At 67.8% G+C, this 56,767-nt stretch carries 51 protein-coding genes and 1 pseudogene (1 of these 52 cut by a window edge); 24 read left to right on the forward strand and 28 right to left on the reverse strand.

Annotation, left to right across the window (positions count from 1 at the left end; all coding sequences use genetic code 11):
• Positions 1-436: 436 nt before the first annotated feature.
• Together ACFFGN_RS13110 and ACFFGN_RS13115 are read right to left on the reverse strand one after the other, a co-directional pair.
• Positions 437-1,066 (reverse strand): winged helix-turn-helix domain-containing protein, encoded by a 630-nt coding sequence (locus tag ACFFGN_RS13110; RefSeq protein WP_380046977.1) that lies wholly within the window; start codon positions 1,064-1,066, stop codon positions 437-439.
• A gap of 299 nt (positions 1,067-1,365) precedes the next feature.
• Entirely contained in the window at positions 1,366-2,643 is a 1,278-nt protein-coding gene (locus ACFFGN_RS13115; protein WP_380046979.1) for a glycoside hydrolase family 18 protein, read from the reverse strand.
• A 286-nt stretch (positions 2,644-2,929) separates the two neighbouring features.
• On the opposite strand from ACFFGN_RS13115, the gene arfA reads away from it, so the two are divergent.
• The 5 genes from arfA to glgB all read left to right on the forward strand — a co-directional run bounded on the left by arfA (position 2,930) and on the right by glgB (position 10,083).
• Positions 2,930-4,069: a channel-forming protein ArfA/OmpATb gene (arfA, locus tag ACFFGN_RS13120; protein ID WP_380046981.1), complete on the forward strand. Its 1,140-nt coding sequence runs from the start codon at positions 2,930-2,932 to the stop codon at positions 4,067-4,069.
• 12 nt (positions 4,070-4,081) lie between these two features.
• Positions 4,082-4,438: a sunset domain-containing protein gene (locus ACFFGN_RS13125; protein ID WP_380046983.1), complete on the forward strand. Its 357-nt coding sequence runs from the start codon at positions 4,082-4,084 to the stop codon at positions 4,436-4,438.
• Positions 4,439-4,641: 203 nt separating this feature from the next.
• Positions 4,642-6,345: a maltose alpha-D-glucosyltransferase gene (treS, locus tag ACFFGN_RS13130; RefSeq protein ID WP_380047100.1), complete on the forward strand. Its 1,704-nt coding sequence runs from the start codon at positions 4,642-4,644 to the stop codon at positions 6,343-6,345.
• Positions 6,342-7,754, forward strand: a complete 1,413-nt coding sequence (locus ACFFGN_RS13135) for a maltokinase N-terminal cap-like domain-containing protein (RefSeq protein WP_380046985.1) — start codon at positions 6,342-6,344, stop codon at positions 7,752-7,754. Before treS ends, ACFFGN_RS13135 begins: the two co-directional genes overlap by 4 nt.
• A 109-nt stretch (positions 7,755-7,863) precedes the next feature.
• A complete protein-coding gene (gene glgB / locus ACFFGN_RS13140; RefSeq protein WP_380046987.1) occupies positions 7,864-10,083 on the forward strand; it encodes a 1,4-alpha-glucan branching protein GlgB in 2,220 nt (739 codons plus the stop codon).
• 15 nt (positions 10,084-10,098) lie between these two features.
• Here the strand turns inward: glgB and ACFFGN_RS13145 are convergent, their stop codons facing one another.
• A complete protein-coding gene (locus tag ACFFGN_RS13145) occupies positions 10,099-11,403 on the reverse strand; it encodes a hypothetical protein (RefSeq protein ID WP_380046989.1) in 1,305 nt (434 codons plus the stop codon).
• A 121-nt stretch (positions 11,404-11,524) separates the two neighbouring features.
• A complete protein-coding gene (locus tag ACFFGN_RS13150; protein ID WP_380046991.1) occupies positions 11,525-12,832 on the reverse strand; it encodes a hypothetical protein in 1,308 nt (435 codons plus the stop codon).
• A gap of 101 nt (positions 12,833-12,933) precedes the next feature.
• On the opposite strand from ACFFGN_RS13150, the gene ACFFGN_RS13155 reads away from it, so the two are divergent.
• Complete coding sequence (locus tag ACFFGN_RS13155; protein WP_380046993.1) at positions 12,934-13,959, forward strand: NUDIX hydrolase; 1,026 nt, start codon at positions 12,934-12,936, stop codon at positions 13,957-13,959.
• Positions 13,960-14,039: 80 nt separating this feature from the next.
• Here the strand turns inward: ACFFGN_RS13155 and ACFFGN_RS13160 are convergent, their stop codons facing one another.
• The 6 genes from ACFFGN_RS13160 to icmA all read right to left on the reverse strand — a co-directional run bounded on the left by ACFFGN_RS13160 (position 14,040) and on the right by icmA (position 21,230).
• Complete coding sequence (locus ACFFGN_RS13160) at positions 14,040-14,426, reverse strand: DUF4870 domain-containing protein (protein WP_380046995.1); 387 nt, start codon at positions 14,424-14,426, stop codon at positions 14,040-14,042.
• A complete protein-coding gene (locus ACFFGN_RS13165) occupies positions 14,423-15,649 on the reverse strand; it encodes an RNA polymerase sigma factor (RefSeq protein WP_380046997.1) in 1,227 nt (408 codons plus the stop codon). The genes ACFFGN_RS13160 and ACFFGN_RS13165 overlap by 4 nt, the downstream gene beginning before the upstream one ends.
• Positions 15,649-16,014, reverse strand: coding sequence for a YciI family protein (locus ACFFGN_RS13170; protein ID WP_380046999.1), 366 nt, complete (start codon positions 16,012-16,014; stop codon positions 15,649-15,651). The genes ACFFGN_RS13165 and ACFFGN_RS13170 overlap by 1 nt, the downstream gene beginning before the upstream one ends.
• 786 nt (positions 16,015-16,800) lie before the next feature.
• Complete coding sequence (locus ACFFGN_RS13175; RefSeq protein ID WP_380047001.1) at positions 16,801-17,775, reverse strand: tetratricopeptide repeat protein; 975 nt, start codon at positions 17,773-17,775, stop codon at positions 16,801-16,803.
• A gap of 34 nt (positions 17,776-17,809) precedes the next feature.
• Positions 17,810-19,549: an NAD-binding protein gene (locus ACFFGN_RS13180; protein WP_380047003.1), complete on the reverse strand. Its 1,740-nt coding sequence runs from the start codon at positions 19,547-19,549 to the stop codon at positions 17,810-17,812.
• 7 nt (positions 19,550-19,556) lie between these two features.
• Entirely contained in the window at positions 19,557-21,230 is a 1,674-nt protein-coding gene (gene icmA, locus ACFFGN_RS13185) for a coenzyme B12-dependent isobutyryl-CoA mutase large subunit (RefSeq protein WP_380047005.1), read from the reverse strand.
• Positions 21,231-21,430: 200 nt separating this feature from the next.
• Between icmA and ACFFGN_RS13190 the strand changes: the two genes are divergently transcribed.
• Positions 21,431-21,943: a hypothetical protein gene (locus ACFFGN_RS13190; protein WP_380047007.1), complete on the forward strand. Its 513-nt coding sequence runs from the start codon at positions 21,431-21,433 to the stop codon at positions 21,941-21,943.
• A 190-nt stretch (positions 21,944-22,133) separates the two neighbouring features.
• On the opposite strand, the gene ACFFGN_RS13195 is transcribed toward ACFFGN_RS13190, so the two are convergent.
• Complete coding sequence (locus ACFFGN_RS13195; RefSeq protein WP_380047009.1) at positions 22,134-22,634, reverse strand: MarR family winged helix-turn-helix transcriptional regulator; 501 nt, start codon at positions 22,632-22,634, stop codon at positions 22,134-22,136.
• Positions 22,635-22,681: 47 nt separating this feature from the next.
• Between ACFFGN_RS13195 and ACFFGN_RS13200 the strand changes: the two genes are divergently transcribed.
• A complete protein-coding gene (locus ACFFGN_RS13200) occupies positions 22,682-23,416 on the forward strand; it encodes a maleylpyruvate isomerase family mycothiol-dependent enzyme (protein ID WP_380047011.1) in 735 nt (244 codons plus the stop codon).
• A gap of 10 nt (positions 23,417-23,426) precedes the next feature.
• On the opposite strand, the gene ACFFGN_RS13205 is transcribed toward ACFFGN_RS13200, so the two are convergent.
• From ACFFGN_RS13205 to ACFFGN_RS13220, 4 genes are all read right to left on the reverse strand, one after another.
• A complete protein-coding gene (locus ACFFGN_RS13205) occupies positions 23,427-24,137 on the reverse strand; it encodes a PH domain-containing protein (RefSeq protein WP_380047013.1) in 711 nt (236 codons plus the stop codon).
• A gap of 69 nt (positions 24,138-24,206) precedes the next feature.
• A complete protein-coding gene (locus ACFFGN_RS13210) occupies positions 24,207-24,365 on the reverse strand; it encodes a hypothetical protein (protein WP_380047015.1) in 159 nt (52 codons plus the stop codon).
• A 228-nt stretch (positions 24,366-24,593) separates the two neighbouring features.
• Complete coding sequence (gene meaB, locus ACFFGN_RS13215; RefSeq protein ID WP_380047018.1) at positions 24,594-25,550, reverse strand: methylmalonyl Co-A mutase-associated GTPase MeaB; 957 nt, start codon at positions 25,548-25,550, stop codon at positions 24,594-24,596.
• Between the two features lie 43 nt (positions 25,551-25,593).
• Positions 25,594-26,796 carry an acetyl-CoA C-acetyltransferase gene (locus ACFFGN_RS13220; protein ID WP_380047020.1) on the reverse strand — a complete coding sequence of 401 codons (1,203 nt, stop codon included), beginning with the start codon at positions 26,794-26,796 and terminating at the stop codon, positions 25,594-25,596.
• A gap of 115 nt (positions 26,797-26,911) precedes the next feature.
• On the opposite strand from ACFFGN_RS13220, the gene mce reads away from it, so the two are divergent.
• From mce to ACFFGN_RS13240, 4 genes are all read left to right on the forward strand, one after another.
• Complete coding sequence (gene mce / locus ACFFGN_RS13225; protein ID WP_380047022.1) at positions 26,912-27,349, forward strand: methylmalonyl-CoA epimerase; 438 nt, start codon at positions 26,912-26,914, stop codon at positions 27,347-27,349.
• Positions 27,350-27,523: 174 nt separating this feature from the next.
• Positions 27,524-28,861: a crotonyl-CoA carboxylase/reductase gene (gene ccrA / locus ACFFGN_RS13230; protein ID WP_380047024.1), complete on the forward strand. Its 1,338-nt coding sequence runs from the start codon at positions 27,524-27,526 to the stop codon at positions 28,859-28,861.
• A gap of 215 nt (positions 28,862-29,076) precedes the next feature.
• The gene (locus ACFFGN_RS13235; RefSeq protein ID WP_380047027.1) at positions 29,077-30,165 is read left to right on the forward strand and encodes a coiled-coil domain-containing protein; all 1,089 of its coding nucleotides are present in this window, start codon (positions 29,077-29,079) and stop codon (positions 30,163-30,165) included.
• 3 nt (positions 30,166-30,168) lie between these two features.
• The gene (locus ACFFGN_RS13240) at positions 30,169-31,428 is read left to right on the forward strand and encodes an AI-2E family transporter (protein WP_380047029.1); all 1,260 of its coding nucleotides are present in this window, start codon (positions 30,169-30,171) and stop codon (positions 31,426-31,428) included.
• A 579-nt stretch (positions 31,429-32,007) separates the two neighbouring features.
• Here the strand turns inward: ACFFGN_RS13240 and ACFFGN_RS13245 are convergent.
• The 4 genes from ACFFGN_RS13245 to ACFFGN_RS13260 all read right to left on the reverse strand — a co-directional run bounded on the left by ACFFGN_RS13245 (position 32,008) and on the right by ACFFGN_RS13260 (position 35,840).
• Positions 32,008-32,778 (reverse strand): alpha/beta fold hydrolase, encoded by a 771-nt coding sequence (locus ACFFGN_RS13245; protein ID WP_380047031.1) that lies wholly within the window; start codon positions 32,776-32,778, stop codon positions 32,008-32,010.
• 10 nt (positions 32,779-32,788) lie between these two features.
• Positions 32,789-33,085 carry an Rv1322 family protein gene (locus tag ACFFGN_RS13250; protein WP_380047033.1) on the reverse strand — a complete coding sequence of 99 codons (297 nt, stop codon included), beginning with the start codon at positions 33,083-33,085 and terminating at the stop codon, positions 32,789-32,791.
• Between the two features lie 112 nt (positions 33,086-33,197).
• The gene (locus ACFFGN_RS13255) at positions 33,198-34,589 is read right to left on the reverse strand and encodes a M28 family peptidase (protein WP_380047035.1); all 1,392 of its coding nucleotides are present in this window, start codon (positions 34,587-34,589) and stop codon (positions 33,198-33,200) included.
• Positions 34,590-34,700: 111 nt separating this feature from the next.
• Positions 34,701-35,840: a fatty acid desaturase family protein gene (locus ACFFGN_RS13260; protein ID WP_380047037.1), complete on the reverse strand. Its 1,140-nt coding sequence runs from the start codon at positions 35,838-35,840 to the stop codon at positions 34,701-34,703.
• A 176-nt stretch (positions 35,841-36,016) separates the two neighbouring features.
• Between ACFFGN_RS13260 and ACFFGN_RS13265 the strand changes: the two genes are divergently transcribed.
• Positions 36,017-37,360, forward strand: coding sequence for a sensor histidine kinase (locus ACFFGN_RS13265; protein ID WP_380047039.1), 1,344 nt, complete (start codon positions 36,017-36,019; stop codon positions 37,358-37,360).
• Entirely contained in the window at positions 37,312-37,959 is a 648-nt protein-coding gene (locus ACFFGN_RS13270; RefSeq protein ID WP_380047041.1) for a response regulator, read from the forward strand. Before ACFFGN_RS13265 ends, ACFFGN_RS13270 begins: the two co-directional genes overlap by 49 nt.
• 37 nt (positions 37,960-37,996) lie before the next feature.
• On the opposite strand, the gene ACFFGN_RS13275 is transcribed toward ACFFGN_RS13270, so the two are convergent.
• Genes ACFFGN_RS13275 through ACFFGN_RS13290 form a run of 4 tightly spaced genes read right to left on the reverse strand, consistent with a single transcriptional unit; the run spans position 37,997 to position 42,294 of the window.
• A complete protein-coding gene (locus ACFFGN_RS13275; RefSeq protein WP_380047043.1) occupies positions 37,997-38,728 on the reverse strand; it encodes an amino acid ABC transporter ATP-binding protein in 732 nt (243 codons plus the stop codon).
• A complete protein-coding gene (locus ACFFGN_RS13280) occupies positions 38,725-39,582 on the reverse strand; it encodes an amino acid ABC transporter permease (protein ID WP_380047045.1) in 858 nt (285 codons plus the stop codon). Before ACFFGN_RS13280 ends, ACFFGN_RS13275 begins: the two co-directional genes overlap by 4 nt.
• A 44-nt stretch (positions 39,583-39,626) precedes the next feature.
• A complete protein-coding gene (locus ACFFGN_RS13285) occupies positions 39,627-40,472 on the reverse strand; it encodes an ABC transporter substrate-binding protein (protein WP_380047047.1) in 846 nt (281 codons plus the stop codon).
• A gap of 46 nt (positions 40,473-40,518) precedes the next feature.
• Positions 40,519-42,294, reverse strand: coding sequence for a 3-hydroxyacyl-CoA dehydrogenase family protein (locus ACFFGN_RS13290; RefSeq protein ID WP_380047049.1), 1,776 nt, complete (start codon positions 42,292-42,294; stop codon positions 40,519-40,521).
• Between the two features lie 246 nt (positions 42,295-42,540).
• Here ACFFGN_RS13290 and ACFFGN_RS13295 point away from each other — a divergent pair, with 246 nt between their 5' ends.
• The 3 genes and pseudogenes from ACFFGN_RS13295 to ACFFGN_RS13305 all read left to right on the forward strand — a co-directional run bounded on the left by ACFFGN_RS13295 (position 42,541) and on the right by ACFFGN_RS13305 (position 44,532).
• Positions 42,541-43,095 carry an RNA polymerase sigma factor gene (locus tag ACFFGN_RS13295; RefSeq protein ID WP_380047051.1) on the forward strand — a complete coding sequence of 185 codons (555 nt, stop codon included), beginning with the start codon at positions 42,541-42,543 and terminating at the stop codon, positions 43,093-43,095.
• A 522-nt stretch (positions 43,096-43,617) separates the two neighbouring features.
• A pseudogene (locus ACFFGN_RS13300) lies at positions 43,618-43,707 on the forward strand (hypothetical protein); the annotation flags it as partial.
• Positions 43,690-44,532 carry an RCC1 domain-containing protein gene (locus ACFFGN_RS13305; RefSeq protein WP_380047102.1) on the forward strand — a complete coding sequence of 281 codons (843 nt, stop codon included), beginning with the start codon at positions 43,690-43,692 and terminating at the stop codon, positions 44,530-44,532. The pseudogene ACFFGN_RS13300 and the gene ACFFGN_RS13305, both read left to right, overlap by 18 nt.
• Positions 44,533-44,597: 65 nt before the next feature.
• Here ACFFGN_RS13305 and ACFFGN_RS13310 read toward each other — a convergent pair whose 3' ends face one another.
• Entirely contained in the window at positions 44,598-45,320 is a 723-nt protein-coding gene (locus ACFFGN_RS13310) for an NUDIX domain-containing protein (protein ID WP_380047054.1), read from the reverse strand.
• Positions 45,321-45,392: 72 nt separating this feature from the next.
• Here ACFFGN_RS13310 and nucS point away from each other — a divergent pair, with 72 nt between their 5' ends.
• From nucS to ACFFGN_RS13330, 4 genes are all read left to right on the forward strand, one after another.
• A complete protein-coding gene (gene nucS / locus ACFFGN_RS13315) occupies positions 45,393-46,052 on the forward strand; it encodes an endonuclease NucS (protein WP_380047056.1) in 660 nt (219 codons plus the stop codon).
• Positions 46,053-46,171: 119 nt separating this feature from the next.
• Entirely contained in the window at positions 46,172-46,450 is a 279-nt protein-coding gene (locus ACFFGN_RS13320; protein ID WP_380047058.1) for a hypothetical protein, read from the forward strand.
• 25 nt (positions 46,451-46,475) lie between these two features.
• Positions 46,476-48,296, forward strand: coding sequence for a glutamine--fructose-6-phosphate transaminase (isomerizing) (gene glmS, locus ACFFGN_RS13325; protein WP_380047060.1), 1,821 nt, complete (start codon positions 46,476-46,478; stop codon positions 48,294-48,296).
• A gap of 75 nt (positions 48,297-48,371) precedes the next feature.
• The gene (locus ACFFGN_RS13330; RefSeq protein WP_380047062.1) at positions 48,372-49,295 is read left to right on the forward strand and encodes an FAD-dependent oxidoreductase; all 924 of its coding nucleotides are present in this window, start codon (positions 48,372-48,374) and stop codon (positions 49,293-49,295) included.
• Here ACFFGN_RS13330 and ACFFGN_RS13335 read toward each other — a convergent pair whose 3' ends face one another.
• The gene (locus tag ACFFGN_RS13335) at positions 49,296-50,168 is read right to left on the reverse strand and encodes an alpha/beta fold hydrolase (RefSeq protein ID WP_380047065.1); all 873 of its coding nucleotides are present in this window, start codon (positions 50,166-50,168) and stop codon (positions 49,296-49,298) included. It abuts the gene before it with no gap.
• 86 nt (positions 50,169-50,254) lie between these two features.
• Here ACFFGN_RS13335 and ACFFGN_RS13340 point away from each other — a divergent pair, with 86 nt between their 5' ends.
• Positions 50,255-52,195 (forward strand): AfsR/SARP family transcriptional regulator, encoded by a 1,941-nt coding sequence (locus tag ACFFGN_RS13340; RefSeq protein ID WP_380047067.1) that lies wholly within the window; start codon positions 50,255-50,257, stop codon positions 52,193-52,195.
• Here the strand turns inward: ACFFGN_RS13340 and pdxR are convergent.
• Positions 52,184-53,566, reverse strand: a complete 1,383-nt coding sequence (gene pdxR, locus ACFFGN_RS13345) for a MocR-like pyridoxine biosynthesis transcription factor PdxR (RefSeq protein WP_380047069.1) — start codon at positions 53,564-53,566, stop codon at positions 52,184-52,186. The two genes, ACFFGN_RS13340 and pdxR, sit on opposite strands and share 12 nt — an antisense overlap.
• Before the next feature lie 47 nt (positions 53,567-53,613).
• Here pdxR and ACFFGN_RS13350 point away from each other — a divergent pair, with 47 nt between their 5' ends.
• Positions 53,614-54,078, forward strand: coding sequence for a carboxymuconolactone decarboxylase family protein (locus tag ACFFGN_RS13350; protein ID WP_380047071.1), 465 nt, complete (start codon positions 53,614-53,616; stop codon positions 54,076-54,078).
• Positions 54,078-54,794, forward strand: coding sequence for an isocitrate lyase/PEP mutase family protein (locus ACFFGN_RS13355; RefSeq protein WP_380047073.1), 717 nt, complete (start codon positions 54,078-54,080; stop codon positions 54,792-54,794). Before ACFFGN_RS13350 ends, ACFFGN_RS13355 begins: the two co-directional genes overlap by 1 nt.
• On the opposite strand, the gene ACFFGN_RS13360 is transcribed toward ACFFGN_RS13355, so the two are convergent.
• Both ACFFGN_RS13360 and ACFFGN_RS13365 read right to left on the reverse strand, forming a co-directional pair.
• Positions 54,788-55,702 (reverse strand): cyclase family protein, encoded by a 915-nt coding sequence (locus ACFFGN_RS13360; RefSeq protein WP_380047075.1) that lies wholly within the window; start codon positions 55,700-55,702, stop codon positions 54,788-54,790. The genes ACFFGN_RS13355 and ACFFGN_RS13360 overlap by 7 nt on opposite strands.
• A 62-nt stretch (positions 55,703-55,764) precedes the next feature.
• On the reverse strand, positions 55,765-56,767 hold the 3' portion of the coding sequence (locus tag ACFFGN_RS13365; protein WP_380047077.1) for an ethylmalonyl-CoA mutase. 986 nt of this gene lie beyond the right edge of the window; the window shows 1,003 of its 1,989 coding nt (coding positions 987-1,989); its start codon lies beyond the right edge, outside the window; the stop codon is at positions 55,765-55,767.

Below are 56,767 nucleotides of genomic sequence, written 5' to 3' on the forward strand. Positions count from 1 at the left end.
AACCCCGGGCCCTACCCCATCACCACCACCCGAACCCATTCCTCAACAGGCTCTGCAGCCAGGTAGTCGTACAAAAACTCGGCAGCCGACCCAAAAGCCGGTACCGGCCGACGTCAGCACCGCATTCCGCGTCCGACCGTGGGAAAGGATCTACCCGCACCACCCACCAACGGCGCCACCCACCAACGAAGCGGCCTCCCAGCACGGCCTGCACAGCCACACAACGCACAACGGCGTGACGGCGTGACGGCGTGACGGCGTGACGGTATGACGGCGTGACGGTATGACGCGCACATGCTCGGCGCCACCGCATGCGGTACGTCCGGAACCCGGCCAGACCTCAGCCGTCCCCGGTTCCACGGCTCGGTGGATCGAGAGCTAACCCTTCTTTAGGAGTCTGCTGGACATGATTTCGCCACGAAGATGTCCAGCAGACTCATAAAGAAGTGGCGGGGATCAGGTGGAAGCCGACGCCGCGGACGGCGCGGATGGTGACGGCGGCGCCCAGGTCGGCGAGTTTTTGGCGGAGGCGTTTGACCACCGAGTGGATGTGCGAGCAGTGGCCGAGGTGCTCGTTGCCCCAGACCGCGTGGTGCAGGCCTTCGTAGGTCCATACCTGGCCCGGTCGTTCGACGAGGCAGTGCAGGAAGCCCTGTTCCAGCCGGGTCAGCCGCATCTCGCGGTCCTTCCACCGCACCACCCGCCGGTCGAAATCGAGCTCCAACCCGGCCTCGGACTCCAACGCCGACTCGGACTCCAACGCCGACTCGGACTCCAACGTCGTCTCGGTGTTCAACGCCGTCGCGGTCTTCAGCGCGTCGGCCGCAGGCGCCGTACCGATTTGGGCGGTCACGATTCGTTGGGCGGCCGCCGCCGAGACGACAGTGGGCGCCAGTACGACGGGAGCGGCCCCGGCCGCGCCGGCCATCTCCAGGAAGGCGCGGGCCTGTTCGGCGCTGGACACGAGCAGCAGCGCGTCGGCGTCACTCAGCAGGCGGGCCAATTGCACCCGCTCGGCGGTGGAGGTAGCCACCCCGATGATCAAGGACGAGTCTGGTCTGTCCATGGAGCCCCCTGTTGAAGCGCTTACCGAGATCAGGCAGGCACCAAGTACCGCGAAAGGCGAAGGGATAGTCAAGGGTTTTCCTGCGCCTGAGGGTGGCACAAATGCGACCTGTCCGACCGTGGCCACGCTCAGCAACCGGCGTCGGGGCTCGCGAGCAGCGCGGCCAGGGCCGTCCGGACCACCGCACGGCAACGCGTTCGGACCACCGCACGGCAACGCGTTCGGACCACCGCACGGCAACGCGTCGGGACCTCCGCAGGGCAGTGCGGAGGTCCCGAACGATTAAGCGGGCTGCTGGGTCAGCCGACGGTTTTCACCGCCGTGATCAGTGTTCCCGTGCTGGTATCGCCCGAGAGTTCCCAGAAGAAGGCGCCGCCAAGACCCTGACTGTTGGCGTACGTCATCTTGCTCCGGATCGTGGCCGGGGTGTCGTACCCCCACCACTGGCCGTTGCAGAAGGCGTAGGCGGTTCCGCCGACTGTGCCGGTCGAGGGGCATCGGGTCGAGATGAGCTTGTAGTCCTCGATCCCAGCCTCGTACTTGCCCGGAGCCGCTCCAGTGGCCCTACCGCCGGGAGCCGCCTGAGTGACTCCGGTCCAGCCCCGGCCGTAGAAGCCGATACCCAGCAGGATCTTCGAAGCCGGGATGCCCTTGCTCTTCAGCTTCTGGATCGCGCCGTCGCTGTGGAAACCGGCCTGCGGGATCCCGGCGTACGACGTGAGCGGCGAATGCGGAGCCGTCGGGCCCTGCGGGTTGAACGCGCCGAAGTAGTCGTACGTCATCGGCATGATCCAGTCGAGCTTCTGCGCCGCAAGGGCGTAGTTGGTGGCATCGATCTTGCCGCCGGGTGTGCCGTCCGCGGTGATCGCGGCCGTGACGAGTGCCGACGAGCCGAAGCGGGTCCGCAAGGCGCTGATCACGTTGTTGAAGGCGTTCGGCCCGCTGGCGTCGCAGGTGAGGCCGCAGGCGTTCGGGTACTCCCAGTCGATGTCGATGCCGTCGAAGACGTCGGCCCACCGCGGATCCTCCACCAGGCGGTAGCAGGATTCCGCGAACGCCGCGGGGTTCTGCGCGGCCTGGGTGAAGCCGCCGGACCACGTCCAGCCGCCGAACGACCAGACGACCTTGATGTTCGGGAACTCCCGCTTGAGCTTGCGCAGCTGGTTGAAGTTGCCGCGCAGCGCTCCGGCGTCCCAGGTGTCGGCGACGCCATCGACGGAGGTCGCCGCCGTGTACGCCTTGTCGTACGCCGCGTAGGCGTCGCCCATCGCGCAACGGCCGCCGGTGGTGTTACCGAAGGCGTAAACGATATTGGTCAGCTTCGCGGCGGACCCGCTCGTTTTGATGTTCTTGACGTGGTAGTTCCGGTCGTAGACACCCCACTCGGTGAAGTAGCCGACGACGCGCTTGCCGGCGGCTGGGGCGTTGGTGGCGTCCTGCTGGGCCGAGACGACCTCGCGGATCGGGAAACCGGCGTCAGCCTGGGGCGAGGCGACGGCGGTTCCGGCGGTGGGGACGAGTCCGGCGCCGAGCAGCGCAACCGCGGCGAGAACGGACGGAAGGGGGCGGATTCTCATTGATGTTCCTCCTGGGGGCAGGGCAACTAACCGCACTGTTCCCGGCACTCCTGGTTAACAAACGGAGAATCCTAAATTAAAGCCGCAGGCGACCGGCGGCCCCTGCTCCCCGGAACGACGGCCGGTTCTGTTCCTCTCTGTAACCTCCCTCGTCACCGGCGGCGGGAATCGATGTCCCGGCCGACGCGGATCGAGGTGAGACTGCCGCGCGAAAGAACTCGTCCACGGAGTAATCTCCTGACGCACGGTCACAAGGTTCTTCGCGGACCCCAGACACGGAGGAACAGTGCCAGCATCCTCGGGCGACGCCTCGCCCGGACCCGCCACCCCGTCCGGCCTGGGCGATCGCCGACGGCCGGGGCTGCTGTGGCTGCTGGCTCTTCTGCTGGTGCCGGTTCTCATCGCCGCCGTGGTGTTCGCCGTTCGCAGTGGTCCGGACGAACAGGACCTGCATCGTCGATCGATGGAAGCGCTGGCCGCGGCCGGGATCACCGGCGCCAAGGTCGAGTTCACCGGCCGCGACGCCCGGGTCTCGATCGACGCCGATATCGATCTCGAACAGGTCCGGCAAATCGTTGCCGAGGTCGATGGCGTCGGCACGGTATCCATCGATCCGGCGCTCACGGCCCAGCCGACTCCGTCGCCGTCGGCAACCACCGGCGGCGGCACGTCCGTACCGGTCGAACCCTTCGCGATCGAGCGCACCGGCAACACCATCAAGGTCCAGGCCGTCGCGCCCGACGAGTCCGCCAAGCAGGCCCTGCTGGCCGCGGCTCGCGCGCACCTGCCGGCCGACGGTCAGGTCGTGGACGAGGTCCGGCTCGACCCGGGCGTCGGTCTGCCCGACCTGCAGGCGATCGGCTCGCTGCTCGCCACCTTGGCGCGAGCCAAGGGCGATGTCGCCGTGCGGTACGACGGCAAGGTGGTGACACTCAGCGGAGCCGTCCCGGACCAGGCCACCAAGGCCACCGCCAGCCGTGCCGCCGCCGCGGCCGTGCCCGGCGCCGTACTGGCCAACGAACTCGACGCCCCGAACGTGAAACCGCCGCGGGAGATCGGCGTCTGCGAGAACCCGCAGATCTGGCTCGACCGGTTCGTCGCGCAAAAGCCCGTACTGTTCCGCGGCGGTACGGCGATCACCACCGCCGACGGCCAGCTGACCGTCATCCGGGTGGCCGAGTTACTGCGCCAGTGTGGTTCGGTGCAGATCCAGGTGAACGGGCACACCGACAACCTCGGCCATCCGTCCACCAGTCTGCCGCTGTCGACCGACCGCGCGAACGCGGTGAAAACCCAGCTGGTCCATCTCGGCATCGCCGCGACGCGGATCACCACCAAGGGCCTCGGGCACACCCAGCCGATCGCGCCCAACGACAGCCAGGCCGGCCGGATCGTCAACCGCCGGGCCGATTTCAAGGTTCGCTGAGGAGGCTCGCTGATGCGGTGGCTGTTCCGGCGCGACTGGTGGTGGCAGGCCATCGTCTTCCTGCTCGGCGCCGTACTCGGCTGGCTGCTGTTGAACCGCCGTCGGCCGGCCATTGGCAGTACGACTCCCCCGGTGGAAGTGGAAACGCTCCCGGTACCGGAGAAAACGCCGGAAGCGGGCTCGATCGAAACCCCGGTGGATGGTTCCGCGCCGGATGGGTACCCGATCAAGGGCAGCACACAATCGAAGCTCTTCCATACCGCCGAATCACCGTATTACAGCCGGATCAAGGCGGCGGTGTGGTTCCGGACCGAGGCGGACGCGGTGGCCGCGGGTTTCACCAAGTACGAACGGCGCCGCAAGAAGTAGTACCGCCGGCGCCGTGCCAGTCCAGTTCGGCGGGGCGCAACACATACCAGCCGGCCTGTGGTTCACAATGTCCGGAAGTCCTTCCGGACAGTCAGAATCTCCCCACCGGCGTTCGCCGAAATCCCGTGCACCTGACCCTGCGCGCGATAGCGGTTAGGTTGGACACAAGGGGTCGTAATCAGATGGAGGTGAGCGTGACCGATATGTTGCCGGATCAGCACCCGGGCCTATCCCATGGGCTGCCGAAGAGTGATCCGCTGTGGTTCAAGCGGGCTGTCTTCTACGAAGTGCTGGTGCGGTCCTTCAAGGACTCCAACGCCGATGGCATCGGCGACCTGCAGGGCCTGACCGAAAAACTCGACTACCTCGAGTGGCTCGGTGTGGACTGCCTCTGGCTTCCGCCGTTCTACCCATCCCCCTTGCGGGACGGCGGCTATGACATCTCGGACTACACCGGCGTGATGCCGGAGGTCGGCACGATCGCCGACTTCGCCGCCTTCATGGAGGCCGCGCACTCGCGTGGCATCCGGATCATCGTCGACTTCGTGATGAACCACACCTCGGACCAGCACCCCTGGTTCCAGGCCTCTCGCAACGACCCGGACGGACCGTACGGCGACTTCTACGTCTGGTCCGACACCGACACCGCCTACAGCGACGCGCGCATCATCTTCGTCGACACCGAGGTCTCCAACTGGACCTGGGACCCGGTCCGTGGACAGTACTTCTGGCACCGGTTCTACTCGAACCAGCCGGACCTGAACTTCGAGAACCCGGCCGTCGGCGACGCCATGATCGAGGCGCTGAAGTTCTGGCTCGACCTCGGTGTGGACGGTTTCCGCCTGGACGCCGTGCCGTACCTGTTCGAGGAGGAGGGCACCAACTGCGAGAACCTGCCCAGGACGCACGACTTCCTGAAGCGGGTCCGCAAGGAGGTCGAGGCCAACTACACCGACCGCGTACTGCTGTGCGAGGCCAATCAGTGGCCCGCGGATGTCGTCGAGTACTTCGGCGATCGCGAGTCCGGTGGTGACGAGTGCCAGATGGCGTTCCACTTCCCGGTGATGCCGCGCATCTTCATGGGCGTGCGGCGCGAGTCGCGCTACCCGATCTCGGAGATCCTGGCCCAGACCCCGCAGATCCCCGACACCTGTCAGTGGGGCATCTTCTTGCGCAACCACGACGAGTTGACGCTGGAAATGGTCACCGACGAGGAGCGGGACTACATGTGGGGCGAGTACGCCCAGGACCCGCGGATGAAGGCGAACATCGGGATCCGCCGCCGGCTCGCGCCGTTGCTCGACAACGACGTGAACCGGATGGAGCTGTTCACCGCGATGCTGCTGTCGTTGCCGGGATCACCGATCCTGTACTACGGCGACGAGATCGGCATGGGCGACAACATCTGGCTCGGTGACCGCGACGGCGTGCGTACGCCGATGCAGTGGTCGCCCGACCGGAACGCCTCGTTCTCCACCGCCACTCCGGGCAAACTGCACCTGCCGGTGATCATGGACCCCGTCTACGGCTTCCAGGCGGTCAACGTCGAGGCCGAGATGGAGAACTCCTCGTCACTGCTGCACTGGACCCGGCGAATGATCCAGACCCGCAAGCAGCACCCCTGTTTCGGCATGGGTACGTTTACCGACCTGGGCGGTTCCAACCCGAGCGTGCTGTCGTACATCCGGGAGTTCGGCGATGACGTGGTGCTCTGCGTCAACAACCTGTCCCGGTTCCCGCAGCCGATCGAGCTGGACCTGCGTCAGTACCAGGGTGTCGAACCCGTCGAGTTGCTCGGCGGCGTCCACTTCCCGACCATCGGTGAGCTGCCGTACCTGCTCACCCTCGGCGCGCACGGCTTCTATTGGTTCCGGCTGCCGGTCAATCGTGAGGAGAGCTCTTCGTGACTTCGCATCTGGACCAGGTCCAGTCCTTCTGCGCCGGCCAGCGATGGTTCGGCGAGAAGGGACATGACGTCCACGTCGACGCGCTGGCCACGTCCGCGTGGCTGTCGGACGAGGGCGTCTGGCCGGCGGTCCGGATCGGGTTCGTCTACTGCGCCGGTCCACCCGGCGCGGAGACGGCCATCAGGGTCTACCAGTTGCCGCTCAGCTACCACCGTGAACCGGTGGACAACCTGGGCCACGCGCTGGTCGGCGACTGGGCGGAGCAGGACCTCGGCGACACCCGCGTCTGGGTGTACGACGCCCTGCACGACAAGGAGGCCACGCCGTACTGGCTGGACGCCCTCACCCATGGGCGCACGCTGGACGGCCTGGACTTCCACCCGGTGCATGCTCCCGAGCACGCCACCGTGGTACCGGACGACGCCCAGTCGCTGGTGCTGACCGTCGAGCAGAGCAACACGTCGCTGGTCTTCGGCGACGTGGCCCTGCTGAAGGTGTTCCGCCGGCTCGAACCGGGCAGCAATCCCGGTGTCGAGATCGAGTCGGCGCTCACCGAGGCCGGCTCGGAACTGGTGCCCGAGGTGCTCGGTTCCGTGCGCGGCTCCTGGCCGCGGGCGGGCGGTGGCACCGACTCGGGCGATCTGGCCATGATGACGGCGTTCCAGAAGTCGGCCACCGACGGCTGGAACTACGCCGCGACGTCCGTGCGCGATCTGTACGCCGAGGCCGATCTGCACGCCGAGGAGGTCGGTGGCGACTTCGCGGGGGAATCGCACCGCCTGGGCGCCACCACGGCCATCGTGCACACCGAACTGGCCAAGGCCCTCGGTACCGATGTGTGGGAGTCGGCCGAAATGGCCAAACACGCCGCGGCGATGCGTCGCCGTCTGCTGGTCGCGGTCGAGGCCGTGCCCGAGCTCGGCGAGTTCGCCGAAGGCCTGGGCCGGGCGTTCGACGCGCTCGCGCAGTACGACGATGCCGTGCTGGTGCAGCGGATCCACGGGGATTACCACCTCGGCCAGACGCTGCGCACGATCGACGGCTGGAAGCTGATCGACTTCGAGGGCGAACCCGCCAAGTCCCTGGTGGAACGACGGGCCCTCGATACCCCGATCAAGGACATCGCGGGCATGCTGCGCTCGTTCGACTACGCGGCCAAGAGCCTGCTGGCCGATCATCCCGGTGATCAGCAGATCGCCTACCGGGCGGCCGAATGGGCCAATCGCAACCGGCGTGCGTTCTGCGAGGGTTATGCCGAGGTGACCGGCAGCGATCCGCGCGACCAAGGCGTACTGCTGCGGGCGTTCACGGCCGACAAGGTCATCTACGAAACGTTGTACGAGGCCCGCAACCGGCCGTCCTGGCTGCCGATTCCGTTGGCGGCGGCCGCCCAGCTCAGCCACGAGTGACGCGGCACACGGCCCTTCGGGGTCGTGTGTGCCGGCACAAAGCGGGTACGGGGCGGGTTGCGAGGAAGTTCGTCTTCGGCAAGCACAGCTATCGGGCAGGATGGGGTTCATGGAATCGAGCGAGCGTCAGATCACTCCGGTACCGGTCGACAGTGGTCAGCTCGAACGACTTGTCAGCGGCACCAATCACGACCCGCATCAGGTGCTGGGCCCACACCTCGGCGAGGACTCCGTCACGTTGCGGGTGCTGCGGCCGTTCGCGCAGAGCGTCACCGTCGTCGTTGACGGCGAACGCACCGAACTGCGGCACGAGTTCGACGGCATCTGGGTCGGTGTGCTGGACACGCCGACCGTGCCGGACTACCGCCTCGAGGTGACGTACGGCGACGCCCCGGCGCAGGAGATCGACGATCCCTACCGCTATCTGCCGTCGCTGGGTGAGATGGACCTGCACCTGATCGGCGAAGGCCGGCACGAGCAGCTCTGGACCGTGCTCGGCGCGCATGTCCGCCGCTACGAGGGCCCGACCGGCACCGTGACCGGAACGTCGTTCGCCGTCTGGGCCCCGAACGCGCAGGGCGTCCGCATCACCGCGGACTTCAACTTCTGGGACGGCCGCGCGCATCCCATGCGGTCGATGGGCTCGTCGGGGGTCTGGGAGCTGTTCGTCCCGGGCGTCGGCGCCGGCACCCGCTACAAGTACGACATCTGCGGGCGCGACGGCGTCTGGCGCCAGAAGGCCGATCCGATGGCCAACCTGGCCGAGGTTCCGCCGGCGAACGCCTCCGTCGTGCACGAGTCGACGTACGAGTGGAACGACGACGCCTGGCTCGCCAAGCGGGCCAAGTCGCAGGCCTTTGCCGAGCCGATGAGCGTGTACGAGTTGCACCTCGGCTCGTGGCGCAAGGGCCGGACCTACCGCGAATTGGCCTCCGAGCTGGTCGAATACGTCACCGAGATGGGCTTCACGCACGTCGAGATGATGCCGGTGATGGAACATCCGTTCGGTGGTTCGTGGGGCTACCAGGTCACGTCGTACTTCGCGCCGACCTCGCGCTTCGGCGATCCGGACGACTTCCGTTACCTGGTGGACGAGCTGCACCGCGCCGGTATCGGCGTGATCATGGACTGGGTGCCCGCGCACTTCCCGAAGGACGCCTGGGCGCTCGCGCGCTTCGACGGGACCCCGTTGTACGAGCACCCTGATCCGCGCCGGGGCGAACAGCCGGACTGGGGCACGCTCGTGTTCGACTTCGGTCGTCCGCAGGTGCGGAACTTCCTGGTGGCGAACGCGCTGTACTGGGCCGAGGAGTTCCACATCGACGGCCTGCGGGTCGACGCGGTGGCCTCGATGCTCTACCTGGACTACTCCCGCAGTGACGGCCAGTGGGTGCCGAACCAGTTCGGCGGCCGGGAGAACCTGGAGGCCGTCTCGTTCCTGCAGGAGATGAACGCCACTATCTACCGGCGCGTGCCGGGCGTGGTGACGATCGCCGAGGAATCCACCTCATGGCCGGGCGTCACCCGGGCCACGCATCTGGGCGGCCTCGGCTTCGGCTTCAAGTGGAACATGGGCTGGATGAACGACTCGCTCCGCTACCTGGAGCACGATCCGATCCACCGCCAGTACCACCACCACGAGTTGACGTTCTCGATGATGTACGCGTACTCCGAGAACTTCGTGCTGCCGCTGTCCCACGACGAGGTTGTGCACGGCAAGGGCTCGTTGCTGCGCAAGATGCCGGGAGATCGGTGGAAGCAGCTCGCGAACCTGCGGGCCTACCTGTCGATGATGTGGGCTCACCCGGGCAAGCAGTTGCTCTTCATGGGTTGCGAGTTCGGCCAGGAGTCGGAGTGGTCCGAGAAGGGCGAGCTCGACTGGTGGCTGCTGGACCACACCGACCACCAGGGCATGCAGCGCCTGGTCAAGGACCTCAACGGCGTCTATCGCGCCAACGAGGCCCTGTGGGGTACCGATCACGACCCGGCGGCGTTCTCCTGGATCGACGCGAACGACGCCGCGAACAACGTTTTCTCGTTCGTGCGGTTCGGCCCGGACGGGTCCGCGATCGCCTGCGTGGTGAACTTCTCCGCCGTACCGCATCACGGCTACCGGCTGGGCCTGCCGTTCGAGGGCCAGTGGCGCGAGGTGCTGAACTCCGACGCCCATGAGTACGGCGGTTCGGGTGTCGGCAACTTCGGTGGTGTCACCGCGGGTGGTCCCCCGTGGCACGGCATGGCCTGCAGCGCCGAGCTTTCCGTACCTCCGCTCGGCGCCGTCTGGCTCAGCTACTCCCCCGAGATCAAGCCCCCGGTCGAGCTCGCTTAACGCACTGACAGGTGCTTACCGCACTGACAGGTAGAACACCGGGCTGAAGGCGGCTCCGACGGTCAGACCCGAACTGGTCTTGACCGCGGGGCTGTACCAGCGGAAGGCCGTCAGACCGCGACGCTTCCAGGTGATCGCTACCGAACCCTTGCCCGCGGCAAGCGTCTTGTAGGTCACGCCGGTCCATACACCCGTGGTGCTCTTGGCCTGCAGGAGTGCGCGCTGGCTACCACCCGGCAGCACCGAGAGGTACGCCGTCGCGGGCTTGCCGTAGGCAACCACCGAGCTGAGGAACTTCGCCGCGACCACCTTCGTGGTGGCGGTGATGGTGCGCGGCAGACTGGCCACGCCGTAGTCCAGCGAGGTGGTGGTCTTCGCGTTCGGTACGACGACCCGGTACTGCCGGGTGCCGGGGTTCGTCACGCGGTAGCTGAACTTGCCGACGGCATCGGTCTTGGTGGTGCCGACAACGCCCCACGGGCTCGCGCTGTCCTTGCGTGCCTGGACCACGACGAGTCGCGGGTTGGGCTCGACCTGCTCGATTCCGCAGTTGCCGTTCCAGTAGGTGTAGTACAGCTGGTTCAGCAGAACCACGCCGCTCAGCGTGAAGGTCTGGCCGTACGTCGTGGTGGTGGGCGCCGTCGTCTTCAGCCCTGCGGTGTTCAGCTCGAACCCGACGTAGTTCTCGTCCGTCCACGGACTCGGCCACTCGTTCGAGGTGTTGATCCACAGCAGACTCGGTACACCCGGCGCCGGGAAGGAGAACTTCGACGACGAGGTGACCGCCGAGATCTTCGGCGTGCAGTTGACCAGCAATTTGGTGGCGTACTTCAGCGGTACGGAGACGTCCAGCGGGTCATTGGGCGTGAGGTCGTCCTTCTGCTCCAGCGTCGTACCGCCCTGCACCGTGTTGCCGGGGCCGAAGGTGACTCCGGTCGGGATGGCGCGCGGCACGTACTGATCGAACTTCTTCGACTCGCCCTTCGCGCCGTTCGAGTCGGTGACGACGATCTGGCTGCTCCAGGTGGCGTCGTACGTCGGGGCGAACTTCGTCACCGGCACGATCAGCTCGTCCGGCGCACCCGCGGCGGTGGCGCCGAGCTCGAGCGGGCTGCCGCCGTTGGTGGTGATTGCGACCTTGTCGCCCAAGGGGGAGGTCCAGGTGATCTTCACCGCCGAGTGCGCGGCATCGGCCCAGGCGAGCTTCACGTCGCTGACCGCGCTCGCGGTGGCGGCAGTAGCCAGGGCTGAAGCGGGAGCGAGGTTCACGGCCGCGAAGGCGGACAGCAGGCCTACCGCGGCGATGGAACGCTTCTTCATGGTGATGACTTTCCCTCTCATCCAGAAACCCGTACCTCTCCTACGATGCGAACCCACTCCGGAAAGTTGCGCCCAACGCCAAGCGACCCGGCCTCCACGCCGGGTCGCTGACGACAGAGCGCTAGCGCACGGTCAGGTAGAACGACCCGGTGAAGACGGCTCCCACGGTCAGTCCCGAGCTGGTCTTGCTCGCCGGCACGTACCAGCGGAACGGCGTGACACCACGGCGACGCCAGGTGATCGTGGCATAACCCTTGCCACCGGCAAGCGTCTTGTAGGTGACTCCGGCCCAGGCTCCCGAGGTGTTCTTGGCCTGCAACAGCGCACGCTGGTTGCTACCGGGCAGCACCGACAAGTACGCCGTGGCGGGCTTGCCGTACGCAACTGTGGCCGTAAGGAACTTGGCCGACAGCACCTGCGTGGTCGCCGCCACCGTACGGATGCCACTGGTCACACCCAGATCCAGCGAGTCGTTGGTCTTGCGAGTCGGTACGACCGACCGGTACTGCCGCGTGCCCGGGTTCGTCACCTGGAAGCTGTACCGGCCTCCGGCCCCGGTACTGGTGGAGCCGACAACACCCCAGGCGCTTGAACTGTCCTTGCGGGCCTGGATCACCACGGGCCGCGGTTCCGGCACCACCGGGCCGATACCGCAGTTGCCCTGCTCATGGGTGAAGAACGCCTCCAACTGGGTGACGGTCCCGGTCAAGGTGAAGGCCTGACGGTACGTCGTCGAGGTCGGCGCCGCGGTCGAGATCCTCGCCCGGTCGATACCGAAGCCGGAATAGTTCTCGTCCACATAAGGCGCGGGCCACTCGTTCGAGGTGTCGATCCAGAGGCGGGCGGCCAGGCTCGGCAGCGGGATGGAGAACGACGGTGAGCTGGAGGTCGCGTACTTCGTCCGGGTGCAGTCGACCAGGATGTTCGGCCGGTACCGCAGCGGCACGGGCACGGCCACGTCCAGCGGGTCATTCGGAGTGGCGTCGGGCGTCGTGTCGACGTCCGCGGTGCCCTGCAGGCTGCTGCCACTGATACCGACCCCGGCCGGCTTCGCGCGCGGTACGTGCTGGTCGAACTCCTTGGACGAGGCGGACGCACCAGCCGAGTCCGTAACGATGATCTGGGCCTTCCGGCTCGGGTCGTACGTCGGATGGAACTTGCTCACCGGTACGACCAGCTGGTCGGCCGCCCCGGCGGCGGTGGTCCCGAGCAGCTCAGGCCCGTACGAAGTGGTCAACTCGACCTTGTCGGCGAGCGGCGAGGTCCAGGTGATCTTGATCGCCGTGCGGCCGGCATCGGCCCACGCGAGCGTGACTCCACTCACCGCGCTGACCGCGCCGGCAGCCGCCGGAGCGGCCGAGGCGGGCGCGAGGTGCAGGGCTGTGAGCGCCGGCAGCAAACAAGCCACCGCGATCGAACGCTTCTTCATGATGTTTCCTTACTGAGGTCGCCCGAGTTTTCCAGCTACCTCCTACGATGCGCCCCCGGGCGGCAAAGTTGCGCTCACCGGCGCTGGGGTAGCGTTCGGACGTGACCGCCGTACCGCCGCAGCCGACCCTGACCGATGGCGAGATCACGCTACGCCCGTGGCGTGAGGACGATATCGACGTCGCGCACCAACTGGCCGACGCCGAGATCTCGCACTGGTTCGACTTCGAGGGCCTGCCACCACGAGAGGGCCTCGCCGAAGCGGTCGAGCGCTGGCACCAGCAGTACGACGACAACCGGTCCACGGTGAACTTCGTGATCGAGGTCGACGGCGAAGCCGGCCCCGCGGGCAACGTGGAGGTCCGGCAGACCGCTCCGGGCGTCGGCGAGCTGTCCTGGACAACGTACGAGCCGTACCGCGGTCGGCGCCTCGCACCTCGCGCGGTGCGCATGCTCATCACCTACGCCTTCGGCGAGCTGGGCCTGGACCGGGTCCACGCCGAGATTGACGCGGAGAACCGGGCCTCGATCGCTGTAGCCATCCGAGCCGGGTTAAGGCGCGAGGGCCGGTTGCGCGGCTCCGCGACGCTCAAGGGCGCTAGACGCGACATGCTGATCTTCGGCCTGCAGAAGGACGATCCGGCGCCCGATACGCTCCCGGGCTGGACTGCCCAGATGGACACGCTGCTGCCCAAGAAGCGGGTCATCGCCCACGTAGTAGTCCGGGATACCGCCAACCGGATCTTGCTGTGCACTACGGGCTTCAAGCGCGACTTGGAGCTTCCCGGCGGCGTAGTAGAGCCCAACGAGGATCCAGCCGCGGGAGCCCGTCGCGAGGTCGTGGAAGAGCTGGGCATGGAACTACCCGTGGGACAGGTTGTCGCGATCGACTGGCTTCCACCCTGGCACGGCTGGGGCGACGCGATCGAGATCCTGTACGACGGTGGAGTCCACCCGCCCGAGCTACTCGAACAACTCCAGCCGGACGGGCGGGAGATCCTCAAGGCCGACTGGTACGACGCCGACCAGCTCAAGGGTCTGGTATCGCCGTTGAACGAACGACGCCTTCCGCGCGTACTGGCCGAGCCGAACCGTCTGCACCAGCTCCGCGACGGCAACCCCGAGTAGGCGCTTCATCGCGCTACTGAGCCTTGGCGGGCGTTGCTGGGCTACCGGACGCTACTCGGACTGGCTGACGCTGCTGGGGATTAGCGGACCAGGCGGATCGTGAGCGGGTAGCGATAGTCGCGGCCGTCAGCGGCGGCCAAGGTGGCCAGGATGATGAAGACGAGCGCGGCGATGGCTACGACGACCCCGACCGGGATAACCACGAACATGCCGAGGCCGAACGTCACAACCGACAGGATCACCGCCACCGCGCTGTAGATCAGCAGGCTGATCTGGAAGTTCAGCGACTCCAGGGAGTGCCGGCGGATGAACTCGGAGCGGTCGCGGTGGATCAGCCAGATCACCAGCGGGCACAGAAAGCCCATCGCGAACCAGGCCGCGACCAGCGAACCGATATGCGCGGCGAGGGCCCAGTTGCGCTCCTCGGAGGCGGTCAACGGCCGGGGTGGAACAGGACCTTGGCTCATAGCGGAAGTGAATCACGCCGGCGGCGCAGAAATCGCCGTTCCGTTTCGCTCGCGGTCAGATCGATAGCAGCCTGATACGCCGCCGCGGCCTCCGCCGTACGGCCCAGACGACTCAGTACGTCGGCCCGCGTCGCAGGCAGGTACGCGTAGGCCTTCAGCGCGGGCGATTCCCCCAAGGCGTCGAGTTCCTCCAGCACCGCGACCAGGTCCGCCTCGGGTACGAGACTGCGCGCGGCCGCGCGGTTCAAGGCGACGATCGGGGTCGGCCAGAGCGCCATCATCGCGTCGTACATCCGGACCACCTGCGCCCAGTCCGTCTCCTCCCAGGACCGTGCGGTGACGTGGAGCCCGGCAATCGCCGCCTGCAGGGCGAACCGGCCGTGCCCGGCCTTGAGCGCCGCCGTCGCCCGGGCGACTCCCTCCGCCAGCAGCCGGGGATCCCAGCGGGAGCGGTTCTGGTCGGCCAGGAGCACCAGTTCGCCGTCCTCGCTCACCCGGGCGTCTCCCCGGGCCTGCGTCATCAGGAGCAGCCCGAGCAGGGCTTGCGGCTCCGGCTCGGCCGGAATCAGCCGAACCAGCATGCGAGCCAGGTCGATCGCCCTTCCGGTCAGGTCCGGCCGGATCAGCTCAGGCCCGGCCGCGACGTGTCCGGCGGTGTAAACGAGATGCACCACGGTGAGTACGGCGTCCAGGCGTGCGGGCAGTTCCGCGTCGGACGGGATGCGGTACGGAATACCCGCGGCGCTGATCTTCTTCTTCGCCCGGGTGATTCGCGCGGCCGCGGTGGGCTCCGGAATCAGAAGGCCGGCGGCCACCTCGCGAGTGGTCAGTCCGCAGATCAGCCGCAGGGTCAACGCGACCTGGGATTCCTGGGCCAGCGCCGGGTGGCAACAGGTGAAGACCAGGCGCAGTGGATCGGTCGGGCGCTCGCCTTCCGAATCCGGCGCGGCGTCCTCGATCAGCAGCGGCAGTTTGCGGCGCAGGTTCGTCTCCCGGCGCAACCGGTCCAGCGCCAGCCGCCGCGCGACGGTGGTCAGCCACGCGGCCGGGTTGTCCGGAACCCGATCGGGCCAGGTCCGCAACGCCTGTACGAAGGCGTCCTGCGCGCAGTCCTCGGCCAGGTCGAAGTCCCGGGTGAGCCGCACGGTCGAGGCCAGCACCGCGGACCAGTGCCCGCGGTGCGCCTCGTCGACCAGACGCGCGATATCGCGCGCGTCGGACATCAGCTCGGAGCTTCGCCCGAGGTGTCCATGACCGGCCGTACCTCGACATTGCCCGACGGGCAGAGCTTCGCCAGCTCCAGCGCCTGATCGAGATCACGAGCCTCGATCAGGTAGAACCCACCGAGCGCCTCCTTGGTCTCGATGAACGGCCCATCGGTGACCAGCGCCTCGCCGCCCTCCTTGTTCCGCACGGTGGACGCCGTCGTCGAGCGATCCAGCGCCTCACCACCGGTGATACTGGCCCCGGCCGCCTCGACCGCCGCCGCGAAGTCGTTGTGCAACCTCATCGTGCTCTCCCACGCCTCGGGCGTGAGCTGGTCGTACCACTCCTCGGAGTCGAACAACATGAACATGTACTGCGCCATGACTGGCTCCCTCTCTCGGGTCTGCTGACATCTTCCCGACGAACAACCCCGAGCGGAATCGACAACACGCGCATTCCCCGTCCGACCATCGCAAGCTCCTCCACCCCAACCCACCGCAGGTCGGTGACCAACCTTCCGACGGTCGGACGCGAAATCCCGCGTCCGACCATCGCAAGGTCCTCCACCCCAACCCACCGCAGGTCGGTGACCAACCTTCCGACGGTCGGACGTGAAATCCCGCGTCCGACCATCGCAAGGTCCTCCACCCCAACCCACCGCAGGTCGGTGACCAACTTTCCGACGGTCGGACGTGAAATCCCGCGTCCGACCGTCGCAAGGTTGTCCACCTGAACCGTTGCAGGTTGGTGACTAACTTTCCGGTGGTCGGAGGTGAAATCGCGAGGGCTGGGCGTGGGAGTGGCTGGCCATCGGGAAGGTGGGTTACCACTCCGGAATCCCAGGTGGTAACCCATGCTCCGAGTGGCCATCCGCTGCGAGCGACCCGCTCAACCGGCATGACGGCCTTCAACGGCCGCACTATTCCGACACCCCGCGCTGTTTGGGCGGCCCGGTGCCGGGTTTTCGCATGGCTACCCGGAATTGGTGTCCCCGCTACCGAGTTGTTGTGCCGCTACCCGGTTGCAGCCGGGTAGTCGAGCAAAAACTCGGTAGCCGACCCGCCTGGACCACCCGCCAACCAGCGCGCCCACGCCACCCGGCGCGGAGCGTGCGGGACCTCCCGAACCCGGCAGGCCCCACCCGTCGCCCTAGCCAAGCAAGAACCTCTTAGAAGAGCACCATCATCAGCCGCTGCCGGGCCCGTACGACGCGCTCGTCGTCAGCCCCAACCACCTCGAACAGCTCGAGCAAATGCACCCGAGCCTTGTTCCGATCCTCACCAGACGTGTTCTGGATCGTCGTGATCAACCGGCTGAAGGCGTCTTCAACGTGACCACCCATAAGGTCCACGTCCGCCACCAGCAGCTGCGCCTCAACGTCCTCAGGATGATCCGCCGCCTTCGTACGGAAATCCGCAGGCACATCCTGCGTCCGCTTCACCAACAGCACCCGCGACAACCCAGCCTTGGCCTCGGCGTCGCCCGGCGACTGCGCCAGAATCTCCTCGTACGCCGCGATAGCGCCATCCAGATCACCCGCGCCGACCGCGTCCTCGGCCTTCACGAACCGCTCGTCCACCACCGGCTCGGCGTTCGCGGGACCAGCCGGGCCGACCGGCTGAGCGCGCCCGGTGATTCCGTTGGCGACGGCAACGGTCACCAGCTGCTCGACGTACTGACGGGCCTCCGGCTCACCGACCGGCCCCTGGAACAACGGGACGACCTGCCCGCGCAGAACGCCGATGACAAGGGGCACGGTCTGTACGCCGACCGCCTGGGCGAGGCCCGGGTTCGCGTCGATGTCGATCCGGGCCAGCAGGAACTTGCCGTCGTACTCGGTCGAGAGCGCGGTCAGAATCGGGGCGAGCTGGTTCGAGGCGCCGGAACGCGGGGACCAGAACTCGACGATCACCGGGTGCTGCAGCGACCGCTCGATCACGTCCGCCTGGAACGTCGGCTCGTTGACGTCCAGCACATACGGCCCCACACCCGCACCAGCGCCGGAACCGCCCGGGCCGGAAGCACCTGGGGCGCCGGGAGTGCCGGGAGCGCCGGGTCCACCCGCAGGGGCCGGGCGCGTAGGTGGCTTGCGCAGGGCCGAGAGGTCGATGGCTCCGGGCCGGGAGAAGTTCGCCTGGCTCACCGCTGTCCTCCGCTGAATCGGTCACTTCTTACGTTCATGGTTCCATCCTCTCCGACTGGGTCCCACCACGTGGTGCGCGGGTGGCCAGCAAGAGCCGGGCAAGGCCGCTGCGGGTGGCAGCGACGGCGATGCGCAGGCCTGGTTCGACCGGCGCGTACGAGCGCGGTTCCCAGTCCCAGTCTGCTTCGCGACGGCCGACCGGCGGCTTGCGGATCGCCATGATGCGGGACTGGCCGCGTTCCTGGAGCTCGCCCAGCCGGCGGCCGACGGCAACGGAGTTCGGCTCGACCACCACCTCCGTGAGCAGCAGAACGCGACGACCGGCCGGTACGGTCGCCTGCGCGAGACGGTTCGAAACCGCGGCGGCCACGGCCGGTGCGACCAGCATCGACACCGACCGGCTGGTACCGATGTTCAGGCGGCGCTCCACCCGTTGGGCCAGGTCATGGTCGAACATGCGCATGGTGATCTTGGCGTCGGGGTTGAGCCCGCGAACCACCATCGCCGTTTCGAGATTGGTGATGTCGCCATCGGTGATAGCGAGCAGCGCCATACAACGGGAGGCTCCGGCGGACCGCAGGGTTTCCTCGGTACTGCCGTCGCCGATGATCACCGGAATACGCAACCGATGCGCTGTCTGTACGCCGGGAGCGTTCTCGTCCTTCTCGATACCGACCACGGCCACACCGCGTTCGGTCAGCAGTTCGAGCACGCGCGCGCCGACCGTACCCAGGCCGGACACGACCACGTGGTTGCGCGGTTTACCGCGAACCCCGCCGATGACCCGGCTCAACCGCGCGCCGATCAGCGAGTCGACCACGACCGCGGTCAGCAGCGCGACCAGCACGATGCCGATCAGTTGTACGCCGACCGCGACCACCTTGACCCAGGGATCAGCGTGGACGAACAGGTCGTCCTCGATACCGGCCGAGGTCACCGCGCCGAGCGCCAGGTACAACGCGTGCAGCCAGGTCACGTCCGGGCCGGTGTTCATCGCGATCGCCATCGTGCCGCCCAGCGCGACCGCGGCCATCACGGCCATGATCCAGCGCACCCGGCGATCGAAGACGTCGTCGCGAATGGCGATCATCAACCCGGCCCGGCGGACGTCCTTGGTGATGGATTGCCGCCTGGTGCTCGTACCCAGCACCACATCGGCGGTTGGGTCATCGCTCGAATCCGGCAGCAGGTCCGGCCGTGCGGACGAGGTCGTATCGGCGAGCACGGTCAGGTGCGGCGCTTTGATCCGTTCGGCCGGACCGGCGACCAACCGGCGACCGCCGAGGTCGGTCCAGATCAGCTCGTCTTCTTCCAGCGCGTCCGCGACGAAGGCGGGCGCGGCGAGGGACGGACCGGAGATGACAACACAATCCCCGAGCAGCGCGTGCAGCTGTTCCCCGATGCGGGGATTGACCATCTGCACGATGATCCGGAGTTTCGGATCCAGGTCGCGTGCGGTCAGGGCCGCATGCACGTTGCGAACGTCGTTGGTGTCGAGCAGAACCAGCGCGCGAGCCGCCGAACGGCCGCCGTCGGTCGCGCCGATGCCGGCCCGGACCAGCACGTTCTCGCTCAGGACCCGGACGCCGATCTCCTGGTCGGCCAGCTCGCCGATGCGCTCGAAATGACGTGAGTCGGGATTGACGATGGCGGTGACGCGTTCACCGGAGTCGACCAGTTCCGAGACGACCCGCAGCGTCGTACGGTCCGAACCACAGACGACGACGCTGCGGCCGTCGGAAGACGGCTGACGGCCCGCCGGAACGGGCCGCACAACCGAGTCAGAACCGGGCGGGTTCTCGGTACTCTCCCCATTCGGCGCGGAGGACGTCGCAAATCTCCCCCATCGTGGCCTCCGCACGCACCGCCTCCAGCATGGGCTCGATCATGTTGCCGGTCCCTCTGGATGCCTCGACCAGCGCCGACAGCGTACGCCGCACAGAGGCCTCATCGCGCTTTGCCTTGCGCGCCGCGAGCACACGGCACTGCTCCACCTCGACCTCGTGGCTGACCCGGAGAATCTCCAGCTGGCCCGAGACCGTGTCGGTGTGCGTGTTGACGCCGACGATCTTCTTCTCGCCCTTCTCCAGCTTCTGCTGGTACTCGAAGGCGGCGTCGGCGATCTCGGACATGAACCAGCCGTCCTCGATACCGCGCAGCAGGCCGCCGGTGATCGTGCCGTCGGGGCTCATGTCCTTGATCCGCTGGAAGATCTCCTCGGCCTCGGCCTCGATCTTGTCGGTCAGCGCCTCGACGTACCACGAACCGCCGAGCGGGTCCGCGACGTTGATGACGCCCATCTCCTCCATCAGCACCGCCTGGGTCCGCAGCGCGATCTCCGCCGACTCCTCGGTCGGCAGCGCCAGGGTCTCGTCGAGCGCGTTCGTGTGCAGCGAGTTCGTACCACCGAGGACCGCGGCGAGGGCCTCGATCGCCGTCCGCACCACGTTGTTGACCGGCTGCTGCGCGGTGAGCGAAACCCCCGCGGTCTGGGTGTGGAACCGCAGCCACTGCGCCTTCTCGGTCTTCGCGCCGTACACGTCGCGCAGCCAGCGAGCCCAAATCCGGCGACTGGCCCGGAACTTCGCGATCTCCTCGAAGAAGTCGAGATGACTGTCGAAGAAGAACGAAAGCCCCGGCGCGAACTTGTCGATGTCGAGACCACGCGACAGGCCGAGTTCGACGTACCCGAAGCCGTCGGCGAGCGTGTACGCGAGCTCCTGCGCGGCGGTCGAACCGGCCTCGCGGATGTGATAGCCCGACACGCTCAGCGGCTTGTACGCCGGAATGTTGTGCGCGCAGTACTCCATCAGGTCGCCGATCAGGCGCAGATGCGGCTCGGGCGGGAAGAGCCACTCCTTCTGCGCGATGTACTCCTTGAAGATGTCGGTCTGCAGCGTGCCGTTGAGCTTGGTGATGTCGGCACCCTGGCGCTCGGCCGCGACCAGATACATGCAGAACGCCGGTACGGCAGGGCCGGAGATCGTCATCGAGGTGGTGACGTCCTGCAGCGGAATGTCCTTGAACAGGCGATCCATGTCGATGGCCGAGTCGATCGCGACACCACAGTGCCCGACCTCGCCCAGCGACTTCGGATCATCGGAGTCGCGGCCCATCAACGTCGGCATGTCGAACGCGACGGACAGACCGCCACCGCCGGAGTTGAGGATCATCTTGTAGCGCTCGTTGGTGTCCTCGGCGTTACCGAATCCGGCGAACTGGCGGATCGTCCAGGTCCGGCCGCGATAGCCAGTCGCGTACAGACCACGGGTGAACGGGAACTCGCCCGGCCAGCCGATCCGCTCCATCCGCGGGTCGTCGTACCCCTCGGGTGGGCCGTAGACCGGCTCGACCTCGGTCCCGGACAAGGTGGTGAAATCGGCGATCCGGCGCTTGGAAGCGTCGTACCGCTGCTGCCACCGGCTCCGGCCGGCTGCGATGTCGTCGGCATGCATGTGTCAGACCTCCTGGCTGCTCGCTCCCAAACTACTAGGACGTCCTACTAATTCCCAGTCCTGATCCGATCGTTCGATCAGGAAAACGATGAACCTTCGAGCGGTCTCGAAACGATTGGCCTCTTCCGGCCCGGCCGATTGGCTGGTGCCGCGGCCGGAACGCCCGGCCCGCCCCCGCACCTGCACGCTGGAGGGAACCCTTGAAGAACTTCCGCACAACCCTCACCACGATGATCGCGATGGCCTCGGGGGCCGTCGCGCTGACCGCGGCCGCGCCCGCCAGCGCCGTCGTGCCAACAGAGCCGGCGCGGACGAGTGGTACGTCGGCCCCGGCCGCGGGTTGTTACGCCGCCGGCACCAGGTCGATCCCGATCGACGGGACCGGCTGGGTGACGCGCAACGTGTACTCCTGCCACGTCTACCGCAGTACCCAGTTGTGGCACATCTTCGGCGACGGTGGTTATGCCGATGAGAACAGCATTCTGAACGCCGGCCGCAACTGGTTCGTCTGCCAGATGAAGTCGGGTCTGCTCAACAACCCGCCGGTGGGCAGCGCCGTCAACAACCACTGGGTCTACACCCTTGGCGACCGAGGCGGGTGGGGCTGGTTCCCCGCGACGCACATCTCCAGCGGCGGCAACTGGAGCCCGATCCCCGGCGTGCCGAGCTGCCCGCCGGCCTTCTACCACCAGGGACCGGGCGGCCCGGCCTAGGTCAGTGCGGGCGGCTTCTGCTCCTCGGGGGTCCAGAAGCCGCCCGCGCGTCGGCCATGTGAAGACCCGCACGCTGCGGTCTTCTGAAGACCCGCACGCTGCGGTCTCCTGAAGAACCGGCACGCTTCGGTCTCCTGAAGAACCGGCACGCTTCGGTCTCCTGAGGACCCGCGCGCTTCGGTCTTCGAGGTCAGAAGTCGCCGGCGTTGTGGCGCAGGGGTTCGAGCACGGACCAGAGCATGCGCAACTGCTCGTCGGTCAGCCCGCTCAGCGCGAAGTCGGCTTTGACCAGGTCGGCCGTCGCCTTCTCCACCAGTTCCCGCCCGGCCGGGGTGATCTCGCACAGCACGGCACGACCGTCGTCGGGATGCGGCGCACGAGTCACCAGGCCGGCCGTTTCGAGGCGGCGCACGATCGAGGTCACCGAGGTCGGGTGGACCTGCAGCCGCTCGCCCATCTTGCCCAGCGGCAGCGAACCACGCCGCGAGAACGTCAGCAGCACCAGCGCCTCGAACCGGGCGAAGGTCAGTCCGTGCCCGCGCAGCAGGTCGTCCAGCTCACCGATCACGATCTGCTGGGCCCGCATCAGCGAGGTGACGGCACGCATCTGCTCGACCGCGCCCCAACGCCGCGCCCATTGCCGGGACGCCTCGTCGATCGGGTCGAACGGCAGCGCTTTCTTCCTCGCCATGGGCGCAGAGTACCGAAACTGTCGGAGGCCGCTGGCACACTCGGCGCATGCTGACGCCAGAGTTCTACCTGAGAACCCTTCGAGCCGACGCCGGCCGCCTGGCCGAGGTGGCGCGGATGGGCCTGAAACAGGAGGTTCCGTCCTGCCCAGGCTGGACGGTCGAAACGGTGGTCCGCCACACCGCGATGGTCTACCTGCACAAGGTCGAGGCCATCCGCCGCAACGCGCGGCCCGACCCGTGGCCACCGACGGACCTGGACGATCGCAACGCCCTCGAGCTGTACGACGACGCGACCGCGCGGCTCTTCGCCCAGCTCACCGAGTCGGGCCCATCGGCGCCGAGCTGGACCTGGTGGCCCGAGGACCAGACCAGCGGCTTCTGGTTCCGCCGGATGGCGCAGGAGACCGCCGTGCACCGCGTCGACGCCGAACTGGCGCACGACGTGCTCACGCCGATCGACTCGGAGCTGGCCCTCGACGGCATCGACGAGGTGCTGCGGTTGATGCTCGGCGGCGAGTGGGACGAGGGCGATACCAAGTATCCGGTGAACGCCACGATCCGCCTCACGTCCGACGGCCGCTCCTGGACCGTCGCCCTGTCCGGTACCGAGGTGACGGTGACGGGCGGCACAGAGGGTGAGGTGGTCGCCGAGATCTTCGGCGAGCCGGATGCGTTGCTGTTGTGGCTGTGGGGCCGCCGTGCGGACGACGCCGTCGAGGCGGCCGGTTCCGCCGATGTCGCCCGGCAGTTCCGCGCCCGCCTGAAGGAGGCCACTCAGTAGCGGCCCTGGATCAGTCGTCGGGGTGGGTGTCGGTCCAGTTGCCGCGGTCGCTGTTGAAGATCGACTTGCTGGTCGGCCGGCTCGAGTGCTGGTGGGTTGTCGCCACCGGCGCGGCCGTGATCTCGGTCGCCGGGTCCATGCCGATCGGACCGGTGCCGTCGTCATCGGAGTCCTCGTCGCTGACCACGACCGTGTCGACACTCGCGCTGGCCCGCAGACCGGTGCGCTGGATGACCCGCTGGATGGTGAGATCACGCTCGTCCGGCCGGCTGACGAAGCGGATCTCGCGGAAGCCCTGGTCCTGGGCCGCCGACTCGAAGATGAAGTGTCCGTAGCCCATGAACCGGCCGACCCAGGGCTTCTCCAGGGTGATGTCCAGAATTCGCGCGATCGGGGTGGTCGCCACTCGCTGGCTGAACACACCCCGGATCCGCATCACCCGCATGTTCGTGACCACGAACCGGTCCCGGTGCTCGGTCAGGAACCGCCAGAAAGCGTGTCCGAGCAAGAGCAGCACCAGGAAGAGCACGACTCCCGCCGCGTTCAGCGACAGCAGCAGCATGGTGATCAGCATGGCGGCCGCCAGCGCGACCTCCAGCATCGGCACCGTGAACACCACCCAGTGGTGACGAACCTCGTCGATCACCACCTCACCTTCGTCCGCGATCAGATGGCGCCTGACCTTCGGATCGAAGATTTTGAAGAGGCCTATCCCCGCCATGCGTGCTCCACCATCGTCAGCCCCGTACCAGGCCGTGCGGCCCTGAAAGTCAAGCTTAGGTCAGGTGGCTCAGTTGAACAGCGCCGTCAGAAAGGTGATAACGCTTCCAAACGCGTCCCCGACAGCCGAGAACGCACCGCCCACTGCGTCTGCGGCGTTCTCCGGCTGGGTGAACAGATAAAACGCCGCAAAGGCGATGACCAGCCAGATCAGCAGCTTCTTAGGCATGTCACCACTCCTCGTTCTCAGCCATTCGGTCGACTGTGTTGTATCACGGGTAGTCACTCATTGTCACTGACTGAACACAGCCCACCGCACAATGCCCACCAGCTACAAGTCCTATTCTGTAACGGATCGGGGGGCACGGCGTACCTCGGCGCGCCGCGTCCGCAGGAAGTGTCCCAGACCAACGGTCCTTACCGCTTGGTACCAGTCAGTAACCGTTGGTCAGCCGTCTCACAATGCGGCGATCAACTCGTCCGCGGCGGCGTACGGATCGGTGTCCCCGCCGGCCACCTTCGCAGCCAGCACGTCGAGCCGGGAATCCCCGTGCAGATGGGCGAAACGCGATCTCAGCGCGGTCATCGCGATGGCCTCGATCTCATCCCGCGCGCGGCTTCGGCGGCGCTGTTCGAGCACCCCGGTGGCCCGCATCAAGGCCAGCCGCTCGCCGATCTTCACGACCACCTCGTCGACACCCTCGTTGCGGCTGGCAACCGTCTTCAAGATCGGCGGAACCCAGGCATCCGACCCACGTTCGGCCAGCGCCAGCATGGCCCGCAGGTCCCGAGTGACGTTCTGCACACCGTCACGGTCCGCTTTGTTCACCACATAGATGTCGCCGACCTCTAGGATGCCCGCTTTCGCCGCCTGGATGCCGTCACCCATACCCGGCGCGAGCAGAATCAAGGTGGTGTCGGCCATGCCGGCCACCTCGACCTCGGACTGCCCCACGCCGACCGTCTCGACCAGTACGACGTCGAAGCCGGCCGCGTCGAGCACTCGCAGCGCCTGCGGCGTCGACCAGGCAAGACCACCCAAATGCCCCCGCGAGGCCATCGAACGGATGAAAACACCCGAGTCGGTCGCGTGGTCCTGCATCCGGACCCGGTCGCCCAGCAGGGCACCACCGGAGAACGGCGAGGACGGGTCCACCGCCAGCACGCCGACGCGCTGCCCGGTCGCCCGGTACGCCGAGACCAGCGCGGACGTGGAAGTCGACTTACCGACCCCTGGAGAGCCCGTGATGCCGACGATGTGCGCCTTGCCCGCATGCGGAGCGAGCGCCGCCATCACCTCACGCAACAGCGGCGACTCGTCCTCGACCAGGGAGATCAGCCGGGCGACCGCGCGGGCATCCCCGGCGCGGGCCCGCTCGACCAACTCCGGCACCGGTGCGGTGCGTCGTGCCATCAGCCCTCAATCCGCAAGCGGCGCATCAGTTCCCGACCCGCGATCAGCGCTTCGGCACGCGGACGATCAGCGCGTCGCCCTGGCCGCCACCACCGCACAGCGCGGCCGCGCCGGTGCCACCGCCACGACGCTGCAGCTCCAGCGCCAGGTGCAGCACGATCCGGGCACCCGACATACCGATCGGGTGGCCGAGCGCGATCGCACCACCGTTCACGTTCACCAGGTTGTCGTCGATGCCGAGTTCACGCGAACTGGCAATACCGACGGCCGCGAAGGCCTCGTTGATCTCGATCAGGTCCAGCGAGCCCGGTTCGATGCCCTCCTTCGCGCAGGCCTTCGCGATCGCGTTGGCCGGCTGGCTTTGCAGGGTCGAGTCCGGGCCGGCGACCGCGCCGTGCGCGCCGATCTCGGCCAGCCAGGTCAGGCCCAGCTCCTCGGCCTTGGCCTTGCTCATCACGACGACCGCGCAACCGCCGTCGGAGATCTGCGAGGCCGAACCCGCCGTGATCGTGCCGTCCTTGCTGAAGGCCGGACGGAGCTTGGCCAGCGTCTCGACCGTGGTGTCGCCGCGAACGCCTTCGTCGGTGTCGACGACGATCGGGTCACCCTTGCGCTGCGGCACCTCGACCGGAACCACCTCGTCGGCGAACACGCCGTTCTTCCACGCCTGGGCCGCGAGCTGGTGCGACCGGGCGGCGAACTGGTCCTGCTCTTCGCGGGTGAGCTTGAGGCCGTCGGTGTTGGCCGTCTCGGTCAGCGTGCCCATCGCCTGCTCGGTGAAGACGTCCCAGAGGCCGTCGTACGACATCGAGTCGACCAGGGCGGTGTCGCCGTACTTGAAGCCCTCGCGCGACTTCGGCAGCAGGTGCGGCGCGTTCGTCATCGACTCCATCCCGCCCGCCACGATCACGTCGTACTCACCGGCGCGGATCAGCTGGTCGGCCAGCGCGATCGCGTTGATACCGGACAGGCAGACCTTGTTGATGGTCAGCGCGGGCACCGTCATCGGAATGCCGCCCAAGGTGGCGGCCTGGCGGGCCGCGATCTGCCCGGCGCCGGCCTGCAGCACCTGGCCCATGATCACGTACTCCACCTGCTCGGGAGCGACCCCGGCCTTGGCCAGCGCGCCCTTGATCGCGAAGCCGCCGAGCTCACCGCCGGTGAAGCCCTTCAAGCCGCCGAGCAGCCGCCCGATCGGGGTGCGCGCACCGGCGACGATGACCGTGGAGTTCTCCGAATTCGACATGTCGCCACGATACCTGCGCCGTCACTGGTACAGGCCTGTCGATCAGGTCACACGGATGGTGTTGTGCCAGCCACACTTGATGGCTTCCCACCCGCGGGTGCGCGACCCTGGCGACATGCGAACGCAACTGCCGACCCAGCTCTTCGAGGCGATCGACCACGTGGGAATCGCCGTACCGGATCTCGACGAGGCCGTGCGGTTCTACGCGGATGCTTTCGGCATGAAGGTCACCCACGTTGAGGTCAATCCCGAACAAGGCGTGCGCGAGGCGATGCTGGCGATCGGCGACTCGGGTTCGTCGATCCAGCTGCTCGCGCCACTGTCCGACGAGTCCCCGATCGCGAAGTTCATCGATCGCAAAGGCCCGGGGATCCAGCAACTGGCCTACCGCGTCAACGACATCGAGGCGGTCTCGCAGGCGCTGCGCGATCGGGGCCTGGAGCTGCTGTACGACGAGCCGCGCAGAGGTACGTCGAACTCCCGGGTCAACTTCATCCACCCCCGCTCGGCCGGTGGCGTCCTGGTGGAACTGGTCGAACCAGCCTCGTCCTGACGCTTTCGGTAAGGCCCCACCGGGATAAGACCACTGTTATCGGTGGCCTGATTTCGTGACACGCCTCACGGTTACGCCCGATGGCCTTGCGAAGTGGGTCACAAGGCGATGCCATAGAGGTCTACTGGTCGGTAGATTCCGGCGAAATCGAACCGTGGCTCCAGGAGGAACGACGTGAAGCAGATCCTCGAAGCGATTCTCGCCGGCGATACCCCGGCGGAGGACTTCGGCCAACTCGACGTACCGGAGCACTACCGCGGCATCACCGTGCATGCCGACGACGTGACCATGTTCGAGGGCCTGCCGACCAAGGAGAAGGACCCGCGCAAGAGCCTGCACCTGGACGACGTACCGACGCCGGAACTCGGCCCGGGCGAGGCCCTGGTGGCGGTGATGGCCAGCGCGATCAACTACAACACCGTCTGGACCTCGATCTTCGAGCCGGTCTCGACGTTCTCCTTCCTCAAGCGGTACGGCAAGCTCTCCCCGCTCACCGCCCGGCACGACCTGCCGTACCACGTGGTCGGCTCGGACCTCGCCGGCGTCGTCCTGCGCACCGGGCCGGGCGTGAACGCGTGGAAGCCCGGCGACGAGGTGGTCGCGCACTGCCTGTCGGTCGAGCTGGAAAGCCCCGACGGGCACAACGACACGATGATGGACTCCGAGCAGCGGATCTGGGGTTTCGAGACGAACTTCGGCGGCCTCGCGGAGATCGCCCTGGTCAAGTCGAACCAGCTGATGCCCAAGCCGGCCCACCTCACCTGGGAAGAGGCCGCCAGCCCGGGTCTGGTGAACTCCACCGCCTACCGCCAGCTCGTCTCGGCCAACGGCGCCAACATGAAGCAGGGCGATGTCGTCCTGGTCTGGGGCGCCTCCGGTGGTCTCGGCTCGTACGCGACGCAGTTCGCCCTCAACGGCGGCGCGATTCCCGTCTGCGTGGTGTCCAGCCCGGAGAAGGCCGAGCTGTGCCGCGCGATGGGCGCCGAACTGATCATCGACCGCAACGCCGAGGGTTACCGGTTCTGGTCCGACGAGAACACCCAGGACCCGAAGGAGTGGAAGCGCCTCGGCGCCAAGATCCGCGAGCTGACCGGCGGCGACGACCCGGACATCGTCTTCGAACACCCGGGCCGGGAGACCTTCGGCGCTTCGACGTACGTCGCCCGTCGCGGCGGCACGATCGTCACCTGCGCGTCGACCTCGGGTTACATGCACGAGTACGACAACCGGTACCTGTGGATGAACCTCAAGCGCATCGTCGGCTCCCACTTCGCGAACTACCGCGAGGCCTGGGAGGCGAACCGCCTGATCGCCAAGGGCATGATCCACCCGACCCTCAGCCGCAGCTACACCCTCGAGGAAACCGGCCAGGCCGCGTACGACGTGCACCAGAACCGCCACCAGGGCAAGGTCGGGGTCCTCGCCCTGGCCCCCACCGAAGGCCTAGGCGTCCGCGATACCGAACTCCGCGAAAAGCACCTCACCCAGATCAACCGCTTCCGCGACCGCTGACGGTCTCCCCCTGCCCCTGGTACCGGCTGGTGCCAGGGGCAGCTCTTTGCGACGAGTGGACGCGTTTGCCGCTCGTCCGCGACGTGTCAGGCGCAGGCTGCCTAGCCGCGGCAAAACGCGTCCACTCGTCGCAAAGAGATGGTGGTGAGGGGTGGGGGCAACTACCTCTAGGGTGGTGGGGTCTTGCCCGCTAGCTGTTTCGAAGGGTCTTTGTGATGGCTGAAGAGTCGAGTTTGCCGTTCTTCGACCGTACGGCGTCCGCCGCCGGCACCTTTCCCGTGGGAAGACGCGGGTATGACAAGGATGCGGTTGATGAGGCCGTGCGCAGGCTGGAGGCCGAACTGGCCGAGGCCAAGGCGAAGGCCGAGGCACTCACGACCAGCCAGGCCCCGCTGCTCGCGCAGTTGGACGAGGCGAAGCGGCAGCTCGAGGCGACGGCCAATCCGACGTACGCCGGGCTGGGCGACCGCGCCGCGCAGATTCTGAGGCTCGCGCAGGACCAGGCGCAGGAGGCGCTCGAGGAGGCCAAGCGCGAGTCCGACGAGATGCGCGCGCAGGCCAAGAAGGAGGCCGAGGCGCTGCGTTCGACCGGTGAGCGCGAGGCCCAGGACGTCCGGACCGTGGCGCTGACCGAGATGGACAGCATGCGCCGTACGGCGGAGGGCGACGCGGCGGAGATCAAGCGTACGGCGGAGACCGAGGCCGACGAGATCCTCGCGGCCGCCCGGCGTAAGGCCGAGCAGCTCCGGCTCACCGCCGAGCAGCAGGCCAGCACGCTGAAGAACGGCGCCTTGCACGAGGCGGAGAAGATCCGTACCGCGATCCAGCGCGAGTCGGCCGCACTGCGGGCGCGGCTGGCCGACGAGCGCGAGCAGCAGGCCAAGGAACTCGCGGACAAGCACGCGCAGATCGCCGGCGACACCGAGAACCTGACCACCCAGATGCGCGAGGCCGCCGAGCAGTCCGAGCGCCGCGTGGCCGAGGCGACCGCGCAGGCCACGAAGATCCGCCAGCAGGCGGAGGAATCGGCCGAGCGTACGTTGACCCGGGCCCGCCGCGAGGCCGAGCAGCTGCTCACTTCGGCGCGTACGCGCGCGGAGGCCGAGTTGGCTGCCGCAGCCGAGGAAGCCGCCCGGACCAAGGTGATCAGCGCCCGGGAGACCGAGCGGCTGGCGAAACGTCGTGACGGGATTCTGGCTCAGATCGCCGGGTTGAACGATATCGCCACTAACATCGCCAGGCAGGCCGCCGAGCTGGACTCGGCAACCACCCAGGACACCAGTCCCAGTAGCCCGAAGGACTAAGACGTGACGCCTACCGGCGGCGACAACTCCAAGAACACCGAGCCGACGGCCGAGGTACTGGCCGCCGCCGAGCAGGCTCAGGAAGCGGCCGAAGAGGCGACTGCCGCGGCCGAGGAAGCCGAGGAGTCGGCCGAACTCGCCAAACGCCAGCAGCAACAGGCCACGGCGGTCGTGAGCGAACTGCTGATCGACGACAAGGACCCGGCCGACGGTATGGGCCGGCCCGGTCCCCCGCTGCACCGGTCGAACCCGTTCGTGTTCGGGTTCTTCGGCGCCCTCGGCGTACTGGTGGCTCTCGGGCTGTGGGGTGCGCTCGGCGCGGCCAAGTCGGTGCTGGTGCTGCTGGTGGTCTCGATGTTCCTGGCCGTCGGGCTCAACCCGCTGGTCGAGTGGTTCATGCGCCGCGGCCTGAAGCGTGGCGCGTCGGTCGGCGTGGTCTTCCTGCTGGTGGTGCTCGCGTTCACCGGCGTCGGCTGGGCGATCGTGCCGGTGGTGTCGGAGCAGATCAACGGCCTGGTCAAGAACGCGCCCGAGTGGCTCGACCTGCTGACCAAGTCGCAGACGCTCAAGGCCCTCAACGAGGAATACAAGTTCATCGAGAAGGCCAAGGAGTACGTGCAGGACCCGGCGCTGGCGCAACGCGCCTTCGGCGGCATTCTCGGCGTCGGCAAGGTGGTCGCGAACGCGCTGTTCTCCACCTTCACCATCCTGGTACTGACGCTGTACTTCCTCGCATCGCTGCCCACGGTCAAGCGCGCGGCGTACAGCCTGGTCCCGGCCACGCGCCGGCCGCGTGTCTCGATCCTCGGCGACGAGATCCTCAGCCGGGTCGGCGGTTACGTCAGCGGCCAGTTCCTGGTCGCGGTCACGGCCGGCTTCTTCGCGTTCGTCTTCCTGCAGATCGTCGGCCTTCGGGAGTACGCCGTCGCGCTGGCGATCGTGCTGATCTTCTGCGCGTTCATCCCGATGGTGGGCGGCCTGATCGGTACGGTCATCATCGCGCTGATCGGTTTCGCCTCCGGCCTCTGGGTCGGCGTGGCCTGCCTGGCGTACGGAATCATCTACCAGCAGGTCGAGAACTACGTCGTCGCACCCCGCGTCATGCGCCGAGCCGTCGACATCCCCGGCGCGGTGACCGTCATCGCGGCCCTGATGGGCGGCGCCCTGCTAGGCGTGGTCGGCGCCCTCCTGGCCATCCCCACCGCTGCCGCCGTCCTGCTCATCATCCGCGAAGTCTGGGTCCGCAAAGCCGACGCCAGCTAACGGTGCGGCGGTGGAGCGCACCGCCGCACCGCCGCACCGCCCCAGGCCTCCTCAACCGTCCATCCGCCTGGGCGTTCGCCCACCTGTGGCTCGATCCGTCCAGGCCAGCCTCCCCGCGACCGGGCCCCGGGCGCAGCTCGCCGGCTTGGCACCTTCGCTGCCTTGCGCCCAGCCCTTCTATCCACTCGCGAGTGGTCACCAGGGGTCGGCTGCCGACTTTTGGCGCGGCTACCTGGTTGGAACCGGGTAGCGGTCAAACAACTCGGCAGCGGTGGCGCCACAACTGGGTAGCCGCGCGATCGCGTCCGCCTGGGCGAAACGCGGCGACCATTGCGCGGGTCGACCTGCGAAACGGGGAGTCGACCCGTCAAGTTCGACACGTCGACCCCCGATCGAAGATGCCGACCCGCGAACTTCGAGCGCTTACCGGCAACGCGATACGGACACGCCTCACCCGAGCACCGATGCGCCCGGACCTCCGCGCGACCACGCGTTCAACTCTCGAGGAGGCGGGCACATCCGCCCGGCAGACCGGGCCTCGGCCATGCGGTCGTCCCCACTGCGTTCTCGTTGTCGGTGTTAGGCCAGGAACGGGGTGACGGTGGCGAGAAAGTCGTCGAGTCGTTCGGCGTGGACCCAGTGGCCGGCCTCGGGGATCTCGGCGAGCGTGGCGTTCGGGAAGTAGCCGGTGATCGCGTCATGGTGCTCGGGCTGGACGTAGTCGGACTTGCCGCCGTACACGAACAGCGTCGGTCCCTCGTAGCGGCCGGTCGTCTCGGGCCAACCGGAGATGTCCGGAATGGCCGCCTCGATCACCGGCAGGTTGGGACGCCAGCGGGCGCCTTCGTCGTCCAGCACCAGGTTCTGCAACAGGAATGCCCGAGTCGACGCGAGCGGCACCGCGTCGACCAGTTGCTCGTCGACCTCGGCGCGACGACGTACGGCGCTGAGGTCGGCTTCGCGCATGGCCTGGGCGTAGCCGACGAAGGCCGGCGGGTAGGTGACCGGGGATACGTCCACGACCACCAGACGCTCGACCAGGTCCGGCGTCTGCAAGGCGGTCAGCATGGCGGTTTTGCCGCCCATGGAGTGGCCGATCAGCGCGACCGGGCCGAGGCCGAGCGCGGTGATGGTTTCGGCGACGTCCGCCGCCATCTCGGTGTAACTCATCGTCGGCACGTGCCCGGAGGTGCCGTGGTTGCGCAGATCCATCGCGATCACCCGATGGCCGGTGGGACCGGCGGCAAGCCGGCGTGCGGCGGTCATCCAGTTGCGGCTGGAACCGAACAGGCCGTGCAGTACGACGACCGGGGTGCCCGTCTCGCCGTACACCGTGGTGGGGAGCTGCATCACAAACCCTTCATCGGCGACGTTGCCAGCAGGCCGTATGCCAGTGCCGGCGCTCGTCCATGGACTGGCCGCCGCCGAGCGCGCCGAGCAGGCTCGGGTTCTCCGGCCAGACCACCACGTGTGGAACGGCCGGCGCGATGGTCTGATCGCAGCCCGGGCAGCGATAGGCCTTACCCGCGGCCGAACCGCTCAGGCGGCGAACCATCCAGGAGCCGTCCGCCTTGTCCTCGCGCGTCTGATGCCCGCCCAGCAGCGGACGGTCACTGACCGGACGCGTCCACTTCGAGGGCTTGCGGCGATTTGGCATGGCACGTCGAGCCTACCGAGGCGACCCCGGCGTGTCGGGGCCGCCCCGGGCGGCTGAGCGCTTACCGGCTCACCACTGCCGGCTCAGCGCCTGCGGACTCAGCGCTGCGAGCTCAGCGCTTGCGAGCGGCGGCGTACGCGGCGGTGCCGATCAGCTCCATCGAGACCTGCAGCCGGTCGAAGCTGACGTTCTTGGCGATGGTGTCCTCCGGCGAGTGGTACGGCGGTTCCAGCAACGCGGGTGATGCCTCACCACGCCAGGAGAAGTTCGCCGCCGCGATGCCCACCTCCTGGAACGACTGGTGATCGCTGGCCCCGCGCTGGACCGGCCCGGTCAGCTGGGGGTCGTAACCGAGCCGCTGCGCGGACGCCCGGACCGCGTTGGTGGCGGCGTTGGCCAGACCGTCGAACGACAACAGCCAGTACGTGATGGCCGGGTCCCAGCTGGTCGCGACCATGTCGTTCTGGAAGACGGCCCGGTGGCGGGCGCGATCCGCGGCCGAGAGCGCGGCGACGTGCGCCCGGGAACCGATCAGCCCCTGCTCTTCCGAACCCCACAAGGCGAAGCGCAGCGTGCACTCGGTCGGCAACGAGGCGAGCACCCGCGCGACCTCGAGCGTCAGCACCGTGCCGGAGCCGTCGTCGTTGGCGCCGGGCGCTCCGATCACCGAGTCGTAGTGGCCGCACACCATCACGATCGGCGCATTGGCGGCGTCGTGACCGCGGGCGCGGCGTTCGCCGATGACGTTGTGCGAGGTCAGCCCACGATGCGCCGTGGTGGTGATGGCCAGCGGCAACGAAGTGACCACCTTGAGCGCCTCGCGCAGCCGTTGCTTCTGGATCTGCGCGACACCGATGACCGGGATCGGTACGGCGGTGAGGCCGCTGGGCGAGAACGCCTGCGCCCGGCGCGGGAACACCGCGTCCGTCGGCAGCAGCACCACGGCCACGGCACCACGGGCGACGGCGTCGGCCACGAAGGCAGGCCGGGCACCGAAGTTGTCATCCGCGAGTACGACCGCGCCGGTGACGTCCGCGGGCCAGACCGGCGCCGTGGCGAGGCCGACATCCACGGCCGGACCTGTGACGGTCACGTCGTGCGCCGCGCCCGGGGAGGCACCGGCCTGCCAGCAGATGTCGTCGGGCAGCATGCCCCGCGGATCACCGAGCTGGGCGGTGAACTTGTCCGCCACCGGGAACGGTTCGAGCCGGGTCCGGTAGCCGAAGCGGTCCAGCTGGCTTTCGAGGTAGTCGGCGGCGCGCTTCTCGCTCGCCGTACCGCCGATGCGCGGGCCGATCGTCTCCGACAGCATGCGCAGGTGCTTGTGCGCCCAATCGGCCGAGAGCGCCCGCACCACCTGGCGGTCGTACTTGTCGAGCTGGGGAGCGCGTACCGCGCCTGGGCGCAGGTCGTCCTCGGCCCAGGCGGGTAAGGCGGGAATCGCAGTGGCGGCGACCGTGCCTCCGACGGCGCCAAGCAGGGTACGACGGGTCAGATTGGCCATGGGCGGTACTCCTAGAGACGGGCGGCCCCGAGACCAGTCCGACCGTAGTCGAAGTCCCTGCCGCCCGCCTAGCCGTCAGCGCGTCCCGTCCGCAGCCCGCGAAGGCAATGCTCAGACCGAGGCCTTGTCGTGTGAGTGCTTGACCCGCTCGGCGCGTGCGATCGCCTTCGCGGCAACGGCGTTGGCCTTCTCCGCGGCGGCGATGGCCTTCTCGGCCCGCAGCTCGGCGCCGACCTCGTGCAGGTACAGCAGGGCCTCGGAGTAGGACCGGCCGACACTGACCGATCGGTACTGCAGGTTGATGCGCTCGCAGTAGGCCTTCACCATCGGCTGTGCGTAGCGCAGGTTGGCCCGCGGCATGTTCGGGAACAGGTGGTGCTCGATCTGGTAGTTCAGGCCGCCCATCATCCAGTCGGTGACTAGACCGCCGTCGACGTTGCGCGAGGTCAGCACCTGCTTCTCCAGGTGGCCCCAGCGCTCGGTGTCGGCCGGGTCGGGCATTTCCATGCCTTTGTGGTTCGGCGCGAAGACGCTGCCGAGGTGCAGGCCGAACAGCATGTGGTGAATGACGGCGAAGATCGCGGCCTTGCCCGGCGACATCACCAGCAGCAGTCCGGTGAAGTACAGCGCGTGGTGCGCGGCGATGAGACCAAGCTCACGACGGGCCGAGGCGGTCTTGCGGCGCTGCCAGAGGAAGAGAATGCCCGAGACCTTGAGGTTCAGGCCTTCCAGCGTCAGCAGCGGGAAGAACAGCCAGGCCTGGTTCCGCGACAGCCAGCCGTGCAGGCCGGTCCGGCCCTCCGCCTGGGTGAGCGTCCACACCATCACGCCCTCGCCGACGTCGGGGTCCTTGTCGGTGTGGTTCGGATTGGCGTGGTGCCGGTTGTGCTTGTCGTTCCACCAGCCGGCACTCATGCCGAGCAGCAGGTTGGCGTGCACGAGCTGGATCCAGTCGTGTACCCGGCGGGAGCTGCTGATCTGCTGGTGACCCGCGTCATGGCCGAAGAAGGCCGCGCGGGTGGTGAAGAGCGCGAAGGGGATCGCCAGGAAGAGCGTCCACCAGCTGTTACCGAGCACGGCGACGCCCGCGCCCACGGCAGCAAGGCAGATGACGTTGATGCCGATAGCGATGACGTAGGCCGCGGTGCGCCGTTCGAGCAGGCCGGCCTCTTTGACCTCACGCAAAAGGGGCGAGAAGTCACTGCGGCGGGTCTTGGGCGGGGCGTTCGTCAAGACAGACGGCTGTGCCATCAGGTCCTCGATTCGGAGCGGGTTTGAAGGCCTGGGCGTTCAGCCGCGGCCAGCGTACGTCATCATCCTGACCGCTTTCGGCACACAAAACAGTGGTGCTACTACCCGTATTAGGGGATCCAGACCGCCTTGGGGAAGTAGACCTGGCACCACTGTCAGTAGTGTGGGAGTCGAGCATGATGGATGCGCCGAGGCACTCCAGCGCGGCCATCGAACGGGAGAAGCTGATGTCAACCACCACGACCACGCCGGCGGGTATACCGCTGCTGGCCAGGCCTTTTGTGGCGCTCGGGCTGGCCGTGCTGGCCGAGATCGGCATCGCGTTTTTTGTCCTGCAGGTGGTTGCGACACCGCTGGTCATCGTCACGGTCGGTATTCCCCTGCTGCTGGTGGCCATTCCGGCCACCCGGTGGTATGCGAATCTGCACAGGTTCTTGATCGGCAAGCTGACCGGTGTGCACATCCCGCGGCCCTATCGCCAGGCGAGTCGCCCCGGCCCGCTGCGCTTCCTGCGCACCGCCGCGGCCGATCCGGCCACCTGGCGGGACTTGGCCTGGCTGCTGGTGAACGCCACCCTCGGCTTCGTGATGACGTTGCTGTCGGCTGTGTTGTTCCTCTCGATGATCTTCTACCTGATCTATCCGTTCCTGCTCGCCGTCACGCCGCCTGGCGTCTTCGACCGGCCGTTCGGTGGATTGGTCGAGCTGGATCACGCGGTCGAGGGCTTCTACATGTGGCCGGTCGCGGGAATCGCTTTCCTGCTCTGGTACAACTTCGGCCGGCCGCTGCTGACGGGATACGCCCAGCTGAGCAAGTCGCTGCTCGGGCCGACCAAGGCCGCCGAGCTCAACCTGCGCGTGCAGGAACTCGCCACCTCGCGGGCGGAGACCGTCGACACCCAGGCGGCCGAGCTGCGCCGGATCGAGCGGGACCTGCACGACGGCGCCCAGGCCCGGCTGGCCGCGCTCAGCATGACGCTCGGCCTCGCTGAGTCGATGGTGGGCCGCGATCCCAAACAAGCCCAGCAACTGCTCACCGAGGCCCGCGAATCGGCTGGTCACGCCCTGTCGGAGCTGCGCGATCTCGTTCGCGGCATACACCCGCCCGTGCTCGCGGATCGCGGCCTGGACGGCGCCGTGCGGGCGCTCGCACTGGCCTGCCCGATCAAGATCGACATCACCATCGACCTGCCGGGCCGGCCGCCCGCGCCGGTGGAGTCCGCGGCGTACTTCGCGATCGCCGAGGCCCTCGCGAACCTGGTCAAGTACTCGGCCGCGACGACCGCCTGGGTGCAGCTGAGCTACGCGGACGAGAAGCTGCACATCATGGTCGGCGATGACGGTATCGGCGGCGCCGAGATCCGCCCTGGCGGCGGTCTGTACGGAATTCAGCGCCGTCTGGCCGCCTTCGACGGTACGTTGACCCTGGTCAGCCCGACCGGCGGACCGACCACCGTGATCATGGAGTTGCCTTGCGAGTCGTCATCGCTGAAGATCACGCCCTCCTCCGGGACGGCCTGATCCGACTGCTGAACGCCCACGATTTTGATGTCGTGGAGGCCGTCGACAACGGGCCCCGGCTGGTACCGGCGCTGGTCGAGCACCGGCCGGACGTGGCCGTGGTCGACGTCCGGCTGCCACCCACCTTCACCGACGAGGGCCTGAAGGCCGCGATCGAGGCCCGGCGGCAGGTGCCCGGCCTGCCGATCCTGGTGCTCTCGCAGTACGTCGAACAGCTGTACGCCCGCGAGCTGCTCACGGGCGGCGGTGGCGCCGTCGGATACCTGCTGAAGGACCGCGTCTCGAACGTTGCCGAGTTCATCGATTCGGTCCGGCGTGTGGCCGCGGGCGGTACGGCGATGGACCCGGACGTGATCGGTCAGTTGCTGGCCCGCAACACCCGCGACGCGCCGATCCAGCGGCTCACGCCCCGCGAGGCGGAGGTGCTCGGCCTGATGGCGGAGGGCCGTTCCAACGCGGCCATCGCGAGCGCCTTGTTCGTCACCGAGAAGGCCGTCAGCAAGCACACCAACAGCATCTTCGCGAAGCTGGACCTGCCGCCATCCGAAGACGACAACCGCCGGGTGATGGCGGTTCTCACCTACCTGTCCTCACACTGAGCAGAGTCGTCCTTGGCGGCCGTCCTTGGCGGCCGGGTCAGACTGACAGACGGCTGAGGAACTGGCGGGTGCGGGCCTCGCGTGGGGCGTCGAGGACCTGCGCCGGCGGTCCGGACTCGAGCAGGCGGCCCGCGTCGAGGAAGCAGACCCGGTCCGCCACCTGCCGCGCGAAACCCATCTCGTGCGTGCAGATCAGCATCGTCATGCCCTCGTCCTTGAGCTCGCGCAACAGGTCGAGCACCTCGCCGACCAGTTCCGGATCGAGGGCCGAGGTGACCTCGTCCAGCAGCATCAGCGCGGGCGAGTTGACCAGCGCCCGGGCGATCGCGACGCGCTGCTGCTGACCTCCGCTCAGCTCGTCGGGTTTGGCGCTCGCCTTCTCCACCAGGCCGACGCGCTCCAGCATGGCCATACCGCGCTGACGCGCCTCGGCCGGCCGAACCCCGTGCACGCGGATCGGAGCCAGCGTGATGTTGTCGATCACGCTCAGGTGCGGGAACAGGTTGTACGCCTGGAACACCACGCCGATACCGGCCCGGACCCGATCGACGTTCACCCTCGGATCGGTGATGTCCTTTCCGTTCAACGTGATCACGCCGTCGTCGACGGTCTCCAGCAGGTTCACGCACCGCAGCAGCGTCGACTTGCCCGAGCCGGAGGCCCCGATCAGTACGACGCACTCCCCTGGTTCGACGTCCAGGCTGAACGACTCCAGCACGACGTTGGAACCGAACGACTTGCGCACGTCCCGTACGGACAACAGCGTCATACCAGGCCTCCCCCGGCGCCGTACCAGCCCTGCCGACGGGCCACCCAGTCGGTCAACCGGGTCAACGGAATGGTCATCGCGACGAACAACAGCCCGGCCACGACGTACGGCGTGAAGTTGAAGTCCTCGGCCGTTTCCAGCTGCGCCGCCCGGATCGCGTCGACCACTCCGAGTACGGCGATCAGGCCCGAGTCCTTCTGGAGCGAGACGAAGTCGTTCAGCAACGGCGGCAACACCCGGCGAACCGCTTGAGGTAGTACGACGAACCGCATCGTCTGCGGATAACTCAGTCCCAGGGACCGGGCCGCCGCGCGCTGCGACGGGTGGATCGACTCGATGCCGGCGCGAAAGACCTCAGCGACGTACGACGAGTAGGTCAGCACGAGCGCGGCACCACCGAGTACGACGGCCTGGTTCGGCATTCCCTTGAGCTGCAGGGCCGGAATACCGAAGCCCAGCAGGAAGATCACCAGCAGCAGCGGTAATCCCCGGAACACGTCGGTGTAGGCCGCCGCGAAGAACCGCAGCGGGAAGAAGATCGGCCCGCGCAGGGTGCGTAGTACGGCCAGCGTCAAGCCGAAGATCACGATCAGCACGGCGCACACCAGCATCACGCGGATGTTCAGCCAGAGGCCTTCGGCCACAACCGGCAGCGCCTCCCAGCCGCGATCCAGGTTGAAGAAGGTCTCCCGCACCCGCGGCCAGCCGGGCGTGGCCCCGATCCCGAACGCGAGCAGGCCCGCCAGCAGGATCGAGCTGGTCGCCGCGATCAGGGTGGAAAGGCGGGCCCGCGACCGTCGGTAGGCGATGCGCTCGCGCTGCAACTCCGACGGCTGCCAGCTGCTCGCCGGCATTCGCTGCGTGTCTGTTGGCCGCGGGTCTGTTGGCTGTCGGGCGGTCACTTCAGTTCCGGGGCACCGCCGGCGGACAGCCACTGCTGCTGCAGCTTCGCCAGGGTGCCGTCGGCGCGCAGCGCGTCAACCGCCTGCGAGACACAGGAGGTCAGCTTGGAGCCCTTCTCCAGTACGAAACCGAACTGCTCGATCTCGTCGATCGTCGGCGGGACCTGCCCGACGATTACGCCGTCGTCCAGCTGGGCGGCGGTCATGTAGAAGCCGGTCGGCAGGTCGACCACGATGCCGTCGATCTGCTTGTTCTTGAGCGCCTGCACGGCCAGGTCGTTGGTGTCGAAGACGGCCGGGTTCTGCTTGGGCTTGATGACCTCCTTGGCCACCGTGTAGCTGGTGGTGCCGACCTGCGCACCGAGCTTGGCGTCAGCCAGTTCGGCCACCGTCTTGGCGGCGGCGATCTTGCTGCCCTTGGTGGTGATCACTGTCTGGGTCACGTCGTAGTAGCCGCTGGAGAAGTCGACGGCCTTGCGCCGCTGCTCCGAGATCGACACCTGGTTCACGTCGATGTCGAACTGCTTCGGGCCCGGCGCGAAGGCGGTGTTGAACTGCACGGTCAGCCACTTCACCTCGGCCGGTTCGAAGCCGAGCTTCCTGGCGACCGCGTACGTCACGGCGGACTCGTAGCCCTTGCCGTTCGACGGATCGTCCGCGTTGAACCACGGCTCGTACGCGGGCTTGTCCGTGCCGACCGTGAACGTGCCGGGCGTCTTCAGCGCGAGCTTCTCCTTCGCGCAGTCCCCCGCGCCCGACGGTGCCGGCGTGCTGCCGGTCTCCTCCGGCGCGCAGGCCACAACGGCGAGCAGGACGGCAGCAAGGGCAACAGGCAGTTTCACGGCTGAACCTTTCGGGAACGTTTAGGCACCCGCAGCCTAAGCCTGGTCAGCTGTAGTCGCGGAAGCCGCGTCCCGTCTTCCGGCCGAGGTAACCCGCGGTGACCAGGTGTTCCAGCAGCGGCGCCGGCGCGAAACCGGGCTCACGGAACTCGAGGTACAAGGTGCGCTGGATGGCCAGGGACACGTCCAGCCCGACCACGTCGAGCAGTTCGAACGGGCCCATCGGCAACCGGCAACCCAGCTTCATCGCGGTGTCGATGTCGTCCACGCCGGCGTAGTGCGCCTCGAGCATGCGTACCGCGTCGTTCAGGTACGGGAACAGCAGCGCGTTCACGATGAAGCCGGCCCGGTCGCCGCAGCGTACCGGGTGCTTGCCAAGGGCAACGGCGAAGGCCGCCGCGGTGTCGGCCACCTCGGGCGACGTACTGACCGTGCTGACCACCTCGACCAGCTTCATCACCGGCGCGGGGTTGAAGAAGTGCAGGCCGACCACGTCCGCGGGGCGCTTGGTCGCCATCGCCAGATCGATCACCGGCAGGCTCGACGTCGTGGTCGCGAGTACCGCGCCGGGCTTGCAGATCTCGTCGAAGGTCTCGAACAGCGCCTGCTTGACGCTGAGCTCCTCCACCACGGCCTCGATCACCAGGTCCGCGGTCGCGAGATCGTCCAGTTTCGACGTACCGGTGATGCGGCCGAGCGCGGCGTCACGCTCCTCGGCGCTGAGCTTGCCGCGCTGTACGCCCTTCTCCAGCGAGCGCTCCAGGCCGGAACGGACCTTCGCCACCTTCTCGGTACCGCGCGCCACGTAGAGCACGTCGTACCCGGCCTTGGCGCAGACCTCGACGATGCCGACGGCCATCGTGCCGGACCCGATCACCGCGACCTGCTTGATGTCGCGCGTCTTGACCTGGTCACCGACGGCGGTCGGGGTCAGCTCGTCATCCACGACCACGGGCGAGTCGGCGGATTCGTAGGTGTAGAAGCCGCGACCGGTCTTCCGGCCGAGCAGGCCCGCGGTGACCATCTGCTTGATGATCGGCGACGGCGCGTGCAGCCGGTTGCGGCCCTGCTTGTACATCGTGTCGAGGATCTCGTACGCCGTGTCGAGACCGATCAGGTCCAGCAGCGCCAACGGGCCCATCGGGTAACCGCAGCCGAGGCGCATCGCCGCGTCCACGTCCTCGCGGGTGGCATAGCGGGACTCGACCATGGAGACGGCGTGGTTCAGGTAGCCGAACAGCAGGGCGTTCGCGATGAAGCCGGCCCGGTCGGCCGCGACCACCGGGCTCTTGCCGAGGCGGCGGGCCAGCTCGGACACGGCCTCGACCACGTCGGGCTCGGTCACGACGGTCTTGATGACCTCGACGAACTCCTGCACCGGCGCGGGGTTGAAGAAGTGCATGCCGACGACCCGGCGCGGGCGCTGGGTGGCGACGGAGATCTCGGTGACCGACAGGCTCGAGGTGTTGGTGGCGAGGATCGCGTCCTCGCGGACCACCTTGTCGAGCGCGGCGAAGATGTCGCGCTTCAGCTCGAGCTGCTCGACGACGGCCTCGATCACCAGATCGCAGTCGGCCAGCGCGTCCATCGAGGTGGCGAACGTGACCCGGTCGAACAGCGCCTGCTGCTCCTCAACGGCCAGCTTGCCGCGCTTCACCGCCCGGTCGGTCGAGTGCTCGATATGCCCCCGCCCACGCGCGACCGCCGCGTCATCACGCTCGACGCCGACCACGGTCACGCCGTTGCGCGCGAAAACCTCCGCGATTCCGGCGCCCATCGTGCCCAGCCCAACAACACCCACGGTCCTGATCTCACGAGCCATGCCTCGCAGTGTGCCAGTCCCGCGACTGGTCCGCCCATGAGCCACATCACCCCTGAGTGCCACCTCACACTCCGTACGGCCACTTCGGGGTGAATCCTTTTGCCGGGTAACGGCCTCTTATAGGGGTCCGGCATGCTGCCGGACGGAATCCGGAGGCTGTCATGATCGTCGGTATCGCTGTCACTGTCGGGCTACTGCTGCTGTGCGCCTGCAGCTTCGCCGTCCTGCGCAAACGAGGCCGGGCGCGTGGCTGAGCCTGGTTCGGCTTGGCCTGCCGCTGAGCTCGTCGCTGCCGCGCAGGGTGGTGACGTCGACTCGATCGCCGCGCTGGTGTCGGGCGCACATCCCAACGTACGGCGCTTCGCCCACTCCCTCTGCGCGACACCGGAGGATGCCGAGGACGCGGCCCAAGAGGCGTTGATCATCCTGTACCGCAAGATCGGCACCCTCCGGGCTTCCAGCGCCCTGGCGTCGTGGATGTTCCGCATAGTCCGCAACGAATGCCTGCGACGGGCCCGAACGGTCCTACGTCCTCACCCGACTCCAACCGCCGCCGCCAGCTCGGCCTGCTCGGCAGAGGACGAGGTGCTGCAGCGTCTCGAAGCGAGCAAAGTGGCGGCAGCGATCGCCGAACTACCGGCCGATCAGCGCCGCGTCCTGATCATGCGAGACGTCCAGGGCCTCAGCGGCCGGATGGTCGCCGACGCGCTAGGCCTCACCACCGCCGCCATGAAGTCCCGCCTGCACCGCGCCCGCGCGACAGTCCGGCAAACCCTGCAACTCGGAGCGGACCATGACTAACTTCGCCAGCACTTCCCTCCCCCGCCACCTCCTCCGCGGCCTCCTAGGCTTCGGAGCCCTAGTAGCCTCCTTCGCCCTAATCCCCACCTTCGGTCCCCTCAGCCTCGTACTCCTCCCCCTAGGCGCCCTAGCCCTCCGAGGCTGCCCTATGTGCTGGACCCTCGGCCTCCTGCAAACCCTCTCCGCCAACCGCCTCCACCGCACCTGCCAGGACGGCCAATGCCGCCTGACCACCCCACCGTCTACCGGCCAGATCGGTACCGCCCGGCAGCCGTGGGCCGCCCCGCCATCTGCCACCATTTACCGCGTCCACGAATGAACGCTCCAACCCCCTAGTGTCCTGAGTCGGAAGTTCGTGCTTCAGCTCCGGTGTCCAGGTGCGTGCATCGCAAGGCGGAGAAGCGGTCGCGATGCTCTAGCATCGTGGCCGTTTCTCCAACGCCGCGAGGTGCGTGCCTGGGCGCCGGAGCTGTGCACGAACTTCCGACTCAGGACACTAGAGCTCGACGGGCGGATCAGCAGATGAACATCCGAATCAACTCCGGCCTGGCCGCGGGGAGACGACACTCAGTCGGTCGCCGTCAAGACGGCAGTGTGCTGGCCGTTGGAGACAACAGATCCGGCGAATGCCGCGTTGAGCAGTGGGAGAACGTAGTTGCCGTAGCCGCAGGAAACGTCCACACCGCAAACAACACCGGACGCTCCCATACGGTCGGACTGCGCAGCGACGGCACCGTGTTGGCGACAGGGTGGAACAGCGACGGCCAATGCGAGGTAGCCACGTGGCGTGACGTCACCACAGTCGCAGCGGGCTGGCGCCGTACGCTCGGAATCCGCGCGGACGGCACCGTCATCGCCACCGGGCGAGCATCCGAAGGCCAGTGCGCTGCGGAGTCCTGGCGAGACATCGTCGCTATCTCGTGCGGCGACTGGCATTCGGTCGGAGTCAGCGCGGACGGCACGGCATCGGCGGTCGGCAACAACCGCCGGGGACAATGCGACGTCGGCAACTGGAACGATGTCATCGCCGTCGCCGCCGGGTACCTGCACACACTCGCCCTTCGAGCCGACGGCCGAGTCCTTGCCACCGGAGACCGGTCCAACGGATCCTGCGACGTCAACGACTGGGAACACGTGGTGTCGCTGGCTGCCGGCAGCTATCACAGCGTTGGAGTCACCGCAGCAGGAAGAGTTCTTGCGATCGGAGACAACAGCCACGGACAGTGCGACGTCGACACCTGGACCGACATCGTGGCCGTGGCGGCCGGCTCCACTCACACCCTTGGCCTCCGCGCCGACGGCACTGTCATCAGCACCGGAAACAACACCGATGGCCAGTGCAACGTCAGCAACTGGTCAGAAGTACGCCCCGAGGCCCACCCAGCACCACCTGTGCAGTCGGGTTCGGGCATCCGTGCAGCCGACTTCGAACATTGACCGGCTCCGTCTCGACGCAGAGCCCGCCCTCGCAGTCGAGCACGACTCCAGAGACGGCTTGAGCGTCACGGCTGGGTCGTTTCGTCTACTTGGAGGGGGTGGGCTAGCCAGGCGGTGACTTGGGGGTGGCCGGTGGTCTGGAGGGCGGCGGCTATTGCTGGGGGTTTGAGGTTGGCGGCGACTAGTTGGTCCGTGGGGAGCCAGACGGCTCTGTAGGTGCCGTGGGGCGAGTCGGGCGGGTGGTTCATCTCTTCGCCGTCGCCGGTGCCGAAGACGCCTGAGACCAGTTCGGCGGCGTAGTAGTGCTGCAGACCGTCGCGGGCAATTACCTCGGCTATACGGCCTACAAGCCGTACTTCGACGCCTAGTTCCTCCCGAGCCTCCCGTACGGCGGCCTGCGCAGAGGTCTCGCCTGGATCGAGCCGGCCGCCGGGCAGTACGTGGTAGCGCAGGCCGTCACGGATGCGCTCGATCGCGGCGACGCCCTGATCCGACAACAGCAACACCCCGGCCCGGACCGGGGTACGGGCCGGGTGGACGTGGAGCCAGCCGGCGCCGTCGTGTTCGAACTCGGCGGGCGCGGGGATGCCGAGGAAGCTGTTGGCCAGCAGTACGACGGTTTCGCCGCGGTGGAGGTCGGCGACCAAGTCCGGATCGAAACCCGCACCGAGATCCGCGCCGACGTCCGCACCGGGATCCGCCGCGTAGACCCGCGCGATCCTGCGCTCGGCCGGCGGGATCGAACCCGGGCTGAGCACGAGCAACGTCGTCGGGCAATGCAGGCTCATCCCGGCACCCTCTCACCGCCGTACGGCACGGCGGTAGGTGGTGGGGTGGACGGGTGGACTACGGTCTTCGTCGTGCGCTTGGTGATTGCTCGTTGTTCTGTGGACTACTCCGGCCGGCTGACCGCCCATCTTCCGATGGCGCCCCGGCTTTTGATGGTGAAGGCGGACGGGTCCGTGCTGATCCACGCCGACGGTGGCTCGTACAAGCCGCTGAACTGGATGTCGCCGCCTTGCACGCTCTCCGAGGAGGAGGGCCAGTGGAAGGTGGTGAACAAGGCCGGCGAGGAACTGCGCATCACCATCGAAGAGGTGATCAGCGACTCGGCGTACGAACTGGGACTGGACCCCGGCCTGATCAAGGACGGCGTCGAGGCCCATCTGCAGGAGCTGCTCGCCGAGCACGTGACCACCTTCGGCGAGGGGTTCACCCTGGTGCGGCGGGAGTACCCGACGGCGATCGGGCCGGTGGATCTGCTCTGCCGCGACGCCGACGGCAAGCACGTGGCGGTCGAGATCAAGCGGCGCGGCGAGATCGATGGTGTCGAGCAGCTGACGAGGTACGTCGAGCTGCTGAACCGCGACCCGCTGCTGGCGCCGGTGCGCGGGATCTTCGCGGCCCAGCTGATCAAGCCGCAGGCCCAGTTCCTCGCGGCGGACCGCGGGCTGGAGTGCGTCACGGTCGACTACGACCTGCTGCGCGGCATGGAGTCAGACGTTCTCCGGCTGTTCTGAGTCACTTCACCTGGTCGAACTGGACGTAACGACCCGCTTGCTCTATGCAAGGCCGCAGATTTGCCCGAAATCGGGCAGATTGTTGCCGAATCGGCCGGATTCCCTGCACAGTGGGGCCCGTGAGTGAAGGGGTGCTGGTTCCTGCCGACGACCTCGTCGAGCAGGTCAGCCGCACCACCGGGCTGTCGCCGGACGACGCGCGCCGCGTAGTCGCCGACGTACTGGCCTACTTCACCGAGACCACCGAGGACTACGTCCGGCGCCGCCATGCCGAGTTGCAGGTGTACGGCGTGCGCAACGACGAGATCTTCGCCCGGGTCGCCGCGGAGCTTCGGCAGTGGCCGGTTCGCTCCCCCGAGCTTTCCGCTCGGCAGTTGCGACGCATCGTCTACGGCTGAGTTCAGCCAGCAGAGGGGAATACGTATGTGCGGAATCGTGGGGTATGTCGGCACCAAGCCGGCCGCGCCGATCCTGGTGGACGGCCTGGCCCGGCTGGAGTACCGCGGCTATGACTCGGCCGGTATCGCCATCGTCGGCAGCAGCGAGATCAAGGTGCACAAGGACGCGGGCCGGGTGCGCGAGCTGGAGGCCTCGCTGCCCAAGCGCTTCGGCGGCAAGATCGGTATCGGTCACACCCGCTGGGCCACGCACGGCGGCCCGACCAAGGACAACGCCCACCCGCACGCCAGCGAGGACGAGACCATCGCGGTGGTGCACAACGGCATCATCGACAACGCGGCCTTCCTGCGCGCCTCGCTCGAGGAGGCCGGCGTCAAGCTGCGCTCCGAGACCGACACCGAGGTGCTGGCTCACCTGATCTGCCAGGCCGAGGGCGACACGCTCGAGGCGAAGGTGCTGCAGGCGCTGACCCGGATCGACGGTACCTACGGCATCGCGGTGATCGACCTGGCCCACCCGGACCGGATCGTGGTCGCGCGTAACGGCAGCCCGATCATTCTCGGTATCGGCGACGGCGAGATGCACATCGCCAGCGACGCCTCCGCGCTGGTCCGCTACACCCGCCAGGTCGTGCACCTGGACGACGGCGAGCTGGCCACCGTACGCGCGGACGGCTACCGCACCTTCACGAGCGACTCCCGTGCCACCACGAAGTCGGCCGAGACCGTCGAGTGGTCCGACGAGGACTACCAGCGCGGCGAGCACGAGCACTTCATGGTCAAGGAGATCCACGAGCAGCCCGAGTCGGTGCAGCGAGTGCTGCGCGGCCGGCTGGACGAGCGCTTCCACACCGTGCACCTGGGCGGCCTGAACATGGATGCCCGCGAGGCGCGCGAGATCCGCCGGGTCAAGATCCTCGGCTGCGGCTCGGCGTACTACGCGGGCCAGCTCGGCGCGCAGTTCATCGAAGAGGTGGCCCGCATCCCCGCCGATGCCGAGCCCGCCTCGGAGTTCCGCTACCGCAATCCGGTGGTCGAGCGCGACACCCTGTACGTCGCGGTGAGCCAGTCGGGCGAGACCCTGGACACGCTGGTGGCCGTCCAGGAGCTCAAGCGCAAGGGTGGCCGGGTGATCGGTTTGGTCAACGCCGTGGGTTCGAGCATCGCCCGCGAGGTCGACGGTGGTGTTTACCTGCACGCCGGTCCGGAGGTGTCGGTCGCGTCCACCAAGGCGCTCACCAACATGGCCGTGGCGTTCGCGATGCTGGGCATCCACCTCGGCCGGATCCGGGACGTGTCCCCCGCCGACGGGCGCCGCCTGATCGAGGGCCTGAAGAAACTGCCCGCGCAGATCGAGGCCATCGTCGCTCAGGAGACCGAGCTGGCCGAGATCGCCGGCCGGCTGTCCAAGGCCGAGAGCCTGTTCTTCGTCGGCCGTACCCGGGGTTACCCGGTCGCCCGCGAAGGCGCGCAGAAGCTGAAGGAGATCTCGTACCGGCACGCGGAGGCCTACCAGACCTCCGAGCTGAAGCACGGTCCGCTGGCGCTCATCTCGCCCGAGGTGCCGACCGTGGCGATCGTGCCGGATGACGAGCTGCTCGACCGCAACATCGGCGCCCTGCACGAGATCGCGGCCCGCTCCGGCCCGCTGTACGTCGTCACCCACCCGGGCGTCGAGGTTCCGGACGGCGCCGCCGCGGTCATCACCGTGCCGAAGAACGAGCCCGAGCTGGACCCGATCCTGCTGACGATCCCGCTGCAGCTGCTCGCGTACCACGCGTCAGTCGCGCTCGGCCACGACGTGGACAAGCCGCGCAACCTGGCGAAGTCCGTCACCGTCGAGTAGTACTTCCGGACACCAGCGCAGCCGGTTTCGGCTGCGCTGGTGTTCGCTTTCGTTGCGGCGGGTAACAATGGGCGCATGCGGATCATCGTGGTGGGCGCGGGCGTCATCGGTTTGACGGCCGCGGTCCGGCTGGCCGAAAGCGGGCACGAGGTCGCCGTACTGGCGCGGGATCTTCCGCTCGAGACGACCTCCGCTGTCGCCGCCGCGCTTTGGTACCCGTACCTGGCCGCGCCGCAGGACCTCGTCGCCCGCTGGTCGCGTGCGTCGTACCAGCAGTTCGTGGCGCTGGCCGAGACCGAGCCGTCGGTCCGGCTCCGGCACGGCCGCGAGTTGCTCGTCGAACCACGAACCAATCCCTGGTGGATCAAGGACGTGCCCGATGTCGAACGCGTCGGCAGTCTGCCCGAGGGCTTCCGCGACGGGTGGTCCTTCACCACGCCGGTGATCGAGATGCCGCTCTACCTGGCCTACCTGAGCAAGCGCCTCGACGCCGCCGGCGGCACGATCAGCCGCGCGGCGCTGCCCGGCCTGCCCACCCACGCCGAGGTGGTCGTCAACTGCGCGGGCCTCGGCGCACGGCTGACCGCCAACGATCAGACCGTGACGCCGGTGCGCGGGCAAACCCTTACTGTCGCCCAGACCGGCCTGAGCGAGTGGCTGATCGCCAACCACTCCCCCAGCGAACTGGTCTACGTCGTACCGCGTTCACAAGACGTTGTCATCGGCGGTACGTCGGAGCCGGGCGACTGGACCATGGCCCCGGACGAAACCGTCGCCAAGGCCATGCTGGAACGGGCGATCGAGCTGGTCCCGGCGCTGCGCAAGGCGGAAGTGCTTCGCCACAAGGTGGGCCTTCGCCCTGCACGGCCGTCCATCCGCTGCGACAGCGAGCTGATCGGCTCCCAGCAGGTCATTCACTGCTACGGCCACGGCGGCGCGGGCGTCACCGTCTCGTGGGGCTGTGCCGACGAGGTCGTCGCCCTCATCAACAACGGCTGATCAGTTCAGCCCGCGGAGGTGCTTCGCGATGTCGGCGGGGGCTTCTTCGGCCATGAAGTGCCCGTAGCCGACCGTGCTGTGGCGTAGCTCCGGCGCCCAGGCACCCCACCGCGCCGCCGCGTCGAAACCGAGCGCCGCGCCCCAATCCTGCTGCAACACCGTGACCGGCATCCGCAGCTTGTTGCCCTCGGCAAGATCCAGCTGATCGTGGTCGACGTCGATCCCCGCGGACGCGCGGTAGTCGGCAACGATCGACGGTACGGCGTTTCGGCAGGCCTCCAGGTAGGCGGCGCGCACGTCGGCCGGGATCGCCTGCGGGTCGTTCGTCCAGATGTCGAGGAAGTGCCCGAAGAACTCGTCCGGCGTCGCGGCGATCATACGCTCAGGCAGTTCCGGCGGCTGGGCCATCAGGTACAGGTGGAACCCGATCGCCGCGGTAGTGCCGTGCATGACGTTCCACATGTCGAGCGTCGGCAGTACGTCGAGACAGGCCAGCCCGGTGATCGCCTCGGGATGATCGAGGCCGGCCCGGAAGGCGACGAGCGCTCCCCGGTCATGCCCGGCCAGGGCGAACCGCTCGTGGCCCAGCAGCCGGGCCAGTTCGACGATGTCCGCGGCCATGGTGCGTTTGGAATAGGTGCTGCCATCGGTCTCCGCAGGCTTGTCGCTGTCGCCATAGCCGCGCAGATCCGGGCAGAGGACGGTGTGATCGGCGGCGAGGTCGGCCGCGACGTGCCGCCACATCAGGTGGGTCTGCGGAAAACCGTGCAGCAGCACGATCGGGCTACCGCTGCCACCGATCGCCACGTTGAGCGAAACCCCGTCGGCGACGGGCACCCGGCGATACTCGAAGCCGGGAATTGTTGCGGTCATTGGTGCACATCCTTCGGTCGAAATTGCGATAACCGCAGCCTGCCGGGCGCGGATGAGCATTCGATGAGCGATAGCGTGGCGCCACTATGGGCGTGCAGGTCGGGTTCGGGGTGCTGGGGCCGGTGACGGCCTGGGACGAGGCGGGTGCACCCATCGCGCTCAAGGGCCCGCGCCATCGCGCCGTACTGGCTCGGCTGATCGTGGCCCGCGGTCGCGTCGTACCGATCGGGCTGCTGGTCGACGACCTCTGGCTGGATCCGCCCGCGGGGGCGGTTAGCGCCGTGCGCACGTTCGTGGCCGCGCTGCGCCGCGCGATCGAACCCGATCGTCCAGCGCGTACGCCGCCCAGGCTGCTGGTTACCGAAGGCCCTGGTTATGCCTTGAGAGTCGAGCCGGACGCCGTGGACGCCTGGCGGTTCGAGCGGGCTGTGGCGAATTCGGCGGCGACGGCGGCTGACTTGGAAGAGGCGCTGGCGCTTTGGCGTGGACCTGCCTATGCCGAGTTCACCGACGAGACCTGGGCCCATGCGGAGCGGTCGCGCCTGGCGGAGTTGCGGTTGCACGCCGTCGAACGCCTGGCCGAGGCCCGGTTGTCGACGGTCTCCGCGGCAGCCGCGATACCGGATCTGGACGCTCATGTGACCGAACATCCGTGGCGGGAGGACGGTTGGCGTCTGCTCGCCCTCGCGTTGTACCAGGCGGGGCGCCAAGGTGATGCCCTTGCAGTTCTGCGACGGGCCCGGACCTTGCTGGTCGAGCAGCTGGGCGTTGACCCTGGCCCTGCGTTGAGGCGGGTGGAGGCGGACATCCTCAACCACGCTCCTGGGCTCGACCCGACGCCGGCGGCTGACCGGGTTTGGGCCGACGCGACCGCGGCGTACGACCGCACGGTGGCCTCTAGCGCTCGGGCCCGGCTGGAGTCGACTGTGGGCTTACTACGCAATCTGGCGGTGACAGGCGGCGGTGGTCTCCAGGCGGCTCGGCAGCATCGTCTAGCGGCTATTACTGCCGCGGAAGAGCTTGGCGATCCAGAGCTGACTGCGCGGATCATTGGGGCGTATGACGTTCCGGCCATCTGGACTCGCTCGGACGACGAAGAGCATGCAAGGCAGGTTGTAGCCACCGCTGAGCGCACGTTGCGGCTCTTGCCGCAGGAAGGTCATGAGGCGGCTAGAGCTCGCTTGCTGGCCACAATCGCCCTTGAGTCTCGGGGGACGACGCTGCAGCGTGAACCATCGTTGCAGCGGGGACCTGAGGCGGCGCGGCAGGCCGAGGAGATCGCTCGGCGGCTGGATGATCCGGCTCTGCTGTGTTTCGCGCTCAATGGCGTGTTCATGCAGAGCTTCCAGCGTGCAGGCCTCGCTGCGCGCCGAGACGAGATCGGCGCGGAACTGATCTCTCTGGCGACCAAGTACGGCCTAGTCGGCTCGGCCGTGCTTGGTCATCTCGTTCGGCTTCAGGCACTTAGTGCGCTCGGGAACTTCACAGAAGCCGACAAGCAGGCAGAAGCCGCAGACGACCTTGCAGAGCGGCACGAGCTCCCCCTGGTTGGAGTATTCACCCAGTGGTACCGGGCTTTGCGACTAGCAGCGACGGGCAACGCGCCGGTGGACGAGGTAGAGACGGCCTACCGCGCTGCGGCACAAAGACTGGACGGCGCCGGGATGCCCGGGCTTGAGCGGGGCCTACTACCGCTTGCCCTGCTGTGCTTGCGCTTGCAGTACGACCTGCCTATCCCGACCGACGAGGACTGGGGGCCTTACGAGCCTTGGGTCAGGCCGCTGGTACTACTGGCCGAGGGCCGCCGCGAAGAGGCATCGGCCGCGTTGCGAGCGGTTCCCGAACCACCTCGCGATCTGCTGCTGGAGGCCTCGTGGTGTCTGATCGCCCGCGCCGCCGCGGACTTAAGCGATCAAGCCGTGCTGGCGCGCGCCCGGGCTGTACTCGATCCTGCGGCTGGCGAGCTCGCCGGAGCTGCCAGCGGGCTACTAACGCTTGGGCCGGTCGCACGCTACCTAGACGGCTAGAACTTGGCAGAGCAGGTCCAGAGCGCCGGAGTACGCGTGGTCGGGTGGAGTGCCGTAACCGACAACCAGGGCCTGACGCTCACCTCGTCCCGGTGTGAACCGGTAGCGGTCGAGCGAGGCCACCGCCAGGCCCTGACGAGCCGCCCGGTCGACCATGTCCTGGGCATCACCTTGCACGTCTAGCAATACGTGCAGGCCCGCCGAGATGCCTGCGACGGTTACACCCGGCGCGCGTACTTCAAGGAGCTCAACCAGGCGATCCCGCCTGCGCCGGTAGTGCAGCCGGCAACGGCGTACGTGCCGGTCATAGTGGGCCGAGGTGATGAACTCGGCCAAGATCAACTGGTCGAGCGTGGCGGTTAGGAGATCCGCCGTGCGCTTAGCCGCCAGTACGGGCTCTAGCAGCCGTTGCGGAACTACCATCCACGCGAGGCGTAGACCCGGCGCGAGGCTCTTGCTCGACGTACCGACGTAGGCCACGCGTTCAGGGGCTAGGGCTTGCAAGGCGCCGACGGGCTGGCGGTCGTACCGGAACTCCCCGTCGTAGTCGTCCTCGATCAAAAGGCTTCCCGTCTCGCGGGCCCACTCCACCGCCGCAGTACGACGTTCAGGCGCTAGTGGTACGCCGAGAGGCATCTGGTGGGCCGGGGTCATCAGAGCCGCCTGGCCCGTGAGTAGATCCGTCCGCGCGCCTAGGTGGTCCACCGGCACGGGAACCACCTCAAGCCCTCGAGACCGGGCCACGTCCCAGTGCAGGTCATACCCGTACTCCTCGACGGATAGCGTCCGAGCGCCATCGGCGTACAGCACCTCACTCAACAACGAGAGGGCTTGCACGTAGCCGGAGACGATCACGATCCGTTCGGGATCAGCCCGTACGCCGCGGGCTCGGGCGAGGTAGTCGGCCAGCGCCCGGCGCAGCTCGATCCGCCCGCGCGGATCGCTGTAACCGAAGGCCTCGTGCGGTGCAGCGGTCAGGGCCTTCCGCGCGGCGGCGAGCCATTCGGTCCGTGGGAAGGTGGAAACGTCGGGACTACCCGGCGCCAGGTCGTACCGGTAGACCCGTTGCTCAGGCTGCTTCACGGGCGTCGCGGCGAGTGGCGCCTCACGATGGGCCACCTCGGTCCCCGAGCCCTGCCGGGCCACCAGCCATCCTTCGGCCACGAGTTGGCCGTACGCGTCCGCGACGGTGTTTCGGGCGATCCCGAGGTCCTTCGCGAGCGAACGTGACGACGGCAGACGCGTCCCCGGGAGCAACCGCCCGGAGCGGATCGAGTCGTGCAGCGCCTCGACCAGGTCCGCGCGGCCACGACCACCGGCCAGGTCGAGATGCAGGTCGGCTCCGACGGAATTGGCCCGCGCATCTTCCATGAAAGTGGACCATACACCTGGGCTACTTCGGTTCTACCGTTGTTGATGTGACCACTTCTTCGAATCGGCGAGTCAAGACCGCCAAACTCACCCCCGAGTTCTACCAAGCCATGATCAAGCTCGACGCCGTATCGGCGACCGGCCTCGACGAGGGCCTCGCGCACCTCGTACGAGTCCGGGCCTCGCAGATCAACGGATGCTCCTACTGCGTCGACATGCACAGCCTCGACGCCGTACACCTGAACGAGAACCCGCAGCGGCTCTACCTGCTGCCTGTCTGGCGCGAGGCCCGGAACCTTTTCAGCGAGCGGGAGCAGGCCGCGCTCGAACTCACCGAAGCGATGACCGTGCTCAGCGTCGGCCACGTCTCCGACGAGGTTTACGAGATCGCGGCCAAGGCGTTCGAGGACCAGGAGCTCGCCCAGCTCATCGCGCTGATCACGACGATCAACGCCTGGAACCGGATCGGCGTCTCGAACCGGCTCGAGCCCGGCCACTACACGCCGAGCTGATGAGCGAACTGTCGCAGCGGTTCCGGGCCCTCCACCATGGGCCCGGACCGCTGATCCTGCCGAACGTCTGGGACGCCGTCAGCGCCCGCGCCGTCGCGGAGGCCGGCTATCCCGCCATCGCGACCAGCAGCGCGGCGATGGCCCGGGCGAACGGATACGACGACGGCGAGCAGACCCCGCCCGTGGAGATGTTCGCGGCGATCGCCCGGATCGCCCGCGTGGTTGACCTCCCGGTCACAGCGGACATCGAGGCAGGCTACGGACTCGCCCCGGCCGAGCTGGCCGAACGCCTCCTCGAAGCCGGGGCGGTCGGGTGCAACCTGGAGGACTCCCGGCCCGCGACGGGCGAACTGGTCGACCCCGAACAGCAGGCGGCGTACCTGGCGGATGTTCGCGCGGCGGCCGGTGCCGATCTGGTGATCAATGGCCGTGTCGACATATTCATTGCCGGGAGCAATGACGTGGAAGCGGCCATCGCCCGTGGCCGCCTCTACCGCCGCGCGGGCGTGGACTGCGTCTACCCGATCGCGGCACCAGTGGACACGATTCCCCTGCTGGTGAAGGGAATCGGCGGCCCGGTCAATGCGCACGCCCGTGCGAACGGGCCTACCGCCGCCGAGTTGGCCGCCCTCGGCGCGCAACGCATCTCCTTCGGAGCGTCACTACACCACGAGATGACCAACGCCTTCCGGACCTTGCTCGCCAACCTTCAGTAAGCGGTTCGCGCGAAAGCCCGGACCGGGAAGGTCCCGAGGCCTTCCACGAGCGGTGCCGCCGCGGTGAAGGTGGCACCGCTCACCGGCACGGCGCCGAGGTTGGTGAGGTGCTCCACGATCGCGATATCCGCACCGAGCAGCAGGCTGTGCGCGGGCCTGGTCCCGTCGGTCATGTCGTCGATATTGGCCGCGTCGATTCCGACCAGCACCGCGCCGTTCCGAATCAGCCACTCGGCGCCATCCTCGGTGAGGAAATGCGCGTTCTCAACGTACGCGGGCGTCCCGAACCGGGCGTCGTCCCCCGTCTGCAGCAGGACCGCCTTGCCCTGTACGTCGTACGTCGCGAGCGCGGCGGCGTCGATCCCCAGCTTCGCGCTGTCGTCGAGGCGAACCACTACCGCGGGGACGTCCACGGTCCGTTCGAGCTGGAAGCCGGTGAGGTCGTGGCCGTCGGGATAGCGGTGATACGGGCTGTCCATGTAGGTGCCGGTGTTCGTCACCATGGTGAACTCACCGATCTCGAACTCCGTGCCGGGCGCGTAGATCCCCCGCGAGTCCTCGCGCGTGAGGTGCTTGCCGAAGCGAGGCCCAGGCAGATTCGGCAGGGTGATCATCCCGTCGCGAATCACATGACTCAACTCCACAAACCGCCCTGGGCCTTGGCCGGTCTCACCAGCTTCAGCGGCCGGGCCGCCCCGGGTGCCCTTGTGCGGCGCCTCGACGATCTCCAGGTTGCTGATGGTCACTTCACCCGCCATCAACAACCCCAACGACGCGAGGAACAACTCCCCCACCTGCTCGACCGTCACCTCGGCCGAAGGCACATCCACCAGAAAGCCCTGAACCTGAAGCCCACCCCCATTGGTGAACCCCACCCCACCATCAAACCTCGCGCGATACGTAGTCATCCCTCATCCTCACCTACGCCTTTACCGCCGGGTGGCCGGTACCACCTCGCAAGACAAGAAGGCTAGGGGAGGTTGTTGGCTTGGCGGATTACGGTGACCATGTGGTCCATCATGCTGGTCATGTCGTAGTCCTTGGGGGTGTAGACGGCGGCTACCCCGGCGGCCTTCAGGGCGCGGGCATCGGCGTCGGGCACGATTCCGCCGACGACTACCGGGACGTCTTCGAGGCCGGCTTTGCGGAGGCCTTCCACCACCTGCGGTACCAGCTCCATGTGGGAGCCGGACAGGATCGACAGGCCGACGCAGTGCACGTCCTCGGCTACCGCGGCCGCGACGATCTGCTCGGGGGTTAGGCGAATCCCCTGGTAGACCACCTCGAAACCGACGTCCCGGGCCCGTACCGCGACCTGCTCGGCGCCGTTCGAGTGGCCATCCAGACCGGGTTTGCCCACCAGGAAACGAAGGCGTCCGCCCAGTTCGTCCGACGTCGCCGCCACCTTGGCCCGTACGGCCGCGATCGCCTCACCTCCGCCCGTCACGCCGACGGACCCGGATACGCCGGTCGGCGCGCGGTACTCCCCGAAGACCTCACGGAGAACCCCGGACCACTCCCCCGTGGTCACACCCGCGCGAACGCACCGCAGCGTCGCCGGCATCAGGTTTTCGTTGCCCTTGGCAACTTCACGCAGTCCGTCCAGCGCGGCCTCGACCGCCTCGGCGTCGCGGGTCGCCCGCCAGGACTCCAGCGAGGCCAGCGCCGCGCTCTCCGCAGCCGGGTCCACCGTTTGAATCGCCGCGTCCAGGTCCTCGGTCAACGGCGACGGCTCGGTGTTCTCGTACGCGTTGACACCCACCACGATCTGCTCGCCCGACTCGATCCGCCGGCGACGATCCGCGTGCGACGCGACCAGCGCCTGCTTCAGATAGCCCGACTCGACCGCGGCCACCGCGCCACCCATCGCCTGGACCCGGTCGATCTCCTCGCGCGCACCCGCGACCAACTCGTCGACCTTCGCCTCGATCACGTGCGACCCGTCGAAGATGTCGTCGTACTCCAGCAGGTCG

The sequence above is a fragment of the Kribbella deserti genome (assembly GCF_042434725.1).
Lineage (GTDB): Bacteria > Actinomycetota > Actinomycetes > Propionibacteriales > Kribbellaceae > Kribbella > Kribbella deserti.

Excerpts from the sequence above, each read along its gene's own strand:
- ACFFGN_RS13110 (WP_380046977.1), bottom strand. The coding sequence starts at position 1,066 with ATGGACAGACCAGACTCGTCCTTGATCATCGGGGTGGCTACCTCCACC.
- ACFFGN_RS13115 (WP_380046979.1), bottom strand. The coding sequence starts at position 2,643 with ATGAGAATCCGCCCCCTTCCGTCCGTTCTCGCCGCGGTTGCGCTGCTC.
- ACFFGN_RS13125 (WP_380046983.1), top strand. The coding sequence starts at position 4,082 with ATGCGGTGGCTGTTCCGGCGCGACTGGTGGTGGCAGGCCATCGTCTTC.
- treS (WP_380047100.1), top strand. The coding sequence starts at position 4,642 with ATGTTGCCGGATCAGCACCCGGGCCTATCCCATGGGCTGCCGAAGAGT.
- glgB (WP_380046987.1), top strand. The coding sequence starts at position 7,864 with ATGGAATCGAGCGAGCGTCAGATCACTCCGGTACCGGTCGACAGTGGT.
- ACFFGN_RS13145 (WP_380046989.1), bottom strand. The coding sequence starts at position 11,403 with ATGAAGAAGCGTTCCATCGCCGCGGTAGGCCTGCTGTCCGCCTTCGCG.
- ACFFGN_RS13150 (WP_380046991.1), bottom strand. The coding sequence starts at position 12,832 with ATGAAGAAGCGTTCGATCGCGGTGGCTTGTTTGCTGCCGGCGCTCACA.
- ACFFGN_RS13160 (WP_380046995.1), bottom strand. The coding sequence starts at position 14,426 with ATGAGCCAAGGTCCTGTTCCACCCCGGCCGTTGACCGCCTCCGAGGAG.
- ACFFGN_RS13165 (WP_380046997.1), bottom strand. The coding sequence starts at position 15,649 with ATGTCCGACGCGCGCGATATCGCGCGTCTGGTCGACGAGGCGCACCGC.
- ACFFGN_RS13170 (WP_380046999.1), bottom strand. The coding sequence starts at position 16,014 with ATGGCGCAGTACATGTTCATGTTGTTCGACTCCGAGGAGTGGTACGAC.
- icmA (WP_380047005.1), bottom strand. The coding sequence starts at position 21,230 with ATGCATGCCGACGACATCGCAGCCGGCCGGAGCCGGTGGCAGCAGCGG.
- ACFFGN_RS13195 (WP_380047009.1), bottom strand. The coding sequence starts at position 22,634 with ATGGCGAGGAAGAAAGCGCTGCCGTTCGACCCGATCGACGAGGCGTCC.
- ACFFGN_RS13200 (WP_380047011.1), top strand. The coding sequence starts at position 22,682 with ATGCTGACGCCAGAGTTCTACCTGAGAACCCTTCGAGCCGACGCCGGC.
- ACFFGN_RS13205 (WP_380047013.1), bottom strand. The coding sequence starts at position 24,137 with ATGGCGGGGATAGGCCTCTTCAAAATCTTCGATCCGAAGGTCAGGCGC.
- ACFFGN_RS13210 (WP_380047015.1), bottom strand. The coding sequence starts at position 24,365 with ATGCCTAAGAAGCTGCTGATCTGGCTGGTCATCGCCTTTGCGGCGTTT.
- meaB (WP_380047018.1), bottom strand. The coding sequence starts at position 25,550 with ATGGCACGACGCACCGCACCGGTGCCGGAGTTGGTCGAGCGGGCCCGC.
- ACFFGN_RS13220 (WP_380047020.1), bottom strand. The coding sequence starts at position 26,796 with ATGTCGAATTCGGAGAACTCCACGGTCATCGTCGCCGGTGCGCGCACC.
- mce (WP_380047022.1), top strand. The coding sequence starts at position 26,912 with ATGCGAACGCAACTGCCGACCCAGCTCTTCGAGGCGATCGACCACGTG.
- ACFFGN_RS13235 (WP_380047027.1), top strand. The coding sequence starts at position 29,077 with ATGGCTGAAGAGTCGAGTTTGCCGTTCTTCGACCGTACGGCGTCCGCC.
- ACFFGN_RS13245 (WP_380047031.1), bottom strand. The coding sequence starts at position 32,778 with ATGCAGCTCCCCACCACGGTGTACGGCGAGACGGGCACCCCGGTCGTC.
- ACFFGN_RS13250 (WP_380047033.1), bottom strand. The coding sequence starts at position 33,085 with ATGCCAAATCGCCGCAAGCCCTCGAAGTGGACGCGTCCGGTCAGTGAC.
- ACFFGN_RS13255 (WP_380047035.1), bottom strand. The coding sequence starts at position 34,589 with ATGGCCAATCTGACCCGTCGTACCCTGCTTGGCGCCGTCGGAGGCACG.
- ACFFGN_RS13260 (WP_380047037.1), bottom strand. The coding sequence starts at position 35,840 with ATGGCACAGCCGTCTGTCTTGACGAACGCCCCGCCCAAGACCCGCCGC.
- ACFFGN_RS13265 (WP_380047039.1), top strand. The coding sequence starts at position 36,017 with ATGATGGATGCGCCGAGGCACTCCAGCGCGGCCATCGAACGGGAGAAG.
- ACFFGN_RS13275 (WP_380047043.1), bottom strand. The coding sequence starts at position 38,728 with ATGACGCTGTTGTCCGTACGGGACGTGCGCAAGTCGTTCGGTTCCAAC.
- ACFFGN_RS13280 (WP_380047045.1), bottom strand. The coding sequence starts at position 39,582 with ATGCCGGCGAGCAGCTGGCAGCCGTCGGAGTTGCAGCGCGAGCGCATC.
- ACFFGN_RS13290 (WP_380047049.1), bottom strand. The coding sequence starts at position 42,294 with ATGGCTCGTGAGATCAGGACCGTGGGTGTTGTTGGGCTGGGCACGATG.
- ACFFGN_RS13310 (WP_380047054.1), bottom strand. The coding sequence starts at position 45,320 with ATGAGCCTGCATTGCCCGACGACGTTGCTCGTGCTCAGCCCGGGTTCG.
- glmS (WP_380047060.1), top strand. The coding sequence starts at position 46,476 with ATGTGCGGAATCGTGGGGTATGTCGGCACCAAGCCGGCCGCGCCGATC.
- ACFFGN_RS13330 (WP_380047062.1), top strand. The coding sequence starts at position 48,372 with ATGCGGATCATCGTGGTGGGCGCGGGCGTCATCGGTTTGACGGCCGCG.
- ACFFGN_RS13335 (WP_380047065.1), bottom strand. The coding sequence starts at position 50,168 with ATGACCGCAACAATTCCCGGCTTCGAGTATCGCCGGGTGCCCGTCGCC.
- ACFFGN_RS13340 (WP_380047067.1), top strand. The coding sequence starts at position 50,255 with ATGGGCGTGCAGGTCGGGTTCGGGGTGCTGGGGCCGGTGACGGCCTGG.
- pdxR (WP_380047069.1), bottom strand. The coding sequence starts at position 53,566 with ATGGAAGATGCGCGGGCCAATTCCGTCGGAGCCGACCTGCATCTCGAC.
- ACFFGN_RS13355 (WP_380047073.1), top strand. The coding sequence starts at position 54,078 with ATGAGCGAACTGTCGCAGCGGTTCCGGGCCCTCCACCATGGGCCCGGA.
- ACFFGN_RS13360 (WP_380047075.1), bottom strand. The coding sequence starts at position 55,702 with ATGACTACGTATCGCGCGAGGTTTGATGGTGGGGTGGGGTTCACCAAT.